Origin of the sequence: Mycoplasma zalophi (assembly GCF_025486335.1) — a bacterium.
In the GTDB taxonomy this organism is placed as follows: domain Bacteria; phylum Bacillota_I; class Bacilli_A; order Mycoplasmatales; family Metamycoplasmataceae; genus Metamycoplasma; species Metamycoplasma zalophi.
Genome location: NZ_JAOOPZ010000003.1, coordinates 57,672 through 115,342, shown reverse-complemented (window position 1 = coordinate 115,342; position 57,671 = coordinate 57,672). Strand labels below are relative to the sequence as shown.

Below are 57,671 nucleotides of genomic sequence, written 5' to 3'. Positions count from 1 at the left end.
TCAAGCTTCTTCTAGTTTTGGAGATGCAGTTGAATCTGGATTTGATCATGACTTTATGTATACAAAATATGGTTCATATCCTGAAAATGAAGCAGATAAAACAAATTACTTAAATAAATTTATTTACAAACAAGCCGAAGCTAAAGCAAAAGAAAATAATTGAGGAATTCCTATTCCAGTTCAAAACTACACACATATAGATCATATTTCAAAAACAATGCGTTTTGAAACAGTTGATAGAACTGATAAAGGTTATCATTTAGATGTAGCAAGAAGCTTTTTAGATGCATTTAAGAAAAAACACCCAGATGTAAAAGAAGTTACATTAAAATACATTTCAAACTCAACAGATGAACAAAAAAATGCTGGATTAGCAATTAAAGACTTTATGTCCAAAGCATTTGGTGACTTTATTAAAATTGAGGTAAAAAACTTACCTGAAAACGTTTATGAAGATTGAAGAACCACAGGTAAATATGACTTAATTTATCGTAACTTTGATACATTTGGAAGTGATATTTATTCATATATAAGAGTATTTTTAAAACCAGATGAAATCAAAACTGAACAACAAAAAACTACCGGATTTAGAAATAATCCATCAGGTAGTTGAACATATCATGATTATTTTACAAAATTAGGATATTCAAGAGATGAAAATAATAATTTAGTAATAAAAAATGAAGAAGATAAAAAACATATTGAAGAATTAAAACAAAGGCTGAGAATTTTAGGTACAAAACCAAAACACCCAGATGTTTGAGATAAGATTGTTGATTTATCTGTTATGTATAACAATGAAGATATAAACGATTACACTCAACGTCATATGAAATTCTTAACTAGTCAATTTACAGAACAAGAAAAGCAAGATGGGTGAACTGAAGTCATTGGTTTTTCTGTAATTGCTGGATTTGAAAAAATAGTAAGAGAAGCTGCACCTGTTATTCCATTAATGGAAGTAGATACTTATTGAGAAGTTTCACGTATTAATGGAGCAAGTAGTTTATATACTTATTCATTACAATATGCTTATGATGTGTTAAATCCACCAAAAGCATCACTACCAACATTAATTAAATAGGAGAAATATGAAAAAAAATATTACGCAACTTCTCAAAGAGAAAAAAATTACTTTTAAAAGTTCTAAAATTATTGAAAAACCTTCATATGTTGATTTTGTTGGAAAAATTAAGCCAAAAAATTCACCAATTAAAGATATTTTCAGTTTTCAATCAAGACTTTTACGTTCATTAAAAAGATTCTTTATTATGGCTTTTGAATTTTTTACAATTTCATGAATTGTTGTTACAATTACATTCTTTTTAATTAATTCAATTCCAGGTTCTACAACTTTAACAACAGGATTAGATGAAACTTCTAAAAAAGCAATAGAAGCTGCTTATGGATTAGATAAACCATTGTTTGATAGATATTTAATTTATCTTCAAAACTTATTAAGGGGAGATTTTGGAATTTCGTATTCAGTCTTTCCTGGTCAAAGTATTAATGATTTTGTGTGAATCAGATTTTATAAATCATTTTTAATCGGAATATTTTCAGTTATGTTAACTTTAGTAATTGGAATTCCTGTCGGTGTTTATGTAGGTATGAATCCTGATAAGATGCCTGACCATATAGCCACTGTGGTTGTTTCTATATTTTCATCTATTCCATCATTAGTTTTTGCTCTTTGATTATTATTGATCGGTAGAACATTAAATATACCTTATTTATATGTAGAAACTGATATTGCAACTTATGTCTTACCTGGTTTAGCATTATCTCTTGGTTCAATTATTGTGTATATTAAATATATTAGAACAGAATTAAACCGTGAATTAAATTCACAACATGCTAAATTCTGTTATTTAAAAGGATTATCAAAATCAAGATTTGTTTGAACTCATGCTTTAAAACCTTCACTATTTCCAATTGCAACATTCTTCCCTGTAGTTATTTTCGGTAGCTTTATAGGTAGTTTGTTTGTTGAACAAATATTCTTCATTACTGGTAGTGGTGGATTGTTATTAAATGCTATAACTTCAAAAGACTATAATATTATTTTATTTATGGTTACACTATTTTCATTAATTACAATTCTTTCATATACATGTCGTGATGCTTTATATAAATTAATTGATCCTCGTGTTAGAAGGAGTTCAAGATAATGTTTAAAATATTTAAAAAACAAACACATGTATCACCTAACAACGAACATGGTAAGGAATTGGCACCTAATAAATTTATTCAACCAATAAACTATAAAAAGTGGGAAATAATTGGCAATTTGCTTGAGTATCATGAATCAAGTAACATAAAAAAACAGCAAAACAAATGAATTGAACTATTTTATAGATACTCAAGAAGTTTTGCTGGTGTATTTGGGATGGTTTTATTTTTAACAATTGTTATTTGTGCAATATTTATTCCATTTTTTACTAAAAATCCTGACACATTACACATTGAAAATAAATACCAAAACTTTTTTGAAGGTAATTCAATATTTGGAACTGATTATTTAGGACGTGATTTATTTGCAAGATTATGATGAGGTTTAAGATATTCATTAGCACTTGCTCTAGTAACAACAATTATTCAAGTTTTTGTTGGTTTATTAATTGGAATTATGATGGGCCATTTTAGAATATTTGATACTATTATGACTTACATTATTAAAATAATTTCAAATGTTCCATCAATTATTATTTTGATTGTTATAACAATTGTTTGACAACCAACATTCTGAGTTATTGTTTTTGCTTTAACATTTACTTCATGAACACACATAGCAAACCAAATGCGCTCACAAGTTTTAAGAGCAAAATCATTTGAATGAGTTTCTGCTTCAAGTGTTTTAGGAACCCCTACATATAAAATTCTTTTAAACTATTTACCAGTTGTAATTCCTTTATTAGTTACTGAAATAGTTTTCCATATTCCTGGAGTTATTTTGAGTGAAACATCACTTGCATTTATTGGTTTAAGTATAGATATTCCAACATTGGGTAATTTAATTTCAGAAGGAGCAAAAGTATTTACTGCTTATCCTAGATATGTATTACTTCCTTCTATGATGCTAGTTTTATTAACAACAACAATTCAATTAATTTCTACAAGTATTCAAGATTCATTATTAAGACAAAGATAGGATAAAATATGGCAAACAATATTGAAAAAGATTGAAAAAACCTTTCATATCAACAAAAAATTGAATACTATGAAGAAATTTTAAAAACCTCTCTTAAAACAGAAACTTCATTAGATAAAGATGTATATACACCACTTTATCCAGAAGTTATTAAAAAACTAGCAAAACCACACCCTAAAAATTTACTTGAAGTAAGAAAAGATAAAAACAAATCTTTTGTGAGAAATACAGTTGATTTATGAAAAAATGTCGCAAAAAAGACACAAAAATTATTTACATTTAAAAAACAATCTAATTTATTTGATTTTCAAGAATATCTAGATAATGCGAAAGTTGAAAATATTTTAGGTAATAAACTAAAAGTTGCAGCAGAAATTGAAGATATTTATTTAACTTTTAAAAATCCTGCAAATCCTAAAGAAAAAAACTTAGTTTTACGTGGACCAAGTTTAAAGATTTATGAAGGTAAAATTCATGCAATTATTGGCGAGTCAGGTTCAGGAAAATCAGTTATTACCTCACTTTTATATGGTTTAACAGGAACAAATGCAATTATTGAATCTGGTAGTGTTAAATTATATGGTTTAGAAGTTCATAATTTTAATTTATATAACTGAGAAAAATCAAAATTAAGAGGTCGGATTGTTAGTGCAGTATTTCAAAATCCAATGTCTATTTTAGATCCTACTATGAAAGTAGGAAAACAAATTACAGAAGGTATGTTAATAAATAAAATTGTAAAAACAAAAAAAGAAGCAGTAGCAGAAGCAATTAAATATTTAGAAATGGCTAAAATTTCTAATCCACAAAAAGTTATGAATTTATATCCTCATGAACTTTCAGGAGGAATGATTCAACGGATTGCAATTGCTGCTATTGTTAGTTTAAAACCTAAAATTCTTGTTATGGATGAACCCACAACTGCTCTTGATCCTACTGTTCAAGCTCTTGTTTTAGATATAGTAAGAGAATTACAAGAAAAATTCCATATTGCAATTGCTTTTATTACTCATGACTTAGGAATTGTTGCATCAATTGCTGAATTTATTAATATTATGTATGCTGGACAAATTATTGAATCAGGTACTTGTGAAGAAGTTCTAATGCACCCACAACACCCATATACATGAGGTTTAATTTCATCAATGCCAGATTATAATAATGATGAAAGATTAAATGTTATTAAAGGTGCAGTTCCTTCTTCATTAAATGAAATTAAAGGTGATGCTTTTGCAATAAGAAGTGATTATGCTTTAGGTAAAGATTTAGAAGAAGAATCTGATTATTACTTTGTTTCGCCAACACATATTGTCAAATCAAGTCTTTTAGACAAAAAAGCTCCACATTATATTCCACCAAAGATTATTCAAAATCTTTGAAAAAGATATTTTAATCGTTTACACTTATTACATGAAAACATTTTTGTTGATCAAAAAACTTATCAAGAAGATTTAGCTAAAATTGAAGAACACAATAAAGAAGTATTAAACTTAAAAGCAAAAGAGGTTCAAGATGGACAAAACTAAAAATATTTATAAAGAACAAAAAAGTTTTGGTAGAACTCTTTATCGTGAAATAAGAGAAGGTACAGAAGAAATGCTAAATTCTGTTGATAAGCCTACAATAGTAGAAATAAGAAACATGGATGTAACTTATGGTAGTGGAACTAAAGCATTTACAGCCTTAAAAGACTTTAATTTAAATATTTATAAAGGTGAAGTATTAGGATTAGTTGGTGAATCTGGTTCTGGTAAAACAACTGCAGGACGTGCTATTATTGGTTTAACTCCGCATAGTTTTGGCGAGATAAAAATTTTAGGAAAACAAATTCCTAAAAATTTAAATAAAGTGTTTAAATGATCTAAAAAAGGGAAAGAAATTATTGATTTTATGGTTAATAAAGTGCAAATGATTTTCCAAGATCCAACTAATAGTTTAAACCCTTTTAAAAATGTTGAATATATTATTTCTGAAGGTTTAACCAATACAAAAAATTCAAAAAGCATTTATTTATATAATTTTGATCAGCAAGCAAAAAAACAAATTTATGCATTCCTATCTAAAGAAAAAAATCCTGAATTTTTTGGTAAATTTGAACAAGACTTAGAAAAGTCATTATTACAGGAATCTGATTTAATATTTAAAACATTTTATGAAGAATTTTATAATAAAGTTATTTCACTAAAAAATGATCAATTAACACAGTTATTCAATGAATTAAAACAACAAAGAATTGATTCAAACAATATTTCAGAAAAACAAGCAAAACAACATTTAGTTTTAGATATTTTAAAATCTGTTGGGTTGGATGATTCGGTTTTAAATAGATATCCTCTTGAATTTTCAGGAGGTCAACAGCAACGTATTGGTATTTGTAGAGCCATAATTTTACAGCCACAACTCCTAATTGCTGATGAACCTATTTCTGCACTTGATGTGTCTATTCAAGCACAAGTTATCAATATATTTAAAGAATTAAAAGAAAAATATAACTTAACAATTTTATTTATTGCTCACGACTTAAGAATGGTTGAATATATTTCAGATCGTATTGCTGTTATGAATAAAGGAACATTGCTTGAAGTTGGTTCAACTACTGAAATCATTAAAAATCCACACCATCCATATACCCAAAGCTTATTAGATGCAGTTCCTTCTATTGAAGCTGAAAGAGGTTCATTAGTTGGTAAGGCTTACGATCCATCAATTCATGAATATGATGAACAAAATCAACCTAAATGACAAAAGATTTCTAATAATCACTTTGTTTTAGCAAGCGATAAAGAATTTCCTTCTTTTAAAGAAAGTGCTAAAAATTACAAAAGTAAAATAATTAAATAATAAAAAATCAAGATTTTATCGGTCTTGATTTTTATTTTATTAATGTAATAAGAATTTTTTAATAACTTTATTAAAACGGTATAAATAATCGATAATTGCCTCACCTAAACCGTTTTGTTCAACGCTTGAAGTGTGGTAGTTAGCTGCATCTTTTACTACTTGTGGACTATTTGCCATTGCATATGAAAAACCGCAAATCTTTAACATATCGATATCATTTCTACTATCACCTGCACAAAATACATCTTCTAAACTCAATTCATCTTTATAAAATGTTTCGACTATATATTTAATAGCACTACCTTTAGAAACGTTTTTTGCCATAATTTCAACATTAGAAGCTGTTTCAATAAAATACACATTAAGATTTTTTAAAAAGTCAGTTATTTTCTTAAAGTTTTCAACTTGACTTGAAAATTCAATTTTTATAATGTCTTTGATTTCTTGATTTGTGTATTTTTGTACAATATTTTTTCCTTCGTCAGTATCAAAATGATAATTTAAAGTAGCTTCTAATGCTTCTTGATTGCTATAATTTAAGTAAAAATATTGATTTGAATTTCAAAAAACAATTTCAAATTGATTTTCATTAGCAAAATCAATAATTTTTTGAGCATCTTCATCACTAATTGTTTTTTGATAAATAAACTCATTTGTTTCCATATCAAAAATATTTGCACCAGTTGAACCAATTAAATATTTAGCTTTTAATTGATTTCCAACATTTTTTACTCTTTCAAAAACAGGATTTCCTGTGCATAAACTAAACAAAGCAGGTCTTGGGTTTTCTTCGCTTTTGGTAATTGCAAATTCAATATCATTAATTGTTTCTTGTGATGCTTTAAAACTTGAACCATACAATGTACCATCCATGTCAGTGAAAATTAATGGTAATTTTAAATTATTCATTAAATTAACTCCTCAAAAACATCTTCACCTGTTTCAAGTAGGTTACACTCAAAGTTTCTTGCAACAATATTTCCCGCTGTTCCTAAACCGTTTAAAGGTCTTGTGAAAATTTTTGGTTGTTTAAATGATTTAGAAAAAATTGTAAGTGGTAATGCTTCACGAGTATGATCGCTTCCTGGTCATGTTGGATCATTTCCGTGATCTGAGGTAATTAATAGTAAATCATCTTCTTTCATTGCATTAATTAATTTTGTTAATTTAATATCAAATCTTGAAATATTTTCTGAATATCCTTCAGGATTTCTTCTGTGTCCATAATGACTGTCAAATTGCACTAAATTAACAAAAATGAATTGATTTTCAGTATTTTGTGTAGCAATTTCAATAGCAACATCCATATTTTCATCATCACTTGCAGGACCATAGATAGTATCTATTCCCTCACCTGTAAAAATATCTTTTATTTTTCCAACTCCAATTGTTTCTATTCCTTTTTCTTGAAGTTCATTTAATAATGTTTTTTTAGGTGGTTTATTTGCATAATCATGACGGTTAAATGTTCTTGTAAAATTTCCATTTTCACCAATATATGGTCTAGCTATAATACGAGCAACATTTCATTCAGGTCTACTTGAACAAATTTCTCGAGCTTTTTTTGAATATTCATATAGTTTATCTAAACCTAAATATTTTTCATGTCCACAAATTTGTAAAGTACTATCAGGCGAAGTATAAATAATAATTTCTCCTGTTTCAAGTGATCTTTGTCCTAGTTCTTTTAAAATAACAGTCCCACTAGCTGCTCTATTTCCAATAATTTTTCTTCCATCTCAAGCTTTTGATAATTCATTTACAAGCTCTTGTGGAAAACCATTTTCAATAAATTGAGGACTTGGCACCTTTGTTAAAATTCCCATCATTTCTCAGTGACCTGTTAATGTATCTTTACCATTTGACATTTCATGTATTCTTGCCATGTAAGCTAATGGATTTTTATTTCTTTTGTTATGACCTGCTACTTTAGCAATTTCTGTAATACCTAATTTTTTTCATGTTGGAATTTGAAATTCCAAAACTTCAGAAGCATGTAAGAAACTATTTGCTCCTTTATCATTAAATTCTTCTTGTCTAGGTTCTTCACCAATACCTAAACCATCAGTTACCAACATAAAAATACGTTTAAATTTTTTCATACTATTCCTTAAATATTTAATTTGTAAGTTATATATTAATTTTATATTAAATATCAAAAATATAGACCTAATAAGATAAAATTAAAGATAATTATAAAGACAAGAAAGGGAAAAAATGAAACAAAAAACTAAAATAATTGCAACAGCAGGTCCTGCAAGTGATAATTATGAAACAATGAAACAACTAATAGCATCAGGAGTAACGGCAATAAGAGCTAATTTTAGTCATGGAACTGGACAAGATCACATAAAAAAATATGATTTAGCAAGACAAATTGCAAAAGAATTAAACACAAATGTATCTTTAATTTTAGATACAAAAGGTCCTGAGATAAGAATTGGAAAAATAGAAAATGATGGTCAAATAATTTCAAAAAATCAAGAATTTAATTTAGTCTGTGGTGAAGAAGTTTTTAAAAATATGGTAGGTAATTTTCACCAAGTTGCAGTTAATTACGATATGCATCTTAATTTAAAAATCGGTGATGTTGTTTTATTAGATGATGGAAAATTAAAAACAACCGTAATTGAAATAAAAAACAATATTGTTACAGTAAAAACTCAAAATCAACATTTTTTAAAAACAAACAAAAGAATAAATATTCCAGATATTGAGTTTAGTTTACCTTTTTTAAGTGAAAAAGATAAAAATGATTTATTGTTTGGAATTGAATATGGAGTTGATATAGTTGCTGCTAGTTTTGTAAATAGCAAAAAAAACTTACAAGATTTACGTGTTTTTTTAGATGAACATGGCGGACAAAATATTCAAATTTGTTCAAAAATTGAATCACAAATGGGTATTGATAATATCGATGAAATTATTGAATATTCAGATTCAATTATGATTGCTAGAGGTGATTTAGGTCTGGAAGTTGATTATTACAAAGTGCCTCAATACGAACAAATGATTATAAAAAAATGTAATATTGCAAAAAAAGAAGTTATTGTTGCAACCCAAATGTTAGATTCAATGGAAAAAAACCCTCTACCTACAAGAGCAGAAGTAACGGATGTTTATTGAGCTACATTATTAGGTGCTGATGCAACTATGTTAAGTGGTGAAACTGCAAGTGGTAATTTTCCAATAGAAGCTGTTAAAACAATGAAACAAATTAACAATCAAGCAAATGAAGATTTTTTTGCAAATGAAAAACAATATTTAGATTATATTTGAGAAATTTTAATTAATTCAAGTGATGATTCTAAATGAGCATATGATATAGCAAAAGAAGTATATTACAAAAAAGAAGATTATGTTTTTTGTTTAATTTCTGATTATAAAAAATTAAAAACCCTTTCAAAATATAAATTATATGCAAATATTATTGCTATTTTCAACGAATCTAGTATGCATACTAAAATAGGTATTTTAAATAATGTTTTTTCAATAAAAGAAACTGAAGAAGATTTTGTAGAAATGTGTAAAACAAATAACATTTCTAAAAAACTTCATGATTTATTTAATTTAGATACAAAAAAATATGAAATTATAAAATTATAAATTGTTATCTAATATTTTTAATGCGCCAGAAGCTGTCTTAATATAAGCTCCTGGCAATTTATTTTTTCCCAATAAAATTCCACCAAAATATCTGATAACAAAAACTGCTATATTTTCTCTTTTTTGTAGTTTTAAAAGATTTAAAAGCGGTGTTCCTGCAGAACCTTTAGGTTCACCATTATCATCACCTTTTTCTTCTCACTTGCCGTTTTCAAAAATTACATAAGCGTAGCAAATGTGTCTAGCTTTTGGATGTAATTTCCATAATTCTTCATTTATTTTCATTATTTCATTTTTTGAATCAACTTTATAAGCAAAAGCTATAAATTGAGATTTTTTAATTACTAGTTCAAACATATATTTATTATATATTTTCTAAATAAATTACAATAAAAGTTATAATTTTAAATATGATTAAATTAATAGTAGAGTACAGCGATAGAATCGATAAATACATTACAAATAATTCAGAAATTACCAGAAATGATGCACAAGAATTAATCAGACAAGGTGCTGTTAGTGTTGATGGAATAAAAATTAATAAAAATAAATTTGTAGTTTCTCAAAATCAAGAAATTTTAATTGAAAAATTAATTGATAAAACAATTACAGTTGATGCACAAAATATCAGTTTAAATATAGTTTATGAAGATGATAAACTTATTGTAGTTAACAAACACTCAGGAATGGTAACCCATCCTGCACCAGGAAATTACAACAATACATTAGTTAATGCTTTAATGTATCACTTTAAAAATAATTTAAGTAATGAAAATGGATTATTAAGACTCGGAATCGTACACCGTTTAGACAAAGATACAAGTGGTTTATTGTTAGTTGCAAAAGATAATAAAACACACCAATTTTTAGCAAGTCAGTTAAAAGATCATAAAATTGATCGAAAATATTTAGCAATAGTTGACGGTGTAATGGAAAATGAAATTACAAATATAGATCTACCAATTGGGCGTGACCCTAAAAATCGTCAAAAAATGGCGGTTACAAAAGTAAATTCAAAACCAGCACAAACTAAAATAAGAGTTTTAGAACAAGTTTATATTAATAACAGTGATAAAACTTTAGTAGAATGTGAATTAAAAACAGGTAGAACTCATCAAATTAGAGTACATTTAGCATATATCAAGCATCCAGTTTATGGTGACCCAGTATATGGAAAAAAACAAGATTCATTTAATCAAAGGCTTCATGCATACAAAATTACATTTAAACACCCAAACGGCGAAATGATGACTTTTGAAACTGAAATGCCTTGAAAAATGGAAAAAGATATAAAATTGCATGGTTTGGACTCATAAGATTTGTAAATAAATATTGAGTTTATTATATAATTTTAAATATTAAAGGAGACAAGATGAATCCATTTTTGTTTGGTAATCAAAAAACAAGAGAAGAACTAATGCAAGAAGATAAATCAAAATATAGACCTTGATTTATTTGATTTACTATTGCCTTGGCAATTACTTTTTTATTAGCGGTTGCAGGTTTAGCAATAGTTTTTGCTTTTCGCGAAAATTATTATGCAGAATTTCAAAACATTATCTTAAATGAACATAAAGATTATAATGCTTCTGAACTTAATTCTGATACCCAAAAACAAATGGCTTATTTATTTATAAGCGCAACTTTACCATTTATTTTGTTTGGTGTTATGCTTGCCATATTTATTACAAACTTTTCAAGAAGTTTACAAAAAAAAGATTATTCAGTGTTTAATTCTGGATTCTTTACTTTTAGTGTTGTGTTAATTATTTTTTACATTATCACCAACTGAAATTTACCATATAGAATTTCAACAATGAAAAGTAACGATTATTTTTCTATTATTTCAATTTTTAATATTGTATTTTATGTATTGAGTTATTTATTTATTGGTTCAAAATGTAGTAAAATTACAAAAATGTTTAGAATGGCTAAATTATATGAACAATCTAAAACATTAGAAGAACAATTTTCAAAAAACCCAAATTCACAATTTAATGATTTATTTACTGGATTTGCAAATCAAACCAATGCTTATAATTCACAATATGCAGAAACACAACCCAAACAACAACCAACTAAACCATTAGAAATGAACGAAGAAGAAACTAATATTTTTAAAGAAAATCCTGAAATTATTACTTCAATTTATTATCAAAAATTAAAAGATATTGATAGAGAAAAATTAAATTTAATTGCAAATAAATTAAATATTTTTGGTACTGAAGATTTAACTGATGTGCAACTAAAAGTTAAAATAGCTCAAATTTATCTTTCAAAAGAAAATAAAGGTGAAACTAATGATTAATTTTGAAAATGCACAAAATGCAACAACTTCAACAGTAGCTAATAGCAACAACAATGTAATTATTTTATTGTTTACATTTATTCTTGTTACAAGTTTATTTATCGCAATAAAATTTTCAGTTCATTTTCAAAAAAGTTTAGATTATACAAAAAGAGCAACTGGTGATAAATTAAAAAAACCATTTATTTACGGTTTAAAATTTTCAACACCATCATTGATAAATTTATTTATTTTTCAAATTTTATTAGTAGTTATAATGATTTGAACTGCTATTAATTTTTCAAATGATATAACTGCTTTTTATAAAAGTGTTCAAGAAGCAAAAGTAAATGGTCAAGAAATTAAATCTGAATCATTTGATTATGTTAGTTCAAAATCTATTTTTACTTATTTTACAATGTTATTACCATTTCTTTATGCCTTATTAACTTTCTTATACAACTTTGTTGCTTACAAAAAAGCATTTAATGATCCAAAATATAAAAACAAAAATTTTGTTTCTGAACTTAAAAAAGAACTTCAAGAAGAGTTTAAAGATGAAGAAATTGTAAAAGAAATGAGAGTGGATATTGAAGCAATGAAATCTAAAAATCCTCTTGGCGCAAAAGTTTTAGCAAAAAAAGTTTATCAATTAAATAATTTTGAACAATTAGATTTTCAACAAGCTTATAAATTTGCTTTAGAAATGGAATTTATAAAAAATTATTATGAATTCTATGTAAGAAATTTCACATTTTTTGGAACATATTTTGATCAAAAAAAATTAAGAAATTTTAAAATAGATTATGAAAATGATTATTCTTCAACAATTGAAAAACAAATTCAATGAATGAATGATGTAGAAAAAAGTATTAAAAATAATAATCAAATAAATGAAACATATTCACAATTACATCACTATAAAAATATAAATATGACATTAATGAGAAATCAAAGAAAAAATTCTTCATTAACAACCAATACAAACGATATTAATTATTTAGGTGTTGATCCATCAATTCAATTATCTTATTCTTTAGATAATAAGTTACAGTCAGAACTTGATATTGCTGATATTTTAAAAGTTATTGCAAGCAATGCTTGAAAAAAACTTATTTTAAAGATGTAAAAAAACAAAATGCCTGGTGGCATTTTTATTTAAAAAATTTTGGAATTTCTAAAAATAAAAAATTAGAATAAAAAAATTGATTTTTTTGACTGTCACCGGATAAGTTGTTGTATAATAATAAAGAATTTATTTTTTAAATTCCACAGTATAAAATATCAATAAAATAAAAGAAAGGAAAAAATGCCTACAATTAGCCAACTTATTAATAGTGGTCGTAAAGATAAAGTTGTAAAACCAAAAGCTCCTGCTTTATTATTATCTTACAATTCACTATTGAAAAAAGAGAAAAAAATCCCAGCACCATTTAAACGTGGTGTTTGTACACGGGTAGGAACAATGACACCTAAAAAACCTAACTCAGCTACTCGTAAATATGCTCGGGTAAGACTTTCAAATGGTATGGAAGTTACAGCATATATCCCAGGAGAAGGACATAACTTACAAGAACACTCAGTAGTTTTAATAAGAGGGGGAAAAGTTAAAGACTTACCAGGGGTACGTTACACAATCGTTAGAGGTACACAAGATACAGCCGGAGTTAATAATCGTAAACAAGGGCGTTCAAGATATGGTGCTAAAAGACCAAAAGCTAACTAATTAAATTAATTACTATTTATAAAGAAATTTTAAAAAGGAGAAATTATGTCAAGAAAAAGACAAGCCCCAGTGCGTGATGTTTTAGCAGATCCAATTTTCAACTCTAAAATTGTTACTAAATTAATTAATACAATTATGTTAGACGGAAAAAAATCTATAGCAGAAAATATCTTGTACTCAGCATTTGATATCATTAAAGAAAAAACTCAAAAAGATCCAATGGAAGTATTTAATACAGCTATTGAAAATATTACTCCACAATTAGAAATTAGATCTCGTCGTATTGGTGGAAGTAACTATCAAGTTCCTGTTGAAGTTTCAGCTAGAAGAAAACAAACTTTAGCTTTACGTTGATTAATTCAATATTCACGTTTAAGAAGCGAAAAAACAATGGATTTACGTTTAGCAAATGAAATTATTGACGCATCAAATAAAATTGGTGGATCAATTAAAAAACGTGAAGACACTCACAAAATGGCCGAATCTAATAAAGCGTTCGCTCATTTTAGATGATAATTTTAATTATTTAATAAAATTATTAAGTATATCGTATTATTATCATAATTAAAATAAGCAAAGGAAAAAATAGATTTATATGTCAAGAGAATATCCATTAGAAAATTATCGTAATATTGGAATTATGGCTCACATCGATGCCGGAAAAACAACAACTACAGAACGTATTTTATATCACACAGGAAAAATACATAAAATTGGTGAAACACATGAAGGTGCTAGCCAAATGGACTGAATGGTTCAAGAACAAGAAAGAGGAATTACAATAACCTCTGCTGCAACAACAGCATTTTGAAAAGGTAAAAGAATTAATATCATCGATACACCAGGTCACGTTGACTTTACAGTTGAAGTTGAACGTTCACTTCGTGTGCTTGATGGTGCAGTTGCAGTTTTAGATGCTCAAAGTGGTGTTGAGCCTCAAACAGAAACAGTTTGAAGACAAGCAACAACATACAAAGTACCTAGAATTGTTTTCGTTAATAAAATGGATAAAGCTGGAGCAAGTTTTAAAAACTCAGTTGAATCTGTTAGATCACGTTTAGGTGGAAAATGTCATGCTATTCAATTAAATATTGGTGAAGAATCACAATTTAATGGAATAGTTGACTTGGTTGAATTAAGAGCTTATGAGTTCGATGGACAACCAGAAGAAAAAATGAAAGACATTGAAATCCCAGAATACTTAAAAGACGAAGTTATGTTACTACGTCATGAACTTATCGAAGCCGTTGCAGACTATGATGAAGAAATTATGATGTCAGTATTAGAAGGCGAAGAAATTTCAGCTGAAAGATTAAAAAAAGCAATCCGTACAGCAACTTTAACAAGTGAATTCTTCCCAGCAGTTTGTGGTACAGCATTTAAAAACAAAGGTGTTAAATTAATGATTGATGCCGCTGTTGATTATTTACCAAGTCCATTAGATGTTCCTGCTATTAAAGGTCATTTAGGTGAAGAAGAAGTAAATGTTAAAGCAGCTGATGAAGAACCATTTGCAGCTTTAGCATTCAAAGTTATGAATGACCCATATGTTGGAAACTTAACTTTCTTTAGAGTTTATGCAGGAGTTTTAGAAAAAGGAAGCTACGTTAAAAACTCAACAAAAGATCAAAAAGAAAGAATTAGCCGTATTTTACAAATGCATGCTAACTCACGTCAAGATATTGATGAAGTTAGAACAGGTGATATAGCTGCTGCTGTTGGTTTAAAATCAACAACAACAGGAGATACTTTAATAGCTGAAAAATCTCCAGAAATTATTTTAGAAAAAATGGAATTCCCTGAACCAGTTATTTCACAAGCTTTAGAACCTGCTACAAAAGCAGCTACTGAAAAACTTTCATTAGCATTACAAAGATTATCAGCAGAAGATCCTACATTTAGAACATTCACTGATGAAGAAACAGGACAAACAATTATTGCAGGTATGGGTGAATTACACTTAGATATTATTGTTGACCGTTTAAAAAGAGAATTTGGTGTTGAAGTAAATGTTGGAGCACCTCAAGTTAGTTATCGTGAAACAATTACAAAATCAGCAGACGTTGAAGGAATTCACAAGAAACAATCAGGTGGAAAAGGTCAATATGGACATGTTTGAATTAAATATGAACCTAATCCAGATGGTGGTTTTGAATTCGTAGATAAAATTGTTGGTGGAAAAATTCCAAAAGAATACATTAAATCAATCCAAAAAGGATTACAAGAAAAAATGGATATTGGTATTTTAGCTGGTTATCCAATGATTGATATTAAAGCTACGTTATTTGATGGATCATACCATGATGTCGATTCATCTGAATTAGCTTATAAAATTGCAGCTTCAAAATCACTTACAAAAGGTAAAGAACTACTAGGTACTGTATTATTAGAACCAATCATGGACGTTGCAGTTACTGTTCCTGAAGATTACTTCGGAGATATTATGGGTGATATTTCACGTCGTAGAGGACAAATTAGAGGAGATGAAACACGTTCAGATGGTGTTCACATTATTAAATCATACATTCCTTTAAGTGAAATGTTTGGATATGCAACAGATTTACGTTCTATGACAGCAGGACGTGGAAATTACCAAATGTGATTTGATCACTATGAAAAAATGCCAAAAAACTTATCTGATGAAATCATCAAAAAACGTGGTGGAAAAGTAAAAGTAGAAGAAGATTAATAAAATATCTTATTTTCAAAATGAAACATCAAAATAAAAGGTGTTTCATTTTTTTATTTTTAAGTTTTAAAATTTACTTTAAATAATAGATATAAAAAAACTTAATAATAAACAAAATCATAATCTTTTTTATCTTTTTCAAATTAACTTATTATTTTTGCAATTTTTTATAAAAAAATGCACATTATTTTTTCCTAAAAAAAGGAATAAAAAAACAAAAAAATGAATTTTAATTATATAATTTAATTGTAAAAAAAGAGGTAAAAATGTTAAAAGCTCAAACTGATTTTTTAAAATTTAATGATGAATTAAAATTACTTTTAAAATCACACAAAATGTCCCAAAAAGAATTGGCAATGCGTTTGGGATTAAGTTTAAAACATATGAATACAATTTTAAAAGGTGATATAAATGAATTAACAGTCAATGTTTTAGAAGGACTTGAATATGTATTTAATTTAAAATCAGGTACATTGTCTGAAAAATATTACATCTACAAAAATAAACAAATAATAAGTGGATTAAAAGACAAAGTTAAAAATTATTTAAATGAATATGGAATTAATTTTTTAATCCAAAACCCACAATTAAGTAGTCCTTTCAATATATATATTCAAGAAAATATGTATGATTATGAAAAATTAATGTCATTAAAGAAATTTTATGGTGTTTCTAATTTAGAGGATTATAAATTATATTTAGATGAACATGTTTTAGCGGAATTTAAAAAATTTCACGATAAACCCAACACATATGTTTGAATTAGATTTTGTGAATTAGGTGTAGATCCTTATGAACCTGTTGGTACTTTTAGATCAAATGAATATACACCAGCTATTAAAAAAGCACTAAATATAATGAGTTCTAATAAACCATTTAATGAAAAAATTTCATTGTTAAAAACTTTTTTGAGAAAAAAAGGTATTGTTTTGGTTACAAAAAAATTCATAGAAGATTCTATGATAAGAGGAATAACTATAAAAAAAGGTGCAAAAAGATTTATATTTTTAAGTGATATGTATCAAAGAGAATGTTTTATATTTTTCACATTATTACATGAAATAGTACACTGTTATTTTCCTAAAAAAACAGAAGAAGAAATTGATAATTTCGTTATTGAAGAATACGAAAGATGAGAAAAACAAACAATAACTCAATATAAAGCAATTTATGATGCAATTAGTTGTTATAACTCAGCTAAGTGACAAACTCAAAAAAACCCTAATGCAGATGTAAGTTACATTTGAGAAAGTTTACAACTAAAATATCCAAAAGTAACATTCGAAGAGGAATAATGTCAAATAAAATTACAAGAAATTATTACAATAATAAAGATTATTATTTAGATGAAGAAAATAAAATAGTTAAATTAGCGCCTGATTTTCACAAGAAGTTATTATCATCTAAACCTGGAAGTTTTACAGGTTTTAAAAAAGTAGGTGGTTCAAGTATTGCTAATGTTTTAAATTTAGATGCATTGCACAATGATTTTGTGGCTTTTTGTAATATTTCTAAAATCGGGTTACCAATTTTAGACAAAAAATATGTAAATGCTGGAATTGTTTTAGAACCAGAAATTATTAAAATGTTAGAACAAAAAACAAATAAAGTAGTTGAAACTTTTCCTGCTGCGAAATATAATTATGATTATTTTAAAGATAATTTAATTTTAGGCGGACTTCCTGATGGTTACATTCAATCAACTAATACTATTATTGAAATAAAAACAACCGGGCTTAAAAATTATGATTACTGACAAGCTAATGGAATCCCATTAAATTACATCAAACAATCACAGTTATATGCATACTTAAAAGGTGCAACTTCTTATGCTATTTGCGCTTCTTTTTTAGAAGAAGATGATTATCAAAATTTAGATAAAGTAGATGTTTATAAAAGAAAAAGTATGGTTAAACTATATCAACTAAATAAAGAGCAAGCAGAAGATGACATTGAAAAAGTGTATGCCTGATATAAAAAATATACAGAATCTGGAATTAGTCCAACTTATGATTTAGCAGTTAATGCTGATTTAATTGAGTGATTAAGATGCGAAAACAAAGAGCAATGAGAAGAATTATACAATAAGTGGTTAGAACAAGGAAAAATAAACTTATATGAAAATTAATCCTGAAAAAATTGCAAAATTTAAAAATTATTTTTCAGCAAATACATCATCTGATTTTTGAATTAAACATTCAAAGGATGATTATTTAAGTTTAAAAAAAGTTCAAAAACAAGATAATTTTGAAGAAGAATCATCTGATGAAGAAGATGAATTTGATTATTTTTCACAAGTATTTGATTCTTTTTTAGAAAATAATGAATTGCCTAAAATTGAAGCAAATAACTATTTTAGTGTAGCTACTAATGTAATGTTTAAAAAAATCAATCAAAAAATGATTGATATTATTGAAGAAAATTATAATCCAAGTGAAATTTTTGTAGTTCCAATTATGAAATCTCTTGAAGAAAAAATTTCTTTAACAAAATCTGCATTACTAGATCCAAAAATTAAATTAATTAGAAATCCGTTTTTTATAACTTATATTGATTCAGATAATGAAAATATATTTTTAGCCAATCCAGCAGCTTATAATAAAGAAAAAAATATTTTATATTCTCAAAATGCTGTAACTTCTATTAAAAAATGAAAATATGTTTTAAAAGCATATTGAGAAGCTGAAATTTTAAAAAGAAATAATTTAAAAGTCAATGACTATATTTTTTTAATATTAGATCGAGATATCAATAAAAAAAACGAAGTACATATAAAAAAACAACAAGAAATTGCATATGCAAAAACTAAAAAAAATGGTGTAAATGAAGAACGCACTTTTAATATAAATGATTTACTAAACGATGGTTTTATAAATATAACAAAATCAAATAAACAAAAAACCTTAGAACCTTTATCACTTGATCAATTTTCCAATTTATGGTTATCTTTACTAGTAAATAGTGATTTTTTAGATACATATAATGAATCAGATAATATAAGTGATTGAGGTAAAAATGAACATGCAAATTTAATATTTTTTACAGAAAATCCTAAGTTTGCAAATATAAATGGTACTTTTTTAATTAAAATAAAAAAATTTTTCTTTGAAAATAAATTCGACGAAATAAAAAATGAAGAAGAATCTAAAACAGAATTGCAATATATTTTTAATAAAATTAATTTAATGAATAAAGATCGTACTCAAGATATTATAAAAAATATTCAAAAAGAAGGTTCGGAAGTAATTTGATATGACTTTGAAGGTTTTAGTTTACCTTTTTCACCATTAGATAATGTAAAGCCTTATACACAAGTTGTAAATCAAGTGAGTATTATAAAAACTATTACACTAAAAAAAGAAGATTCATTTGAATTACAAATAATTGATCATGAAACAAAAGATATTATGTATGATCCTAAAACTATAAATATAAATGATTTTATAGATTTAATTAATCAAGTTTATGGTAATAAAACACATGATGCATATGTAGTTTTTAATAAAGGTTATGAAATTACAAGAATGAATGAAATGATTGATTATATTTCAAAAAGTGAATTAGTTACACAAAATCAACTTAATGAAACAAAATATAAATTACAAAAAATTAAAGAAAATACTGTTGACATTATGCTTGCTTTTAAAAGAGATGCTATTTTTCTTCACACCCTAAGAGGGTATTATTCTATTAAAAAAGTTGAAAAATACATAACTAAATCTCATTTACAATTAAAACATTTAATCACACCTTATAGTGAGCTAGAAGTAAAAAATGGAAAAATGGCAATGGATAATGCTATTTTAAGATATACAGGAGTAATTGGTGATAAGGAGTGAGAACAAAAATCTAAAAAATTAAAAGAGTATTGTCATAATGATGTTTTGGCGATGATTATGGTCTATGATTTCATAAATAAATTACTAAAAGATGGTGTAGATAATTTAGATGATAAAGATATTGATATTTTTAATTAATATTATATAATTATTAAATAACAAGCCAATTTAGCTCAGTTGGTAGAGCAACTGATTCGTAATCAGTTGGTCGTAGGTTCGATCCCTATAATTGGCACCAAATGTTATTTTGACATATCGCTGGCAAATAAAAAAATAAAAAATAATTTTTTTTAACAAAACTTTAAAAAATGTTATATAATAATATAGCAATTTAAATAAATAAGTTGCCGACATAGCTCAGCGGTAGAGCAGTTGGCTGTTAACCAATTGGTCACAGGTTCAATCCCTGTTGTCGGCGCCATGGCCCTATGGTGAAGCGGTTAACACACATGGTTTTCATCCATGCATTCGCGGGTTCGAGTCCCGCTAGGGTCACCATTTTGGACGATTAGCTCAGCTGGGAGAGCATTGCCCTTACAAGGCAAGGGTCGTGGGTTCGAGCCCCTCATCGTCCACCATTTGTTTTAACGCCAATGATAAAATGCCAAACGGCATTTTTTATTTTTTTCTTAAAATATAACAATAAAAAAAGACTATTAAATTTAGTCTTTTTCATTTTTCTTATCCTTTGGTTCTGGTAATTTCTGAATCTCAGTTGCATTATCAGAATTTGTATTTTCACTATTTAACTGAGTATCTAGTTCTTTATGGTCATCTATTACAAGTGGAGTATAATTTCTGAATTCATAAATTCCATTACCATTTTCATGGGCCTTTAATTCTCTTAAAATGTATTTTCAAATTGGTTTATAATATTTTATTAATGAATAAATAGCAACTAAGTCTATTATTGTAAATATAGCAGAAACAGTTATTTTTCATGCTTCTAAATGTTCAATATGATAGCCTTTAAATCCTAAAATTGCATTAACTGCTAGCACTATGTTAATTGATGCTATTTCAATTGTTGTTTTAAATTTAATAATTTTTGGAACTCTAAAATAAATATTTTTTTCAAAAAGAATCAATTTACCTGTTAAAGCTGTTAAATCACGAATGAATAAAACAATAACAACACTTGTAAAAATTAAGTTAAATTTAATAAAAAATAAAATAATAGGATAAATTAAGAACTTGTCAGATAACTGTTCAAAAATAATTTGAATTGAGCTTGAACTATGTTTATTTTTTATTCTCCCGTCAAAAAAATCACTAACACTTGCAATTAAAAATATCACAAAACAAATTCCAAATGTATATGGATATGCTGTTTCGAGTTCAAATATTTTCATTACACTAAGTAATATAAATACAAATATACCAGCTAATACCCTCATTATAGATAAATATAATGATGAGTATCAATTTATTTTTTTAAATTTCTTCATAATGCTATTATAAAAAATAAAAATAAAAACACATAAAAATTTTGTGTTTTTATTTATTATGAATTAAATGTTATTGCACTAGTAGCAACAACAACAATTGCAACAAAAACAATAACGGAAATAGAAATTAAAGTTTTTTTACCCGCTGGTGTTTTTAAGTATTTTATTATTTTTTTAAATTTTTTTTTGTTTTCTATCTTACTGGATTTACTTTTTTTCATGTTTAATCATTCCTATTATATAACTTTTTAAAGTATATTTTTAGTAATTCAAAAAAATATTTATAATTATTATTATGACAATTAGTAAGGCGAATACAAAACATAAAACAAGAGTTTTTATAGATTTTGAAGCAATAACTAACCCTTTTGCAAAAATTATTAAAATTGAAAATTCAACACCGTATTGCTATACATTAGGGTTTCAAGCTGAACATGGAATTTTTAAATCTCGTACTTATGTTATGAATTTTAAAAACAAAAAAAATTTTTATGAAACTTTAAGATTACAAATTAAAAAAGATATTAAAAAAATCAATCCAAAAATTAAAATTCAAGATGTTGAATTTGTAGGACATAATCCTGTTTTAGAAAATAAATGTTTAAAAAGACTATTTCCAAAAAATAAGGTTATTCCTTTAATTAGTCAACAAACGATCAGCTTATCAATATTAACAAGAAAACAGTTTAAGAAGCAGTATTTTTCAGAAATTAAAGAAATTATTAGGCAAAAAAGTAAACATAATGTTTTTAAAAATAGAATTTTGTCAAATAATGGAGCCATTGCCAGTTATGTTGGTTTTTTGCTTTTTTGTAAAGAAAACAATTTCGAAACAACAAAACATTATTATACTGAAATTAATAAACAACTTTTAGTAAAAGAATTAAAAGAATATTCTCATGATGATGTATGGAAAATGGAATATGTAAATAAACATTTAGAGGAAGTTGATATGTGACTTAAGGATATAAATCACAGAAGAGAATTAATTAAACAATTAAATGCCTTAGAATTAGATGAAAATATGACGATAAAAGAATTAAAAGATAGAATTTGAGATATTTAAAATAATAAATTTCATGGTAGAATTTATATTATGAAAACACTAATAAGTATAAAAAGTTTTATAATTAAGCATTTACCACAAACTAAAAAAGATTGAAAAACTTATCTAAAAATAACGGTTCCAGTAATTTTTACTGAAATTATTTTTTCATTAACTGCTTTTTTAGATAATTTTATGGTAACTCATATTCCTAATGGTGTTAATGCTTTAAGTTATGCAAATTTTTGAACAGGTATTTTAACAATGATTTTTATCACGATAAATACCATTGCAAGTATGTTTGTGGGACAATTTTATGGATCAAAACAGTATGGTAATTTAAATCAAATTATGGCACTTAGAGTTTGAACTTATCTGTCAATTGCCTTGGTTTTTGCAATTCCTGCTTTAATAATTCCAAATCAATTTGTTTTACTTGTTGGTCCTGGCGATAGTGTTGCATTAGAATCTAGTTCAAATTATTTAAAATTAATGACAATTGCATGATTTGGGATGGCAATTGCATGAAATACTAATGGATTATTAAGTGAAACTGGTAAAAGTTTTTATTCAATGTTAACTGCTATTATAAATATTATAATTAATTTCACTATTAATTCAATTTTACTATTTGGTTTTAAAATGGGTGCAGAAGCCGCAGCCTACGGAACTATTGTTAGTGTATTTATTAGTATTTTTCTCGATTCATATTGAATGATAAGAAAAAATAAACAAATTTGACTAAATCCCTTGAATTTATTTTTTATCACAAAAAAAATAGCAAAACTATATATTTCAAAAATTTTTGCATTTATAGTAGCTCTTAGCGCTATGATTGTAATTCCTCTAAGAATGATTATTTGAAATAGAGCTTTTCCACCCGGAACCGTTAATGAACAATATATGAGACTTTCAGCTGCGAGTATACTTACTTTAACAGAATCAATTGCTAGTGTGTTTGGAGCAACAATTGCAGCATGTGGTGCTAATGTAGCAGTATTTGTTGCAACAAAATTAGGTGAAAATAAATTTGAAGAAGCAGAACGGCATGCATTAAGTCTTAAAGGATTTCATTTTATTATTGGTTCATTTTTAAGTATGCTTTTAATAATTTGTGGAGTAATAATTTATGAAACTAATTCTTTAACTACTGGTGTAAAGAAAGAAGTTTTTAGTCGCTTAAGTACTTTTAGTTTTGAAGAAGTAAAACAAATTACAAAAATAATTGCAGATACAAAAGAAGAATTAATACAACAAGCAGCTTATAATGCTTCATTAATTCAAGCAAAATATTTATTTTTAACAATCTTAGCAATTGCTTTAACAAGTCCATTGCAAAACTGATTCTATACAACTAGTGCAATAATAAGTAGTGGTGGGAGAAGCACATTAAGTAGTATTACAAACTTTACTAGTCAATGATCACACTTTGCATTTCTAATTATCTTAGGACTGTTGGTTGTTCCTAAATATCATATTTCACTGCCATTAACTTACTTCTTATTTTATGTTTGAGATATAGTAAGATTATCAATTTTTGAATTTGTACAACATAAATTTAACTGAAAATTAAACATTACAAATGACAAAGCTCAAATTTAAAAAAACTTTTTAATTGGGGCTTTTTTTATTATAATTTTAAATATGAAAAACGACAAAATAATAATTAAAGGTGCAAAAGAAAATAATCTAAAAAATGTAAGTTTAGAATTACCAAGACAAAAGTTAATAGTTTTTACAGGGTTAAGTGGATCTGGGAAAAGTTCACTTGCTTTTAATACAATTTATGAAGAGGGTAAAAGGCGTTATGTAGATAGTTTAAGTTCATATGCAAGACAATTTTTAGGTAATACAAAAAGACCTAATGTCGAAAGTATAGAAGGTTTAAGTCCTTCAATAAGCATTGAACAAAAAACAACACACAATAATCCTCGTTCAATTGTTGGAACTGTTACTGAAATTTATGATTATTTAAGATTGTTATATGCAAGAATTGGAAAGGTTTTTTGTCCAACTCATAATATTGAAATCAAAGCTCAAAAACATAAAGATATAATTGATGCTATTTTTAAATACAAAGAAAACACTAAATTATATATATTAAGTCCGATTGTTTTTGGTGAAAAAGGTTCACATCAAGCAAAATTAGCACAGTTAAAAAGAGAAGGATTTGTAAGAGTTAAAATTAATGATGATATTTACTCACTTGATGATGAAATTAATTTAGATAAAAACAAAAGATGAAATATTGATATTGTAATTGATAGATTAACTTTAAAAGAAACTGAAAGACAAAGAGTTTCACAAGCTGTTGAAATAGCATTAGAGCATTCAAATGGATTCGTTAGAGTTTATGAATTAGATAAAGAAGGTCAGTTATTTTCAATACATTATTCATGTGAATATGGCGACTTTGATATGCCTAAAATAGAACCTAAATTATTTTCATTTAATAGTCCTTATGGAATGTGTGAAGAATGTAAAGGAATTGGAATAAAATTACACGCTGATTATGAAAAAATTGTTCCTAATCCTAAAATGACAATAAAAGCAGGTGGTATTAAATATTTTGAAAATATAGTAAATACCCAAAACTTAGAATGACAAGAATTTAAGGTGCTTTTAGATCGTTATGAAATACCAATTGATGTTCCTATTGAACAATTGACTTCTAAACAATTAAAAATTATTTTGCGTGGTTCAGAAGAAGAATTTGAATATGTGTTAATTTCTGCATCAGGAAATAAATACCAAAGAAAAGGTTATATTGAAGGAATTGCAACTTTTTTAGAAAGAAAATATTTAGAAACTTCAAGTGAAGAAATAAGAGCATGATATAAAAAATTTATGAGTGAAATTACCTGTAACGTATGTAAGGGTTCAAGATTAAATGATTATGCTCTAGCGGTAAAAATAAATCAAAAAAATATTTTTGACATTTGTTCATTAGATATAACAGATATTTTAGAATTTATTAAAAAGCTCGAATTAAATGCAACAGAAGTTGAAATTTCAAGTTTAATTTTAAATGAAACCATTCACAGACTAGAATTTTTAATTAATGTTGGTCTTGATTATTTAACTTTAAACAGAAAATCAGAAACCTTAAGTGGTGGAGAGGCGCAAAGAATTAGATTAGCAACTCAAATTGGTGCAAATCTAACTGGAATTTTATATGTATTAGATGAACCAAGTATTGGGTTGCATCAACATGATAATCAAAAACTTTTAAATTCTCTTAAAAAAATGGTTGAGATAGGAAATACTTTAATTGTTGTCGAACATGATGAAGAAACAATTTTAGAAGCTGATCATATTGTTGATATTGGACCTGTTGCTGGTGATAAAGGTGGTTATATAGTTGCGCAAGGAAATTTAGATGATATTATTAAATCACAAGATTCTATAACTGGTAAATATTTAAGTGGTGAGTGAAAAATAGATGTTCCTGTGTCAAGACGCAGTGGTAATGGAAAAGTTTTAAGTATTAAAAATGCTTCAAAAAATAATTTAAAAAATATTGATGTAAAAATACCACTAGGTAAATTTGTTTGTGTGACAGGTGTTTCTGGTTCAGGAAAAAGTACTTTGGTTAATGAAATTATTTTAAATGAATTAGCTACTCATCTTTCAAAAGACACAATTTCAAAATCTAATACTAAACTTACTGGTGATGTATTTATTGATAAAGTTATTCAAATTACTCAATCACCAATAGGAAGAACACCAAGATCAAATCCAGCTACTTATACTAGTGTTTTTGATGATATTCGTGACATTTTTGCAAATGTTGAAGAATCAAGAATAAGAGGATATAAAAAAGGACGTTTTAGTTTTAATGTTCCTGGCGGTAGATGTGATAAATGTCAAGGTGATGGAGTTATAAAAATTGAAATGCATTTTTTACCTGATGTTTATGTTACTTGTGATCACTGCGACGGAAAAAGATATAATCAAGAAACTTTAGAAATTAAATATCACCAAAAATCAATTAATGATGTTTTAAATATGCGTATACAAGAGGCATATGATTTCTTTAGTTCAAGAACAAAAATTCAAGCAAAATTACAAACTCTTTTAGATGTTGGGTTAGGTTATATTCAATTAGGACAAGCTGCAACAACATTAAGTGGTGGAGAAGCACAAAGAGTTAAATTAGCAACTTACTTACAAAAAAAACCTACCGGACAAACTTTATTTATTTTAGATGAACCAACAACTGGACTTCATACTCATGATGTTAAAAAATTATTGTCAGTTTTAAATCGTATAGTTGATAATGGAGATACCGTTTTAGTAATAGAACATAATTTAGATATTATTAAAAATGCTGATTATATTATTGATTTAGGACCTGGTGGTGGTAAAAATGGTGGTAAAATTATTGCAACAGGAACACCTGAACAGATATCTAAGCAAGATAATTCTTATACAGCTAAATACTTGAAACAAATACTTACCAAAAATAATTAATATAATATAATTAGTAATAAAAGAAAGGAAGAACATGGAAGCTTTTTTCGAAAAAACTACTCAAGCGTTTAGTGGATATATTCCTGATGACCCTGATACAGTTTTAAAATTAGGTAATATAAGGCTTTATTCATTATTAATGATGCTTGGTATGTTTTGTGCTATTTTAACAGTTTATTACTTTTGAAGAAGAGAAAAATATCCTTTTGAAATTTTTGCAACAGTAGTAATTATTACATTACCTTCAGCAATTGTTGGGGCAAGATTATTTTTCATTTTTGAAAGAATGGCTTGAGGTGATTGAATATATTTACAATCAAACTGATATAAAGTTTGGACGGGTGGATTATCAATCCAAGGTGGAGTAGTTACTGCTACAATAGCAGATATTATCTTTTTATCATTTTTTAGACATAAAATTGACATAAAAAAATGTTTTTCAATTATTTTGCCTGCAGTATTTATAGGGCAAGCAATTGGTAGATGAGGGAATTTTTCAAATCACGAATTATTTGGAAAAGCAATTTCAGCAGATGATTTATCAATTATATGACTACCGGATATCATCAAAAAACAAATGTTTATAAATTACAATGGTATTTCATCATACAGAGTTCCTTTATTTATTTATGAATCTATTGCAAACTTAGTTGGATATATTACGCTTGTATGAATTTTAAATAAATATAATTGATTAAGACCAGGAACAACAGGAGCGCTTTATTGAGTGTTCTATGGAATTATAAGAATTAGTATGGAAAATTTAAGACAAGATCACTATACTTTTTATAATGTATTTAGTTCTCTATATATTATCTTTGGAATTGTTATGGTCTTATATTTTGAATTATCTACAAATAAACGTTATGCAGTGTATCTAGTAGAACCTTCAAAATCACCTAAATGAAATAAACTTTTACATTTTTATGTATGAGAAGACTCAGAATTATATACTTTACGTAAATTAAAAGAAAAACAACGTAAGGAATTATTAAAATCAAAGACAGTTTAAGAAGAGGTAAAAATGGAAAATAAAACCGATTATGATGTTTTAATTATAGGTTCAGGTCCTGCAGGTCTTACAGCTGCAATTTATAGTCAAAGAGCAAAATTAAGAACAGCTTTTTTAGAGAAATCAGTACCAGGTGGTAAATTACCTAACCAATCAAAAATTGAAAATTGACCTGGTGATGAAACCATAAAAGGTTCTGACTTAGCATTGAGAATGTTTATGCATGCAACAAATTTAGGTGCAAAATATTTATATGGAGATGTAAAAGAAATTATTTCTAAAGAAGATGAATATAAAGAACTTATTATGACAGATGGTTCAAAATTAACTTCTAAAGCAGTAATTATTGCAACTGGAATGATTTCAAATATTCCTTCTTCAATAAAAAACATTGAAAAATATGATGGTAAAGGTTTAAGTTATTGTGCAATTTGTGATGGTCCTTTATATGCAAACAAACCAATGGCTATAATTGGTGGAGGAAATAGTGCAATTGAAGAAGCTGCTTATATCTCTAACATAGCGAGCCATGTTTATATTTTTGTGCGTGAAAATCACACAATAGCAGAAAAATCATTAGTAGATGATCTTAAAAAGCGCAACAATATTACTCTTTTATTAAATAGTGAAATAAAAGAAATTAATGGTGCAAATGGTGTTGAAAAAATTTTAGCTGATGTTAATGGTGAACTAAGAGAAATTGAAGTTAATGCAATTTTTCCTTACATAGGTTTTCGTCCAAGTACTGCATTTTTAAAACAATTAAATATTTTAGATGAAAATGGTTTCGTAATAACTAATGAAGAAATGGAAACAACAATAAAAAATATTTTTGCAATTGGTGATGTAAGACAAAAAGCAATTAGACAAATTACAACAGCAACAAATGATGGAACAATAGCGGCAAAAATTTTATCAAATCGTTTATAATACCTTCGGGTATTTTTTTATACTGCATTAATAAAAAGTCTAAGTATTTAAAAACAAAAAAATTATTTTTTTTTTATAAAAGTTTTTAAATTTGTATTATAATGTATATTGCACTTTAAGTAAGAGCAAATGGGAGGGTAGCGAAGCGGCCAAACGCGGGTGGCTGTAACCCACTTCCTCACGGTTCGGGGGTTCGAATCCCTCCCCTCCCACCATTTTGCCCTTTAGCCAAGCGGTAAGGCAGAGGTTTTTGGTACCTCCATGCGTTAGTTCGAATCTAACAAGGGCAGCCAATCAGAAATGACCTATAAACAGAAGCTAATCTTCTGTTTTTTTATTTTTTAATTAATTTTTTAAAAAACATCCATATTTTAAAATGAATGTTTTTTAAAAAATTAATTAAATAATTCATCTAACAAGGGCATTATGTCTAACATTATAGTAGCCATCGATGGTCCACCATCAAAAATTGAACTAACCATAACCGCTTCTATAATTTCTTCTTTTGTTGCTCCTGCCTTTTTTGCTTTAGGTAAATGTGATTCTAAACATCATATACATCTTTTTGATGTTGCAATTGCACAAGCAATTAATTCTTTTTGCTTTGTAGATAAAACATCTTCTCTAAAAACAGTTTTAGAAAAATTTTCATATGCTTCAACGTAATCACCTTTTGCTTCTTTTAATTGTGAATAATATTTTTGTTTTTTTTCTGGGTCATGAAATCCGTGCATTCCCTTTTCCTCCTTACCTTAATTATTTTTTAATTATTATAACATTAATTTATAACTATTAAGAGTGCATTATTATATAATTTACATATATTTATTTAGTGAAAATTAATATTATTTTATGAAAGGAATAAAATGGCAAAAAAATTAGAAAAAATTACCCCATTAGAAGAAGATTTTTCAAAATGATATTTAGATGTAATTAAAAATGGAGATCTAATTAGTTATGGAAAAGCTAGAGGTACAATTATTTTTAAACCTTTATCTTATGGTATTTGAGAAAATATTCAAAAAAACCTAGATATTGAATTTAAGAAACAAGGTGTAAAAAATGTTTATTTTCCTCTTTTAATTCCTGATTCATTAATCCAAAAAGAAAAAGATCACTTAGAGGGATTTAATCCTGAACTTGCAACAGTTACTGAGGTTGGTGGAAAACCTTTGGCTGAAAAATATTATATTCGCCCCACAAGTGAAGTTTTATTTTCAACCTATTTTAAAGATAATGTTGAAAGTTACAATGATTTACCATTAATTTATAATCAATGAGCAAATGTTATTAGATGAGAAAAAACAACTAATCCATTTCTACGCACTACAGAATTTTTATGACAAGAAGGTCATACAGTTCACGCTGATGCTTTAGAAGCTAGAAAATTAACAAAAACTATGTTAAGAATTTATGCTAATTTTCTAAAAAAATATTTATCATTGCCAGTTATTCAAGGTAAAAAAACCCCAAGAGAAAAATTTTCAGGTGCATGTTCTACTTATACAATTGAAGCTATGATGAAAGATGGGCGTGCACTTCAAGCAGGAACAAGTCACTATTTATCACAAAATTTTACAAAAGTTTTTGATATCACTTTTAAAAATAAAGAAAATCAACGTGAATATGCTTATGGAACAAGTTGAGGAGTAACCACTAGACTTATTGGTGCCTTAATTATGGCTCATGGTGATGATAGAGGTATTATTATCCCGCCAAGAGTAGCACCTGTACAAATTGATGTGTTAGAAATTTTTGGACATAAAGACCCAAAAGTAAAAGAATTTGCTCAAGAAGTAAAAAAATACTTATCTAAGTTTTTCCGTGTTGAACTTGATTCAAGTAATAAAAATCCTGGATTTAAAGCTTCTAATAGTGAAATTCATGGTACCCCATTAAGAATTGAAATTGGTTCAAAAGAAGCTGAATCTGGTGAAGTTATTGTAATAAGAAGAGATACATTAGAAAAACAAACTATAAAATTTGATAAATCAATAAAAACAACTATTAAAAAATTATTTGACAATATTCACAAAAATTTATATAATCAAGCTCACAAAAGAATGATTGATAATATTGTTACAACAAATGACTATCAAGAATTTAAACAAAAAATTGCCGAAGGAAAATGAGTTATGATTCCTTTTTGTGGAGATGAAACTGCTGAAGAATTTATTCAACAAGAAACAGGAGCTACAGCACGTTGTATTCCATTTAAGGATCCAATAAAAATTAATAAAAAATCAAGTTGTGTTATAAATGGAACAGAAACAAAACGGAATGTAATTTTTGCAAAATCTTATTAATGGTATAAAAAAACATAAAAAAATTACTTTTTTAAAATTTAATTATTATTTCTATATAATATTAAATATAAAAATTAAAGGAGAAAAAATGATAAAACAAGTTAAAAAAGATGAAACTTTAGATCTATCTGCACCAAAAAATATTGTACTATTTACTGCAACATGATGTGGTATGTGTTCAATGTTTAAACCTGTTGTAGAAGAATTTGTAGCTAAACATGATGAAGTTGTTGTTTACTCAGTCGATGTTGATGAAAATCGTCAATTAGCAAGAGATTATGGAATTACTTCAATACCAAGTTATTACATTTTTGAAAACGGAAAAATGGTAGATTCAAAAGTTGGATTCATTCCTTTACCACAATTAGAAAAATTAGTTTTAGGTTAATATATGGAATTTAGACCGCAAGCTATATTTATTGATCTAGATGGAACTTTAGTCGATTTAAAAAACAATAACATTAGTACCATGAACATAAACACCATACAAAATATAAATAAAAAAATTCCATGTTTTATTTCTACAGGGCGGGGATTTAGCAAAAATTTATTAGAAACTACTAATATGTTAGGTTTAAATTATGGTGTCGCTCAAAATGGTGCAATAATTTTTGATAAAGTTGGAAATATAATAAAAAAACACGCAATTAATAAAAAAACATATTTAAATATTGTTGATTTAATGTCAAAAGAAAAATTTTCTTTTTTTATTAATTCGCAAAAAATTATATATTCTGATACTTTAATATCAAAAATTATTAAGTTTTTTAAAAAAGAATATACAGTACAAAAAAATTCACAAGCAAAAAATATAGATGATATTACTAAAATATTAGTTATTTCATCTAAAAAAAATAAATTAAAAGAATTTAAAAATAAATTATTGCGAGAATTTATTGATATTAATGTTGTTTCAATTGGAAATAATAGAGCCTTAGAAATTACTGATATTAATGCAACAAAAGGTAAAGCAAATAGTTTTATATGTTCACTAATAAATATAGACCCATTAAAAGCTATCCACATAGGTGATAGTCTAAATGATGCAAGTACTGCAAATCATTTAGGTGGATTAATTGCAATGAAAAATTCAAATCAGGAACTTAAAAATATAGCAACAGAAATAGGATTTAATTACAAAAAATCTGGTGTTGCTAAAACATTAAATAAATTAATAAAATTATAATGAAGCTAAGTGCTTCATTTTTTATTAGATTTTTTATTTTTTTGTAACAAAATTCAAATTTATATATATAATATTAATACATAAATTAGAAGCTATGTGTTGCCACCATAGCCAAACGGCCAAGGCATAGGTCTGCAACACCTCGATTACCGGTTCGAATCCGGTTGGTGGCTCCAATGTGCGCCCGTAGCTCAATTGGACAGAGTGTTTGGTTACGGCCCAAAAGGTTGCGGGTTCGACTCCTGCCGGGCGCGCCATTTCAAGAAATTGACCAAAGCAACAATATGTTGCTTTTTTTATTAAAAAAAATAAAGTCATATGACGACTTTATTAATTTTCTTTATCTATATCATAAATTGCATTTGCCATTTGTGATATATTAAATTCTTCAGGATTTTTTAAATAATTTTCTTTTAATTGTTGAATGCTTCTTAATTTTGCTAGGTTTTTTTCTCTTGAATTTTTAAAATCAAAGAAAAGCAAAACAGATTGTAAAAAAACAACAATTGTAGAAATGATAGCAATAACTAAAAATAATAGTTTTAAAGTTGGTTCACTATTTCAACGAATTGCAAATAAGTTTAGAAGTATCTGTAAACTCGAAATAATCATAATTGTTAATGCAATTAAAATATAAATTAATCTGCTTATAATAAATTTTTTTCGATAAATTGCAATTTTTTCATTAGAATCTTTTATTTCTTCAAAATTTAAAACATCCTTATTCTCCATTTTCCACTCCTTGTCATTTTAGGTTACAGATTTCAGCAACTTTTTTAAAGAAAGTTAAATCTCTATTTTTGTGTTTATATTCTCCTATTTTTTCTTTTCATAATAATGATTCAAAATTAATCTTATTAATTCTTATTTTATATTTATTAATCTTTTTATTTAAAACAAAAAAACTAATTAAAGATGTTAAAAAAGTAATAGCAGCACTTATACCAGTTGTTATTAAAAGATATTTGTTTCAATCACCAAATCCATCAAATCCGTTATATAACTGAATTGATCCCAAAATACTAATAGTTAAAGAAATTAGCATAATTACAACATTTAAAAAATAGTATCAAAATGAATATATTCATAATTTTTTTTCTAATTTATCTTTTATATCATTTACAAATTCAATTGGGTTACTTGTTATCATTTTTACCTACTAAAACATTTATAATAATATCTTTAATTTTTTGGTTTGGTTTATCATCTTTTAATTTAATGATTTCTTCTTTTTGTTTTTTATATTCATTTGATGTGTATTTTATATCATTTGTATAGCACATATTTATATAAAATAATGATTCATAAATTTTTTTATAACTATATGTTTTTGCTCTTGATTTATAAATTGATTGCACAATTGCTAAAATGAATAAAGCGATTGTTGAAACTGAAACAAAAATAGTAAGTATGATGTTATTTGCTTCTTCCTTAGGAGCTGTTTTTAGTCACTCCACCCCTAATTTTATTGTGAAACTACTTAAGATTAAAACTGATAAATTAAGAAGCAAAATAGCAAAATTTATAACTGATTGTAAAATTGTTGCAAATTTTATTTTTTTTACAAATTTATTTGAATTTTGTTCAATATACTTAAGAATTCTTTCATTTGTTAAATTATCTTTATTTTCCATAAATATAATTATACAGCAATAGTGAAAATAAATTTAGCAGTCACAATTAAATTGTGCTAATAGATTGCTAATTTTGTTATAATATTAATATAAAATCTAAAAAGCATAATAAAGAGGTAACGATGGAACAAATTAATTTTAAGGAGCAGGATATCTTAAGAAAAATTGTTGAAATTTATATAGAAACAGGGCAGCCTGTAGGTTCACAATTTTTAGCAGATAAATTTCAAATGGAATGTTCTAGTGCAACAATAAGAAATTTAATGCACAATTTAGAAAAAAAAGGTTACTTACAAAAAAATCATACAAGTAGTGGGAGAATTCCTTCTATTCAAGGGTTAGAATATTATGCAAAATATTTAGCATATAATCCACAAAAATATTTAGAAGACAAATTACAAGATATTTTAGCAAAAAGAAGATTAAATATTGACACAACCATAGAACAAGCTGCAAATGTTATAAGTGAGGTTGCTGGATTAACTTTGATAACTACTTCAAATAACTCATCAGAAGTTTTAAAAAGCATTCAATTAACTGTTTTAAATAGCTATTCTGCAATTATTGTTTTAATTACAAGCACAGGAAGAGTTGAATCAAAAATGTTTAATTTTGATGCTAAAAAAATTGATATAGAAGATGTAAGAATAGCGGTTAAATTATTTAAAGATAGATTAATTGATACGCCATTAATTGAACTTTCTGCTCGTGCTTATGCTCTTATTCCAATGTTTTCAAATCAAGTTAAAAATTATGAATTAATAATTCAAGAATTTATTAAAAATATTTTTGTTTTTAAAGAAGAAAATGTAGCTAAAATATATAATAAAAACCAAATAATTTTAAGTCGTGATATTTCAAGAGAAAAAATTGTTGAAATATTGGACTTTGTAGAAAATCATTCAGTTTGAGAAGCTCTTGAAAACGAACTAGATGAAGATAGCAGTATAAGATTTGACATTAAACAACCTAATATAAGTTTGATATCTAAAAAAATAGAATTTGAAAATGAAAAAAACATCAAAGAAATAACTATAGTAGGTTCATCAAGAATAGACTATTCAAAAGCATTTGATACATTAGACACAGTGGAAAAATTACTTAAAAAGGACTTATAATGATAAAAAATAATGAAATAATTGTAAAAGAATTTGATAATATTACTTTAAATTTAACAACTACAAAAGAAAATGAAAAAGCATCTAATGAAACAAAAAAAATAGTTTTAGGTTTTCATGAAATTGATTTATTTATAGAAAATTACTTATTAGAAACAAAAAACATAATATTAAATAAAAAATATGATTTAGAGGATCAAGAAACAAAAACAAAATACACAATTGAAATATTAAAAGTATTTTCACCAAGTAAAAGTAGAACAGAAGAAAGAAAATTAATTCAAACCTTAAAACAAAAAATAAATGATCAAAATTTACAAATTGCTCAATATATTACAAAAATATTTTCTTATGAACAAGATTTAAATAAAAAACAAGAAGAATTTAAAAAAATAGCATCAGATTTACAAGCTAAAGCACAAGTTGAAATAAATAAATTTAGAGAACAAAATTCTGAACAAAACAAAAAAGAAATTCAAGAAATTAAAAAATATGCATTACAGGACTTTTTTGAAGATTTTCTGATGTCTTTAAACAATTTAGAAATAGCTATTAATGTTGGTTTAAAATCTCAAAATGCTGAAGTTTCAGCCTATACTAAAGGGTTTTTAATGCTATTAACTAAAATGCAAAATACATTAGAAGATTATGGAATTTCTAAAATTGATCCTCAAATCGGAGATATGTTTGATGCTAATGTTCATCAAGTATTTGATTTTGATGATCAGGGAGTTGAAACTGAAACAATTTTAAAAGTAAAATCTGCAGGATATAAATTACATGATCGTGTTTTAAAACCCGCTCTTGTTGTTATTCAAAAGTAAAAATTAATTAAGGTGAAATAACCTTAATTTTTTTTAACAAATTATTTTTTTTAATGTATAATATATAAGCAAACTAAATAAATGCCGCCTTAGCTCAGTTGGTAGAGCAACTGACTTGTAATCAGTAGGTCGTAGGTTCGAGTCCTATAGGCGGCACCATTTGCGCGAGTGGTGAAATTGGCAGACACGCTAGTTTTAGGCACTAGTGCTTTACGGCGTGAGGGTTCAAGTCCCTCCTCGCGCACCAAATCTTGCAAAAGTCCAAAATTGCTACTAGGCAATTTTTTTTATGTTTATTAAATTCAATGTCAAAAAAGCAAAAAGTGAATTTTTAGCCTTTTTTTTACGCTTTTTTTAATTTTTTATTTTTTTTGTTTTAAAATTAGATAGTAAACATAGGAGGAATTATGTACGAATTTAGAGAAGAAGTAGATATAGTTGATGGAAAAAAACATGGGCCAGCAATTTTTTATTTTAAATGTGGTACTACAGAATTTTATAATTATGTTAACGGATTAAAACAAGGACCTGCAACATTAAAAGTTCCCAATGGTGATGTAGCTACTTATACATATAAAGATGGTAAGGCAGAAGGCAATGGTACAATGACATATGCAAATGGCGATAAAGAAGTTTTTACATATGTAAATAATCTAAAACATGGTGAAGCAACATTCTATTATGCAAATGGCGATAAAGAAATAACTAATTATACAAATGATTATTTAGAAGGACCTGCAACATTTTATTATGCAAATGGTGACGTTGCATACTATAAATACTTTAGAAATAAAAAAGAAGGTGAATATATACTTAAAAAAGTAAACGGCGAAGAAATAAAATCTATTTACCGTTCAGGTTATAAAGTAAAATAATTAAACTGCTTATATTAGCAGTTTTTTTATTATTTGTAATAATAGTTTACAATTTAAATGCTAGGAGAAAATATGTTTTATGCATTAAATAAAAAAAAGTCAATAAGTTCTTTTAAAATGATAAGAGAATTTCAAAAAACTCATAACATAAAAAAAATAGGTCACGCAGGTACTTTAGATCCTCTTGCAGAAGGATTGTTGATAGTTGCAACTGAAAATGATACAAAATTACTTGATTATTTAATAACACAAGACAAAGAATACATTTGCACTATGCAACTTTGAGCATCAAGTGCTTCTTATGATTCAGAAGAAGAAATAACTTATTTAACGAAAACATTAATAACTTATGAAGAACTTAAGCAAGCATTTGAAAAAATCAAAAAACAAACAAAACAAATTCCACCAAATTTTAGTGCAAAAAAAATAAATGGGGTTAGAGCTTATAAATTAGCAAGAAATAATGAAGATTTTAGTTTAAAAACCAATGATATTAAGATATATACTTTAGATTTACTTGAATATAATTTACAAACAGGAATAATAAAATTTCAAACAAAAGTTTCAAAAGGAACTTATATTCGTTCAATAGTTCATGATTTAGGTCTTGAATTAAAAACAGATGCAATTATGACTGAATTATTTAGAACAAAAATTGGTAATATTGAAATAACTAAAAATCAGGATTTTTACCAAATTATTGATTTTTACAAATTATTTGGTTTATTTTCTTATAAAATTAATAATACACAATTAAATATATTAAATAAAACACAAACTATTTCTCCAAATGAAAAAGAAAATGGCAAAAGACTAATTACATACAATAATAAAATTGTTGCCGTTGCAGATTTTTTTGATAATAAAGTAAATATTATCAAAATTTTTTGACCCCAAGTTTTAAAAGAAATAGAGAAAAGAGATCAATAATGAATAAAAAATATAAATTAATTGCTTTTGATATTGATGGAACTATTTTACCATTTAAAGATGGTGAAAAAAATTTACCTTTATCTGACACAATTAAAAAGATGTTTAAAAAACTAAAAGAAAAGGGATTTATTATTGCTTTTTCTACAGCTAGAGATATTTTTACTATCGGAAATAAATTAGATACTCCTTATGTTGATTATTTTATCGGTGGTAACGGGTCATTTATTTTAGATGTACAAAAAAAAGAATACATTTTTGAAAAGCAAATAAGTGTTGAAGATTTTAAAGTATTTTATGAAAATACAAAAGATTTAGGAATAGCTTTTTCAATAGTGGGAAAAAACAAAGGTTATTACAATGAACACTTCAATATTAATCATTGATTTTATGAACCATTTAAAAATGATTTTTTTGATATTTCAGAGTATTTTAAAGCAGAAGATAAATCTAACTTTTTAATAACAGTAATTTCAAAAGAAATTCCTTTAACAAAAAAATATTATGAAAATTTATTTGAATGACACAACCTAGATGTTACAGTTCAAGCAAATTGAGAAGGTGGTATTTTTATTGCTACAAAAGGAGTTAATAAAGCAAAAGGATTAGAAATTTTAGCTCAAAAGCTAAACATGACATTAGATCAAGTTGTTGCATTTGGTGATTCTGGTAATGACCGTGAAATGCTTGAAGAAGTAGGATTGGGTGTTGCTATGGCAAATGCCGAAGAAACTTTAAAAGAGATTGCAGATGATGTCGCATATCATGTTGATGATTTTGGAACTTATAAATATTTATTAGAAAAAGGATTTATAGATTAAATATGGATGTTTATAATTGACCTATTGAGTATAAAGAAGATGATAATAAACCTGAAATCATTATGGTTTTAGGCGCATTTGAGTCACTACATTTGGGTCATTATGAACTATTTAAATTAGCAAAACAGTTAAAAAAACAAAATGAAAATTATCAGATAGCTTGCTTATTATTTAAAAATAAGCTACACAATATAGAAAAAATTTTTCAATTAAAATCAAGAATTTATACTTTAGAGCATTTGGAAGTACAAAAAACAATAGTTATAAATTTTGATGAAAATTTTAAAAATATTGATCAACTTACCTTTATTAATAAATTAAAAGAATTAAATGTAAAAATAATAATTTCAGGATCGGATTTTAGATTTGGGTTTAATCGTCAAGGCAATAATGAACTTTTAAAAAAACACTTTATTGTTCATGTGATTAAAGAAAAGAAAGTTAATAATACAAAAATCTCAAGCACAATCATAAGGCAATTAATAAAAGAAGGTAAATTAGAAGTCGCTAATAATTTATTGATTGAAGATTATGCATTTATTACATCAGTTAAAAATTATAAATTTGATTTTCCTAAAAATTTAGTAAAATTACCTGCTGGAATTTATTTTTGTAATTTAGTGTATAAAGATATTGAATACCATGGATTTATTTTTATAAATTATGAATCAAAAGAAAATCAAGTTGTCTTTTTAGATTTAGAAGAAGATAATTTATTTTTTGATGAATTATTTATTGAAGTTATTAAAAATTTTAGAAACATAAATCACATAGCAGAAAACAAGATTTTTAAGTCTGATTTTAGAGAAGCAATTAATTTTTTTAAAAATAAGGTATAATAGTTTTGCATATTGCAAATTAATATTTTTTGCTCGGTTTAAAAAATTTTTTTATGCTGGGTTTAAAAGGAGAATAAATGATAACAAAAGAAAAAAAACTTGAATTAATTAAAAAATTTGGAAAAAATGAAAAAGATTCAGGATCAATTGAAGTACAAATTGCGATTTTAACTGAAGATATTGAATCATTAAAAAATCACTTCCAAACAAATAAAAAAGATTTACACTCAATGCGTGGATTCATGGCAAAAGTTAACCACCGTAAATCATTATTAGCATACTTAAAATCAAATGATCAAAATGCTTATTTAAAACTAATTCAAGAACTAAAAATTAGAAAATAATTATTGAAAATTTTTATTAAAAAAACTTAGACATTATGTTATTTAAATAGTCTAAGTTTTTTAATTTATCTTTTTATTAAAAAAAATAAAACTCAATTTATTAATGTGAGTTTTATTAGGTGAAATAACATATGGTACACCATACAGGGCTCGAACCTGTGACCCGAAGATTAAGAGTCTCCTGCTCTACCAACTGAGCTAATGATGCATATATATTTAATATATCACAAAAATAATTTTTGTTGCAATAAAAAATAAAGTATAATAATATATTATCAAAATAATATCAAAATTTGGAGGTATTATGTATAAAAAAGTAGAGTTAAAAGATAAAGAAATTGCAGAATTAATTAATAAAGAAGCACAAAGACAAAATGATAATATTGAATTAATCGCTTCTGAAAATTATGTTTCAGAAGATGTTATGAAAGCAATCGGAACATGTTTGACAAATAAATATGCAGAAGGATACCCAAATGCTAGATATTATGATGGTTGTGAATTTGTTGATGAAATAGAAAATATTGCGATAAACAGAGCTTGTCAATTATTTAGTTGTGCTTATGCAAATGTTCAACCTTATAGTGGTTCAGTTGCTAATGCAGCTGTTTATATGGCATTATGTGACCAAGGAGATAAAGTTCTAGGTCTTGAACTTTCTTCTGGTGGACACTTAACACATGGATATAAAATTTCATTTAGTGGTAAATTTTATGAAACACATTTTTATGAAGTAGATGAAAATGGGCTTTTAGATTATGATAAAATTGAACAAATAGCTTTAGAAGTTCAACCTAAAATGATAATTACAGGTTATAGTGCTTATTCACAAATTATTGATTTTAAAAGATTTAGAGAAATAGCGGATAAAGTAGGAGCTTATTTATTTGCTGATATAAGTCACATTGCAGGATTGATTGTTGCTGGTGAGCACCCTTCTCCGTTTCCTTATGCAGATGTTGTTATGACAACTACACATAAAACTTTAAGAGGAACTAGAGGTGCAATAATTTTAACAAACTCAGAAGATATAATTAAAAAGATTAATCGTTCAGTTTTTCCAGGTTATCAAGGTGGACCACTAGTTCATCAAATTGCAGCAAAAGCAGTTTCATTTAAAGAAGCCTTAAGTCAAGATTTTAAAAAATACGCTCAACAAATTATTTTAAATGCAAATGTTTTTTGTCGTCAATTTATGTCAAAAGGTGTAAAAATAGTTTCTGGATTGACACAAAATCATTTATTTACAATAGATGTCAAATCGTCATATGGTTTAACAGGAAAAAAAGCAGCAGAAATTTTAAGTAGTATTAAAATTACAGCAAATAAAAATACAATTCCTAATGATTCAGAAAAACCTACTGTTGCAAGTGGTATTCGTCTAGGAGTTGCTGCTATGACAACAAGGGGATTTACAGAAAACCAATTTATAATAATTGCTAACTTAATTCATAAAGCACTATCTGAACCAGAAAATTATGTATTACATGAAATAATTAAAAAAGAAATTTTAAAATTATCTGCAGATTTCCCAATTAAAAAATACACAGTTAATGAATAAAAAAGATGTTGTTTGTAAAAAAAACAACATTTTTATTTTTTTTAATCACAAATAAAAAATAGTTGTATAATTATCTTGAAATCAAGATATTTAGGAGGCAGTTATTAACGAGTTAAAAAGTATTATAGGTATTATGAGAGCTAATAATAAACTTATATTAGATTTAAAAAAAACATTATCTAATTATGATATAAATCAAAGTGAATTTGCTGTTCTTGAATACTTGTACCACAAAGGAACAAAAAATATCGATGAAATAAGAAAACACATTTTACTAACAAGTGGTAGTGTAACTTATGTTATTGATAAATTAGAACAAAAAGAATATGTAATACGCAGCGTATGTAGTACAGATAAAAGAATTTTCTGAGTTGATATCACTGAAAAAGGTAAAAAATTAATATCAGAAATATTTCCAATTCATAAATTAAATACAAAAAATATTTTTAAAAAATTAAACCAAGAAGAAATTTTATTATTAAATAAACTATTACAAAAAATATAAAAATAATATAGATTAAGGAGTAAAAATGAAAGTAGAATTAGGAATTACAACATTTGGAGAAACAACAATAATAGAAGGTAAAGAACAACCCATATCACACGACCAAAGATTAAGAGATATGATTGAAGAAATGAAATTAGCTGATGAGGTGGGGTTAGATGTTTATGCTATTGGTGAACACCATAGAAAAGATTTTGCAGTATCAGCACCTGAAATTGTTTTAGCGGCTGGTGCAGCTGTAACTAAAAATATAAAATTATCAACAGCAGTTACAATTCTTTCATCAATTGATCCAATTAGAGTTTATCAACAATTTGCAACAATAGATGCAATATCAAATGGAAGAGCAGAAATTATGGTTGGAAGAGGTTCATTTATTGAATCATTCCCGCTATTTGGATACAAATTAGAAAATTATTCAGAATTGTTTACTGAAAAATTAGAAATGTTAAAACAAATTAATGACAATGAAATACTAAATTGAAAGGGAAAATTCACTCAATCAGTTGAAAATACGGGAATTTATCCTAGAGTTGCTAATAATAAAAAATTACCAATTTGAGTAGCAACAGGAGGAAATCCTGAATCAACAGTAAGTATTGCATCACAAGGATTACCGATTTCTTATGCAATAATTGGTGGCTCACCAAAATATTTTAAAGGTTTAGTAGATGCTTATCGTTCAATTGGTAGACAATTTGGATTTACAGATAAACAGTTACAAGTTTCATCACATTCATGAGGGTTTTTAGGTGATGATGATCAGGAAACAATTGATAAATATTTCCACCCAACAAAACAATTAGTAGATCAAATTTCAAAAGAAAGATCACATTGACAACCACTATCAAAAGAACAATATTTAAATAGTGTATCAGATGATGGAGCTATCTTTGTAGGAGATGCTAAACGTGTTACAAAAAAAATAATTTCAACAATGGAATTATTGGGAATAGATAGATTTTATTTACATATTCCAGTTGGTTCAATGGAACATAAAGATGTAATGAGAGCTATTGAAATTTTCGGAAAAGAAGTAGCACCAAAAGTAAGAGAATATTTTAAAGATAAAGAAAAAAGAGAACCAGGAATGTAATTAAAGGAGTAGTTATGGAAATAGAATTAGGAATTAGTACATTTGGTGAAACAACAGTTATTGAAGGTCAAAAAGAAGCAATATCACATGACCAAAGAATTAGAGACATGATTGAAGAAGTTCAATTAGCAGATAAATTAGGTGTAGATGTTTATGCCATTGGTGAACATCATAGAAAAGATTTTGCAGTATCAGCACCTGAAATTGTTTTAGCTGCAGCAGCCTCAAGCACCAAAAATATTAAATTATCTTCTGCTGTTACTGTTATTTCTTCAATTGATCCAATCAGGGTTTATCAACAATATGCAACAATAGATGCAATTTCGAACGGAAGAGCAGAAATTATGACGGGTAGAGGATCATTCACTGAATCATTCCCATTGTTTGGATATAAATTAGAAAATTATTCAGAATTATTTAATGAAAAATCAAAAATGTTAGATGCAATTAATGAAAATGAAATTTTAGATTGAGAAGGTAAATTTACTCAAACTGTAAAAAATACAGGAATTTATCCAAGGGTAGCAAATAATAAAAAATTACCAATTTGAGTAGCAACAGGAGGAACGCCTGAATCAACTTATAAAATTGCAAAACAAGGACATTTTATTAATTATGCAATAATATGAGGTAATTGAAAAAAATGAGCTGCATTAATTGAAAAATACCGTACAACAGCAAAAGAAGCTGGACACAAATTAGAAGATATTAAAGTTGGTACACACTCATGAGGATTTATTGCAGAAACTGATAAAGAGGCACAAGATAAGTATTTTTATCCAACTAAATTATTAGTAGATCAACTTGCAACAGAAAGACCAAAATGAAGACCATTGACCCATGAAGGTTATTTACATGGTCTAGGAGAAAAAAGACCATTTTTTGTTGGTAGTCCTGAAACAGTTGCAAAAAAAATTATTGACTTTATTGAAGATTTAAAAATTGATAGATTTTTATTACACTTACCAATTGGATCGCTAAAACATGAAGATGTTATGAAAGCAATTGAATTATATGGGACAAAAGTAATTCCAATTGTAAAAAATCATTTTAAAAATAAATAAAATAAATTCTTTGTCAAAAAAACGGCAAAGAATTTATTTTTTAGCTTTGTTGTTATAAAATATATATAAAAAATTATACTTAAGGACATTTATGCAAAATCAAGTTAAAAAAATTGGTGTTTTCTTTTCAATTATGATGATGGTAGGATCAGTTGTTGGAATAGGAATATTTTTTAAAAATAATTCGGTTGCTGAAGCTACTAATCATAATGGTATAACTTGATTATTAGCTTGAATTATTGGTGGAATTATTTCAATATCTTCTGCTGTTTGTTTTGGTGAAATTGGTTCATTTAAGCATACAAAATTATCTGGAATAAGTAATTGAACTTACAAAATAGCGGGTAATAAATTAGGTTATTTTGTTAATAATTCTTATGCATTATTTTATTATGGAATTTTAATTTCTGTTATTGGGATTTTTGGTTCAGAAATATTTTTCTATTTTTTATCACAAACCTTTAATTTGAATTTTATTTCAACATTTCCTCTTTGAATGCATGTTTTAGTAGGTATATTTTTCAGTACATTTTTTTTATTTTTAAATTTCTTTTCAGTTTATATATCCGCATTTTTTCAAACAATAGTAACAATTATTAAATTTATTCCATTATTATTTGCTTTAATAGTTGGTATAATTTTTCCATTTCAACATAATATAATGGGGTTTAATGCTTTTTATAATTCATCATTTTCCATTAAAGCAGTTGTTGTTATTTTACCTGCTATTTTATTTTCATATGATGCGTTTTTAGTTTCTGGTTCAATAGGTAATAAAGTAAAAAATAGCACAAAAAATCTTCCTAAGGTAATTATTTTGGGGATGTCAATTGTAACAATTTTATATACATTAATTGCCGTTTCTTCAATATTGCATAATCAAGGTACAATTAGTCAACTTATTTTAGACTCATTAAAAATAAAAAATGTGCAACTGGTTTTAAATATAATTTTATTTTTCTTAATTATTTCAACTTTAGGTGTTATCAATGGCCTAACTGGCGCTTTTGTAAGTGAAATCGAAAACATGGTTAATGCTAAATTAATATTTAATTCAACTTATTTAATAAATAAATTAGGAAATAAAAAAACAACTTTACTAATTGCAATAGTTGTTAAAATGGTGTGAGGAATTTTTATTTTTATTCCTTCGTTAATTTTGAATACTGATATTTTAATTGATGCTTATACTAATTTTGTTGTAGCTATATTTTTTATGATTTATATGATAATAATATTTTTGTATGCAAAAAAACGAAAAAATATTATTGAAACTAAAAAAATTAACAGCTATCTATTTTATTTAATGGCTTTTATTGCGATTACTGGAATATTAGTTGCTGAAATTGGTTATTTTATTACGACAATAACATTTTTATTTGATACTTCGCTTATAAATCCTGCTAAGTGAGGTTTGTTTTTAGTTACTAATTCACATTTAATTAAACATTATTTACCATTTTTATTAAACATATTGATGTTTTTAATTTTCATTTTGATACCTTATATAAATTTTTATTTAGAAAAGAAAATTAACAAAAAAAATTTAATTTCTGAATTTGTAAATCTTATTGAGCCGGAAAATGAAAATTAAGATATAAAAAAATCACAGTTAGCTGTGATTTTTAGTTAATAAAGTCACTCGAATTGTTATTTTTTATCTTGAGATTTTTGAAATCTACGATTGAATTTTTCAACTTGTCCTGTAGCTTTAGCAGAAGTTCTGTTTCCTGTGTAAAAAGGATGGCAACCTGAACAAACATCGATTGATATTTTGTTAGCTGTTGTTCCAAATTCATGTTCTGTTCCGCAAGATGAGCAAGCTATTTTCATTTGACTATATTCTGGGTGAATACCTTGTTTCATATTAAAGTTACTCCTTTTTGACTTTGTATATGTTATTTTATCACATTTTTATTTTTTTTTAATTTTTTATTGCTTTAGATTTAAATATTTGATTTATTTTTTCATTTTGTGCTCAAAAACCATATTTATTTTTTCTAGCGAGTTGTTCATTATTTAGTAATTGAAAATAATAATTTGTATTACTTGTATAGTATATGCTTTTATAATTCAAAGAAATATAATTTACTCTTGCTAATCCTTTTTTTATTATTTCTAAATTAATTGATTTTTTGTTTAAATCAAATATTTGAGTTACCGTCCTTTTATAATGGTCACACTTTTGAAATTTTCTATCTACATAAATTATGTATTTATGTTTTAATATTATTTGTTTTAAAAAATTTTTTGCCTTTAGTGCTCAGCTATTTTCTATTCCATGTGTTGGTATTCAAGTATCATTTAATCATCTTCTTGATTCAGGTGTATCAATTCCTTGTAATCTAATTAATTCATTTTTTGATGTTTTTAAAGTATCACCATCAATTATTTCTTTAATTGTTTCTTTTGTTAAGGAATAAAAATTTTTGTTTTGGTTATTTTTAAGATTAGCATTATTTTGGTAATAAAAACAACTTGTAGCATTAGCGCATAAAAAAATATATTGAAAAAAGATAAATAATCATCACAACTGTTTTTTTGTTTTCATATTATATAAAGTAAAAAAAATACAAAAAAACAAGCAAAATTGCTTGTTAATTGTTGTGGATAATTAGTCAGTTGCCATCTGCAAGTCGATTGAATGTTTTATCAACAGTTAAAAGTTTGTATAATTCTCCACGTTTTTTTTCTAAAAGTTTCTCTTCTGATAAAACACCATCATTTTCAACTGCTCATTTTTCTATAAAATGATTTTTTACATATTGAAAAATGGTTTCGAAGTTTAATTCTTCTTTTTTATTATCTGAAAAAGCTTTTATTGAAACGGTTAACATTGTTTCATTATTCATAATTTATACCTCAATTTTATAGATTTGAATATCTCTATTTATCTGATCATATTATATTATATTGTAGACATAAGAAAATAAAGGAAATTAAAAAAAATAATATAATAGACAATTAAAAAATGATTTTGAGAAAATAGAAAGAAAAAAGAAATATATAAATTTTGTAAGGAAATAGTTGTTTTTTAAATTATTATTTATATTTAAGTATGTAAATAGTTGATATTTGCAAAATAAGTAATATAATTTTGATTGTATAAATATACGATAATAATTTCACAATATAGTACCTTTGAGATCATTTTTATTCTTATAAGAAAAAAAGATCAAAAGAATTATACCATAAAATTATTAAATATGTTTATATACTAAAAAATATTTAAAAAATTCATAATAAAAAAAAGAGAAGGTAAAAAAATGTCAGTTTTTAGTAAAAACTTTAACGGAATTCACGTTTACAGTGAAATCGGTGAATTAGAATCTGTACTAGTTCATGAACCAGGGCGAGAAATCGACTACATTACTCCATCTAGATTAGATGAATTATTATTTTCAGCTATTCTAGAAAGTAATGATGCACGTAAAGAACATAAAAGCTTCGTTAAGTCATTAGTAGATAGAGGAATTAATGTTGTTGAATTAACAGATTTAATTTCTGAAACATTTGATCTAGTTTCAAAAGAAACACAAGACCAACTAATAGAAGAATTCTTAGAAGAAGCAGTTCCTGTATTAACAGAAGAAAATAAAGCACTAGTAAGAAGCTTTTTAGCTACAAAAGCAACTAGAGAAAAAATCGAATACATGATGAGTGGAATTACAAAATATGATTTAGGAATTGAAGAAGGGCCAGAATTAGTTATTGACCCAATGCCTAACTTATACTTCACACGTGATCCATTTGCATCAGTTGGAAATGGTGTTACAATCCACTACATGCGTTATGTAGTAAGACAAAGAGAAACATTATTCTCACGTTTTGTATTTAAAAATCACCCTAAATTAGTAAATACACCATGATACTACAATCCATCACAAAAATTATCAATCGAAGGTGGAGATGTATTCGTTTATACTAATGAAACATTAGTTGTTGGGGTTTCTGAAAGAACAGATTTAGAAACAGTAACATTATTAGCTAAAAATATTTCACAAAATAAGGAAGTTGAATTTAAACGTATCGTTGCAGTTAATGTTCCAAAATGAACAAATTTAATGCACTTAGATACATGATTAACAATGTTAGATAAAAATAAATTCTTATACTCACCTATTTTATTAGATGTGTTAAAATTCTGAGATTACGATTTAACAGAAGAAAATCCACAACCTAAAGAAAACGGATTACCATTAGAAGAATTATTAGAATCAATCATTCATGAAAAACCTATTTTAATACCAATAGCAGGTGAAGGTGCTTCAAGAATGGATGTTGAACGTGAAACACACTTTGATGGAACAAACTACTTAGCAGTAGCTCCAGGAGTTGTGGTTGGATATTCACGTAACTTTAAAACAAATGCAGCTTTAGAAAAAGCTGGAATTACAGTTATTCCATTCCATGGTCACCAATTATCACTAGGAATGGGAAATGCACGTTGCATGTCAATGCCATTATCTCGTAAAGATCTTAAATAATAATTATTTACAAGAAATTTAACAAATTATATATTGTTATACCTTATAATCTAAATTGAGTCTTTATATATTCTAATGTATAGAAGACCTAATTCTCAAATTTTTTGAAAGGAAAAATATGTCTGACGAACAATTAGTTATGACTAGCGACAAAAAGAAAAAAATTAGTTTCTTTTCTGCTATCTTAATTGTTATCGGTGGATCAGTTGGAGCAGGAATATTCCTACGTTCAGATAAAGTTCTTAGAGAATCTGGTGGAAATATTTTCTGATCAATTTTTGCTTGAACATTAGCTGCTTTTGCAGTTGTTACAATGGCTATAGCATTAGTTGAAGTTGCTTCAGGTCGTAACGATAACCTTGGTATGATCGGATGAAATAAAGCCTTCAATGGTGTTTATGTATATAAAGGATGTAAATGATTTATGACATTCTTATATCTACCATTTACTTTCTACTTCATGCCTTTATATGTTATTATTCAAATGCAAGATGCTGCATCAGGATTCGTTGCTGGTGGTGGTGAATTAATAAATAAAGCATTTGGAGAAAATGATTGAATTATCATGATGATTCTATCACTTGGAATCTCAGCTTGATTCTTCTTTACAGCGGGATTAAGTTCATGATTAGGTAACATTCAAAACTGAATAGTTACATCTCTAAAATTTATACCTTTAATCGTTGTTACTGTTATTGGTTTAGTATTTGCGGGAGGAGCTTTAAGTAAACCAGTTGCTGAAAATTCAACTACAACTGTTGGACAAAGTTTAATGCAAATTACATGATGAGATGCTAAAGCTTCATCATTAAAAGGATTATCACCAATATTTGGTCTATTTACTTCAATGGCAGGAATTTTCTTTGCTTATGATGGATTCTATGTTACAGCTGGTATTCAATCAGAAATGGCTGAACCTAAAAAAACTCCTTTAGCATTAGTTTTAGGATTATCATCAGTTACAGCTATCTACTTAATATTAGCTATTTCAATGACAATAGGTGCTACAGAAGGTGGATTCTACGGATTTGCAGATCCTTTAGCAAATATTAAATCAGGATGACTATTTGGAATAATTAACATGTTTATTTCAATAGGAATTCTAGGAATCATTAATGGATTTGTTATGTGATGTACAAGATTCGTTGAGGATTTAGTAAAAGAAGGGGAACTATGAGTTCCACACAGAATTTACAAAAAAATGTTAGTTGCTAAAACTCCATTAGTAGGAACAATTTACTCAATTATTATTTCTATACCAGTAGTATTTGCATTTAATGTTGTAGGTTCATTAGCTTACTTCCCAGATGATTATGATGGTCTAGGATATGGTGGAAAACACTTTAGTTCTAACTTAGGATTTGCTGACTTAATGGCTAACTGATTAGCTGTTATAGCATTCGCATTCATTGCTCTATCAATTTTTGGAGCTCTTAAAAACCGTAAAGGTAGATGAATTGAAGTTGAAGAAGGAAAACACACAGTGTGAGCTGGATGAACAGCTGTTACCCTTGTATTCTCAGCTCTATTTGTTTACGGATTAAACTCATATGTTGCTTTAGGATTATTATCATCAAATGGTGGAATGTATGTAGAAGGAACAAAAACATTATCAAACGAATTTATTGGTCAATTAGTAACAAGTATTTTACTACCAGTATTTGCATTATTTATGTTTGGAATGGTTCCAATAGAAAAATTCATCGTCAATAAGAAAAAAGCTTTATATGAAAGAAAATTAAGTGAAAATCTATCAGAAGAAGATAGAAAACTATACTTAGAATTACAAGAATTTAACAACTTAAGAATTTCAACATTTGAAGTTGCTCGTTAATTTTTATTAAAATACCCGAAAGGGTATTTTTTCTTGCTTTCAGATTTAAAATGTTGTAAAATATAAGTATATTTATAGGTATAACCTATGAATATACTAAATTAAATTTAAAATCAATTTTTAAGGAGAAAAATGCCTATTAATTTAAAAGGTAGAAGTTTAGACTCAGCTTTAAATTTCACAACAGAAGAAGTGAGATACGTTTTAGAATTATCTAAAAACTTAAAAAAATCTAAAGAACAAGGATTACACACAAATAATCGTCCACTAGTTGGAAAAAATATTGCTATAATGTTCCAAAAAGACTCAACAAGAACACGTTGTGCTTTTGAAGTAGCAGCATTTGATTTAGGTGCAGGTTGCACATACATAGGACCTGCAGGAAGTAACTTTGGTAAAAAAGAATCAATCGAAGATACTGCAAAAGTTTTAGGAAGATTTTACGATGGAATTGAATTCCGTGGATTCAAACAAAGTGATGTTGATGCACTTGTTAAATACTCAGGAGTTCCAGTATGAAATGGACTAACAGATGCTGAACACCCAACACAAATGTTCGCAGACTACATGACAATGGAAGAACATGTAGGAAATATGAAAGGTAAAAAAGTTGTTTTTGCGGGAGATATCAAAAACAATGTTGCACGTTCAATTATGATTGGTGGAGCATTTGTTGGAGCACATGTAGTATTATGTGGACCAGAAGAAATGTTTGACTTAATTCAAAATGGTGAAGGATTCAAAGAAGTATTTGATAAAACACAAGAATTATTTAAACGTAATGGTGGATCAGTTACATTTAGTGCAAATAAATTAGAAGCTGCTAAAGATGCTGATGTTATCTATACAGACGTTTGAGTATCATTAGGAGAACCATTTGAAATTTTTGGACAACGTATTGCTCAATTAAGAGATTTCCAAGTTGATATGGCTATGATTAAAGCTGCTAAAGAAAACGTTGTATTTTTACACTGTTTACCAGCATTCCACGATGATCATACTTTATTCTCAAGTCAAATTAAAGAAGAATTCGGAGCTAAATACCCAGAAGTTGCTACAGGAGCTATGGAAGTAACTGATGAAGTATTCCAATCAAAACACAATAAAGCATTTGATCAAGCAGAAAACCGTATGCATACAATTAAAGCTATTATTCTAGCAACAATAGGATACTAATATGTCAAGAATAGTTATTGCATTAGGTGGAAACGCTTTAGGTAATACACCTAGCGAACAAAAAGATTTAGTTAAATTACCAGCTAAAAAAATTGCTGAATTAGTTAAAGCAGGACACGAAGTTATTATTGGTCACGGAAACGGACCACAAGTTGGAATGATTTTTAATGGATTTGTTAGTGCTCATTCAGTAAATGAAAAATCTCCTTTGGTTCCATTACCGGAGTCAGGAGCTATGAGTCAAGGGTATATTGGCTACCATATGATAAGTGCCATTACAAACGCTTTCTTAGATGAAGGATTAACAAATCAAGAAGCATTATATATTTTAACTCAAACATTAGTTGATAAAAATGACCCAGCATTTAAAAATCCAACTAAACCAATAGGACCATTTTACAAAACTCGTGAAGATGCTGAAAAATCTAACCCTAATTCAGTTATAGTTGAAGATGCGGGAAGAGGATTTAGAAAAGTAGTTGCTAGTCCTTTACCAATCAACTTTGTTGGAATTAACCAAATTAAAAACGCTATTTCAGCAGGTGCTACTGTTGTAGTTGGTGGCGGAGGTGGAATACCTACAATCGCTGATGAAAATGGTTACATAGATGGTACAGATGGTGTTATTGATAAAGACTTTGCATTAGCAAAATTAGCAAGTTTAATCCAGGCAGATTACTTCGTTGTTTTAACTGCTATTGACAATGTAATGGTAAATTACAATAAACCAGATCAAAAAGCTCTTAAAAATGTTACTGTTTCAGAATTAGAACAATATATCGAAGAAAAACAATTTGCACCCGGAAGTATGCTACCAAAAGTGCAAGCTGCAATTAAATTCGTAAATGAAGGTGGAAAAGCAGCATTTATCGGTGATTTAAAAGACCTTGAAGATATTATTAATGAAAAAACAGGAACAAAAATTACAAAATAATGATTAAAAAATTCCCTATAATAGGGAATTTTTATTAGTTTATTTTTTAAGCTTTATAATCTATACCTAGTGCTTTTAACATTGGAACTAAGAAAAAGTTAAATGGTTTGTTAAAATGTGGTAAGAAATAAACATCTGTTAAAGCTATTTCAGGTAAAGTAAGATTCTTTTGTAAAGCTAAAGCGAACATATAAATAACTTCAGTGTGAATTGCTTGTCCTCAACTACCGATTTGAACTCCTATTAGTTGTAAAGTTTTTGGATTGTAAACAATTTTACATGCGACTTTTTCAAAATTATCCATAAACTCTGGTTTATCATTGTCTTCTCAGTAAACTTCAGCAACTTCTTCACTACCAAATCCTGATTTTAAAGCCATTTGTTTTGTTAAACCAGTTGATGCATAGTGACAGTTAAACACATTAATAGCGTTTGTGCCTACAACTCCTGGGAATCCAACGTTTACATTAGCTAAATTTAATGCTGCGATTAAACCACTTTTTACTGCGTTTGTTGCTAATGCAGTATGAGTTGGTTTATTTGTTACTTTATTTAATAAAGCACATGAATCACCAATTGCATAAATGTCTTTATCTGTTACACTTCTATTGAATTCATCAACAACAATGGCACCACTTGGTAGTTTTTCTACATCATTTAGCGCAATTGTATTTGGTTTAAATCCAATTGATAAAATAACTAAATCAGCATCGTATTCACCTTTATTAGTTATAACACTTGAAACATTGATTCCATCCTTACTTTTGAATTCTTTAACAGATTCACCTAAATGTAAATTAACACCATCTTTTACCATGTTTTGTTCCATGATATCAGTAAACTCTTTATCAAAGTAATTTGGTGCTACTCTTTCTTGTAAGTCTATTAAAGTAACTTTTTTTCCTTTTTGAACAAATGCCTCAACTAATTCAACTCCTATGTATCCAGCACCAACAACTACTACATTTTGAATTTTATCGTCATTTGCTCTTTGTACTATTTCTTGAGCATGTTGGAATAATTTTGATAAAACAATATTTTTGTATTCCCTTCCTGGAAAATTAGGTTCAATAGGTCAAGTTCCACCAGCAAACACTAATTTATCATATGTATCTTTAAATTCGCGATTTGTTTTTAAATCTTTAACAATTAATTGTTTTTTCTCTCTGTCAATTTTAACCACTTCATGATTTGTTTTTAAATTAACACCATATTCATTTTTTAGAATATCTGGATTAGAGTAAAATAAACCTTTTGGATCTTCAAACATTCCACTTACTCAAACTGCAATTCCACATCCTAAAAATGAAACATTATCATTTCTATCATATGCTGTTATTTCTGCATTTGGGTTAATAGTTTTTAAAGTTCTTAAAAAACTTGTTCCAGCATGGTTTGCACCAATTAAAATAATTTTCATATTTTTTCTTCCTTTTTTATTTTATTACATAATAATTATAAGGTTTTTGATTATTTTGTTTTTTACAAAATAAAATTAAAGTTAATTTTTATGGCTTTTTTTGTAATAATTTGCAAAAAAAAAGAACGTTTTGAACATTTTTTAAATTATTATGTTTTTTTAGATAATAAAAGGTTATTTTTTTTTGTTAATATATTTTTTTATATTTTTTGTTTAGTGTTTTTTTATATTTTGTGTTAAATTTTTAAATGTATTAATACTTATTAATACTTTCTATATTACATTACAATATTACATATTTAGAGGAACAATGAAAAAAAATAAAAAATTACTATTTTCAGCTGCTACTTTCGGATTAGTGGCTGCATTAGCATCAATGCCGGTTATTGCTGCTTCATGTGCTAAAAATGATACAAATTCTTTATTAGTTAAAGCAAATGGTTATTCAGACCAAATGACAAAACTTGATTTAGGAACTGCAACTCTAGCAGGTGGATGAGGTGATACAAGATCACTAATTTCAAATGGAAGTAACTTAGTAGTTGTTGGTGCAACAGAAGTTATTGCAAATGATGGTGTACAAGTAAGACCAGATTTAAAAAGGGGCGATGTTGAAGCTATTCAAGCAATTTTAAAAGCTGCAATTAAAGACAGAGAAGCAAAAGAATTACAAATTAAAGGTACAAATGGTGAAAATAAATTTGTATTCAAAGTGTACAACCACAACGATTATTCAACAATTGCTGAAAATGCAAAAATTGCAGTAGATACTAAAGGAACAAAAGTTAATGCTTATCAAACTCCATTAGTTGATGGATCTGATTATTTTGAAAAAACAGAAAATGGATATGTTCAAAAAGCAAATTCAGAAGCATTTAAAATGCAATTCATTCCTTCAAACGACCCAGCTGAAGTTAGAATTGCTTCACAAGCATTAGAAAATTACTTAAAAACAAAAGGATACAATGTAAAAATTACTACTGCAACTGAATACAATACTGCAGCTACTGCTTTAAAAGAAAAAAGCATAGACTTGGCATTTTTACCAGCAGGTTCATGAGCACAACAGGGAAAAGGAACTAACTTTATTTTAGTAGCAGGAAGAGGAGTTCAAATTGTTGATCCTTACTTATCAATTGAAAATACAACTACACCTGCTATTCAAGATGAAAAAATATTAATCGATGCAATGAATGGTTACAAAACATTTAATATTGCCGCAGGAGAAAAAAATTTATTATACATTCCTGCACAAGCTGATAAAGCACCCAAAGCTGTTGATGCTGAAAATGGTTATTCAAAAACACTAAAAGATGTTGTAGATGGATTAATTACAGCAGGAAATGGTTCATTACCAGTAGTTGGATTTTACCGTTCATATATTATGGCTAAAAAAGATTCACCAATCGCTAAAAAAATTCAAGAAGCATTAAAAAATCAAGGTAATAACTGAAAATTACCATGAAGTGAAGTAAAAGATTTAATTTCATTTGCATATACTTCAACAACATCTTCTGCATCATATATTTTCCCAGAAGCATGATTCAAAAAACACTTTGAAGGATTTAAATCATTTAAAGATTAGGAAGTTAAAATGCAATATTTCAAAAATAAAAAAAATCGTTTAGAAAATACTGAAATTATTGCAACAAATGATTGAAATATAGATTGACGTGATGTTAATAAAACCTATCCAAATGGTAAGAAAGGTTTAACTGACGTCAATCTTTCTATAAAACAAGGAGAATTTGTTGCAATTATTGGTCTTTCTGGTGCAGGGAAAACTACATTATTAAAAACAGTCAATAAAATAAATGAAATTACAACTGGAACATTACAAGTTGGTCCATATAATGTAAATGATTTAAAAGGTAAAGCTTTAAGACAATATAGAACCAAAGTGGGAATTGTTTTTCAAGGGTATAACTTAATTGATAATATTAGTGTTTTACAAAATGTTTTAGCAGCTAGATTGCCACAAATGAATTCATTTAGATCATTTATTGGTTGATATAAAAAAGAAGATATTAATTTTGCATATCAATGTTTAGCTAAAGTTAATATTTTAGAAAATGCTTATGATAGAGCAAAAGACTTAAGTGGTGGACAAATGCAACGTGTTGCGTTGGCAAGAACATTAGCTCAAAAACCAAAAATAATTTTAGCTGATGAACCTGTTGGGGCATTAGATCCAATTATGGCAAAATCTGTTATGGATGGTTTTTTATTGGTAAATAAAATGGATAAAATAACTGTTGTTGCAAACCTACACCATGTTGATTTAGCACTACAATATGCTGATAGAATTATTGGTATTAAAAAAGGTATGGTTGTTTTTGATGACAGCTGAAATAAAGTAAATTTAGAAGTATTAAAAAATATTTATGGTGAGCAATTAGAACAATTTGATAGTCAACAATTTGAAGAAACTAAAAGAAAAAGACAAATGATTCAAGAGGAAATTAAAACAAAAATTAAGGAATTTAAATAATGCAAAAAAAATTATTTGAATTTAAAAACCTATGTTTTAAATTAAAAAGAGCTAAAAAATCAATAGTTAATTATTTTAGCCCTAAATTTATTGATATAAATGGACAAAAAGTTGTTAAAAAATTTCCATTTTTATTTGTAGGAACTTTAATAATTAGTGTTATTGTAATAATTTTACTTTTTAATAAAGTTAAACCTGATTTTCAAAATTCAAAAACTTTTGGAACTTTGATAGCAAATTTCTTTAATTTTAGCAATGCAGAAATTGGAAGTAAAACAGATATAACTGTTTCAGATACTGTTGTAGAAAGTTTTAGATTACTATGACAAACAATTTCTTATTCTATTTTAGGAACAATTTTGGGTATTTTTATAAGTGTTCCCATTGCTTTATTGAGTTCTAAAAACTTTATTAAAACACCGTGAATATATTTACCAATGCGTGCATTTATGAGTATTTTAAGAACAATACCTCCAGTTGTGTATGCTTATATAATTTATTTCATTTTGTCACCATCATTAGTTGCAAGTATTTCTATTTCAATATTTGTAGCTTCACTAATGGCAAAATGACTTTATGAGGATTTAGATACTTATGATGTAAGTAGCTATTATGGCCTTCAATCAATTGGTAATAAAAAATGAATAGCATTTAAAAAATCTATTCTTCCATACTTAATAAAAAGAATTGTAAGTTATGGATTTTATAGTTTTGAAATGGTTGTTCGTTTTGCTGCAATTTTAAGTATTATTGGAATTGCAACAATTGGACAATTAATGGCAGATGAATACGCTGTTCCAAACCATTTTGGTCACTTATCAATTGCAATTTGAATCCTTATCGGGTTTATGATATTATTAGAAATTTTTACATTTTTAGTTAAAAAATGAATTCTTGATTATTCTGCAAAACATCCAAAAATTGATGAAACTGCAGATTTTGAAACAAAATTACAACAATTAAAAGCTCAAAAACCTAAAAATATTTACATTAAGGTTTCTGTATCAATTCTTGTGTTTGTTTTATTTATTGCTTCATTATTTTCAATTGAATTTAAAACAGCAGGTCCTGGTGGATTAGCATATTTTAATGAAGGAGTAAAAGAATTATTTAATCCAAATTGATCATTATTTAGATGAGATAGTGGAGATAATCCAATTATTTTAGGAATGGAAGCTT

At 26.6% G+C, this 57,671-nt stretch carries 55 protein-coding genes and 11 tRNA genes (2 of these 66 cut by a window edge); 52 read left to right on the top strand and 14 right to left on the bottom strand.

What is annotated here, in order from left to right:
- The 5 genes from N8G13_RS02835 to N8G13_RS02815 all read left to right on the top strand — a co-directional run.
- A protein-coding gene (locus N8G13_RS02835) for an ABC transporter substrate-binding protein (protein ID WP_262289383.1) crosses the window boundary here: on the top strand, positions 1 to 1,084 show its 3' portion. The gene continues 1,856 nt to the left of window position 1, outside the view; 1,084 of the gene's 2,940 nt are visible here — the last part of the coding sequence; its start codon lies beyond the left edge, outside the window; its stop codon occupies positions 1,082 to 1,084.
- A gap of 7 nt (positions 1,085 to 1,091) precedes the next feature.
- Positions 1,092 to 2,171: an ABC transporter permease gene (locus tag N8G13_RS02830; RefSeq protein WP_262289382.1), complete on the top strand. Its 1,080-nt coding sequence runs from the start codon at positions 1,092 to 1,094 to the stop codon at positions 2,169 to 2,171.
- On the top strand, positions 2,171 to 3,151 hold the full coding sequence (locus tag N8G13_RS02825) for an ABC transporter permease (protein ID WP_262289381.1): 981 nt from the start codon (positions 2,171 to 2,173) through the stop codon (positions 3,149 to 3,151). The genes N8G13_RS02830 and N8G13_RS02825 overlap by 1 nt, the downstream gene beginning before the upstream one ends.
- A gap of 80 nt (positions 3,152 to 3,231) precedes the next feature.
- The gene (locus tag N8G13_RS02820) at positions 3,232 to 4,677 is read left to right on the top strand and encodes an ABC transporter ATP-binding protein (RefSeq protein ID WP_391510164.1); all 1,446 of its coding nucleotides are present in this window, start codon (positions 3,232 to 3,234) and stop codon (positions 4,675 to 4,677) included.
- A complete protein-coding gene (locus N8G13_RS02815) occupies positions 4,664 to 5,992 on the top strand; it encodes an ABC transporter ATP-binding protein (RefSeq protein ID WP_262289379.1) in 1,329 nt (442 codons plus the stop codon). Before N8G13_RS02820 ends, N8G13_RS02815 begins: the two co-directional genes overlap by 14 nt.
- Positions 5,993 to 6,031: 39 nt before the next feature.
- Here the strand turns inward: N8G13_RS02815 and N8G13_RS02810 are convergent, their stop codons facing one another.
- Positions 6,032 to 6,901, bottom strand: a complete 870-nt coding sequence (locus N8G13_RS02810; protein ID WP_262289378.1) for a Cof-type HAD-IIB family hydrolase — start codon at positions 6,899 to 6,901, stop codon at positions 6,032 to 6,034.
- Complete coding sequence (locus tag N8G13_RS02805; RefSeq protein ID WP_262289377.1) at positions 6,901 to 8,094, bottom strand: phosphopentomutase; 1,194 nt, start codon at positions 8,092 to 8,094, stop codon at positions 6,901 to 6,903. The genes N8G13_RS02810 and N8G13_RS02805 overlap by 1 nt, the downstream gene beginning before the upstream one ends.
- Positions 8,095 to 8,209: 115 nt before the next feature.
- Here N8G13_RS02805 and pyk point away from each other — a divergent pair, with 115 nt between their 5' ends.
- Entirely contained in the window at positions 8,210 to 9,598 is a 1,389-nt protein-coding gene (gene pyk, locus N8G13_RS02800) for a pyruvate kinase (RefSeq protein ID WP_262289376.1), read from the top strand.
- On the opposite strand, the gene N8G13_RS02795 is transcribed toward pyk, so the two are convergent.
- Positions 9,593 to 9,955: a YigZ family protein gene (locus N8G13_RS02795; RefSeq protein ID WP_262289375.1), complete on the bottom strand. Its 363-nt coding sequence runs from the start codon at positions 9,953 to 9,955 to the stop codon at positions 9,593 to 9,595. The two genes, pyk and N8G13_RS02795, sit on opposite strands and share 6 nt — an antisense overlap.
- Before the next feature lie 53 nt (positions 9,956 to 10,008).
- On the opposite strand from N8G13_RS02795, the gene N8G13_RS02790 reads away from it, so the two are divergent.
- From N8G13_RS02790 to N8G13_RS02730, 13 genes are all read left to right on the top strand, one after another.
- Positions 10,009 to 10,914, top strand: a complete 906-nt coding sequence (locus N8G13_RS02790; RefSeq protein ID WP_262289374.1) for an RluA family pseudouridine synthase — start codon at positions 10,009 to 10,011, stop codon at positions 10,912 to 10,914.
- A gap of 56 nt (positions 10,915 to 10,970) precedes the next feature.
- Positions 10,971 to 11,906 (top strand): hypothetical protein, encoded by a 936-nt coding sequence (locus N8G13_RS02785; RefSeq protein ID WP_262289373.1) that lies wholly within the window; start codon positions 10,971 to 10,973, stop codon positions 11,904 to 11,906.
- Positions 11,899 to 13,014, top strand: coding sequence for a hypothetical protein (locus N8G13_RS02780; protein ID WP_262289372.1), 1,116 nt, complete (start codon positions 11,899 to 11,901; stop codon positions 13,012 to 13,014). Before N8G13_RS02785 ends, N8G13_RS02780 begins: the two co-directional genes overlap by 8 nt.
- Before the next feature lie 180 nt (positions 13,015 to 13,194).
- On the top strand, positions 13,195 to 13,611 hold the full coding sequence (gene rpsL / locus N8G13_RS02775; protein ID WP_216536009.1) for a 30S ribosomal protein S12: 417 nt from the start codon (positions 13,195 to 13,197) through the stop codon (positions 13,609 to 13,611).
- 45 nt (positions 13,612 to 13,656) lie between these two features.
- The gene (rpsG, locus tag N8G13_RS02770) at positions 13,657 to 14,127 is read left to right on the top strand and encodes a 30S ribosomal protein S7 (protein ID WP_216489216.1); all 471 of its coding nucleotides are present in this window, start codon (positions 13,657 to 13,659) and stop codon (positions 14,125 to 14,127) included.
- Positions 14,128 to 14,206: 79 nt separating this feature from the next.
- Entirely contained in the window at positions 14,207 to 16,300 is a 2,094-nt protein-coding gene (gene fusA / locus N8G13_RS02765) for an elongation factor G (protein ID WP_262289371.1), read from the top strand.
- 266 nt (positions 16,301 to 16,566) lie between these two features.
- Positions 16,567 to 17,595 carry a helix-turn-helix domain-containing protein gene (locus N8G13_RS02760; protein WP_262289370.1) on the top strand — a complete coding sequence of 343 codons (1,029 nt, stop codon included), beginning with the start codon at positions 16,567 to 16,569 and terminating at the stop codon, positions 17,593 to 17,595.
- A complete protein-coding gene (locus tag N8G13_RS02755; RefSeq protein ID WP_262289369.1) occupies positions 17,595 to 18,428 on the top strand; it encodes an MAGa7180 family putative nuclease in 834 nt (277 codons plus the stop codon). The genes N8G13_RS02760 and N8G13_RS02755 overlap by 1 nt, the downstream gene beginning before the upstream one ends.
- Complete coding sequence (locus N8G13_RS02750; protein ID WP_262289368.1) at positions 18,418 to 20,277, top strand: DUF2779 domain-containing protein; 1,860 nt, start codon at positions 18,418 to 18,420, stop codon at positions 20,275 to 20,277. The genes N8G13_RS02755 and N8G13_RS02750 overlap by 11 nt, the downstream gene beginning before the upstream one ends.
- 24 nt (positions 20,278 to 20,301) lie before the next feature.
- Positions 20,302 to 20,377, top strand: a tRNA-Thr gene (locus tag N8G13_RS02745).
- A gap of 108 nt (positions 20,378 to 20,485) precedes the next feature.
- Positions 20,486 to 20,560, top strand: a tRNA-Asn gene (locus N8G13_RS02740).
- Position 20,561: 1 nt separating this feature from the next.
- A tRNA-Glu gene (locus tag N8G13_RS02735) sits at positions 20,562 to 20,637 on the top strand.
- A gap of 4 nt (positions 20,638 to 20,641) precedes the next feature.
- A tRNA-Val gene (locus tag N8G13_RS02730) sits at positions 20,642 to 20,717 on the top strand.
- Positions 20,718 to 20,801: 84 nt separating this feature from the next.
- Here N8G13_RS02730 and N8G13_RS02725 read toward each other — a convergent pair.
- Together N8G13_RS02725 and N8G13_RS02720 are read right to left on the bottom strand one after the other, a co-directional pair.
- On the bottom strand, positions 20,802 to 21,587 hold the full coding sequence (locus tag N8G13_RS02725) for a CDP-alcohol phosphatidyltransferase family protein (RefSeq protein ID WP_262289367.1): 786 nt from the start codon (positions 21,585 to 21,587) through the stop codon (positions 20,802 to 20,804).
- Positions 21,588 to 21,643: 56 nt separating this feature from the next.
- Entirely contained in the window at positions 21,644 to 21,808 is a 165-nt protein-coding gene (locus N8G13_RS02720; protein WP_262289366.1) for a hypothetical protein, read from the bottom strand.
- A 74-nt stretch (positions 21,809 to 21,882) separates the two neighbouring features.
- On the opposite strand from N8G13_RS02720, the gene N8G13_RS02715 reads away from it, so the two are divergent.
- The 7 genes from N8G13_RS02715 (at position 21,883) to N8G13_RS02685 (ending at position 29,340) form a co-directional block, all read left to right on the top strand.
- A complete protein-coding gene (locus N8G13_RS02715; protein ID WP_262289365.1) occupies positions 21,883 to 22,653 on the top strand; it encodes a hypothetical protein in 771 nt (256 codons plus the stop codon).
- A gap of 30 nt (positions 22,654 to 22,683) precedes the next feature.
- Positions 22,684 to 24,234 (top strand): MATE family efflux transporter, encoded by a 1,551-nt coding sequence (locus tag N8G13_RS02710; protein ID WP_262289364.1) that lies wholly within the window; start codon positions 22,684 to 22,686, stop codon positions 24,232 to 24,234.
- A 42-nt stretch (positions 24,235 to 24,276) separates the two neighbouring features.
- Positions 24,277 to 27,105, top strand: coding sequence for an excinuclease ABC subunit UvrA (gene uvrA / locus N8G13_RS02705; RefSeq protein ID WP_262289363.1), 2,829 nt, complete (start codon positions 24,277 to 24,279; stop codon positions 27,103 to 27,105).
- Positions 27,106 to 27,139: 34 nt separating this feature from the next.
- Complete coding sequence (gene lgt / locus N8G13_RS02700; protein ID WP_262289362.1) at positions 27,140 to 28,117, top strand: prolipoprotein diacylglyceryl transferase; 978 nt, start codon at positions 27,140 to 27,142, stop codon at positions 28,115 to 28,117.
- 12 nt (positions 28,118 to 28,129) lie between these two features.
- Positions 28,130 to 29,047, top strand: a complete 918-nt coding sequence (locus N8G13_RS02695) for an NAD(P)/FAD-dependent oxidoreductase (RefSeq protein ID WP_262289361.1) — start codon at positions 28,130 to 28,132, stop codon at positions 29,045 to 29,047.
- Positions 29,048 to 29,178: 131 nt separating this feature from the next.
- A tRNA-Tyr gene (locus tag N8G13_RS02690) sits at positions 29,179 to 29,262 on the top strand.
- 3 nt (positions 29,263 to 29,265) lie between these two features.
- Positions 29,266 to 29,340 (top strand) — tRNA-Gln (locus N8G13_RS02685).
- A 102-nt stretch (positions 29,341 to 29,442) separates the two neighbouring features.
- Here the strand turns inward: N8G13_RS02685 and N8G13_RS02680 are convergent.
- Positions 29,443 to 29,781: a carboxymuconolactone decarboxylase family protein gene (locus tag N8G13_RS02680; RefSeq protein WP_262289360.1), complete on the bottom strand. Its 339-nt coding sequence runs from the start codon at positions 29,779 to 29,781 to the stop codon at positions 29,443 to 29,445.
- 132 nt (positions 29,782 to 29,913) lie between these two features.
- Here N8G13_RS02680 and proS point away from each other — a divergent pair, with 132 nt between their 5' ends.
- The 5 genes from proS (at position 29,914) to N8G13_RS02655 (ending at position 32,796) form a co-directional block, all read left to right on the top strand.
- Positions 29,914 to 31,353, top strand: a complete 1,440-nt coding sequence (gene proS, locus N8G13_RS02675) for a proline--tRNA ligase (protein ID WP_262289359.1) — start codon at positions 29,914 to 29,916, stop codon at positions 31,351 to 31,353.
- A gap of 88 nt (positions 31,354 to 31,441) precedes the next feature.
- Positions 31,442 to 31,741: a thioredoxin family protein gene (locus tag N8G13_RS02670; RefSeq protein ID WP_262289358.1), complete on the top strand. Its 300-nt coding sequence runs from the start codon at positions 31,442 to 31,444 to the stop codon at positions 31,739 to 31,741.
- 3 nt (positions 31,742 to 31,744) lie between these two features.
- Positions 31,745 to 32,539, top strand: a complete 795-nt coding sequence (locus N8G13_RS02665; RefSeq protein ID WP_262289357.1) for an HAD family hydrolase — start codon at positions 31,745 to 31,747, stop codon at positions 32,537 to 32,539.
- Positions 32,540 to 32,640: 101 nt separating this feature from the next.
- Positions 32,641 to 32,715, top strand: a tRNA-Cys gene (locus N8G13_RS02660).
- 4 nt (positions 32,716 to 32,719) lie between these two features.
- Positions 32,720 to 32,796, top strand: a tRNA-Arg gene (locus tag N8G13_RS02655).
- 73 nt (positions 32,797 to 32,869) lie between these two features.
- Here N8G13_RS02655 and N8G13_RS02650 read toward each other — a convergent pair.
- From N8G13_RS02650 to N8G13_RS02640, 3 genes are read right to left on the bottom strand one after another with little or no spacing between them, the layout of a single operon-like run.
- A complete protein-coding gene (locus tag N8G13_RS02650) occupies positions 32,870 to 33,271 on the bottom strand; it encodes a DUF4231 domain-containing protein (protein ID WP_262289356.1) in 402 nt (133 codons plus the stop codon).
- Entirely contained in the window at positions 33,261 to 33,689 is a 429-nt protein-coding gene (locus N8G13_RS02645) for a DUF4231 domain-containing protein (RefSeq protein WP_262289355.1), read from the bottom strand. The genes N8G13_RS02650 and N8G13_RS02645 overlap by 11 nt, the downstream gene beginning before the upstream one ends.
- On the bottom strand, positions 33,676 to 34,173 hold the full coding sequence (locus tag N8G13_RS02640) for a hypothetical protein (RefSeq protein ID WP_262289354.1): 498 nt from the start codon (positions 34,171 to 34,173) through the stop codon (positions 33,676 to 33,678). The genes N8G13_RS02645 and N8G13_RS02640 overlap by 14 nt, the downstream gene beginning before the upstream one ends.
- A gap of 122 nt (positions 34,174 to 34,295) precedes the next feature.
- On the opposite strand from N8G13_RS02640, the gene hrcA reads away from it, so the two are divergent.
- From hrcA to rpsO, 9 genes are all read left to right on the top strand, one after another.
- Positions 34,296 to 35,291, top strand: a complete 996-nt coding sequence (gene hrcA, locus N8G13_RS02635) for a heat-inducible transcriptional repressor HrcA (RefSeq protein WP_262289353.1) — start codon at positions 34,296 to 34,298, stop codon at positions 35,289 to 35,291.
- Positions 35,291 to 36,115: a nucleotide exchange factor GrpE gene (locus N8G13_RS02630; protein WP_262289352.1), complete on the top strand. Its 825-nt coding sequence runs from the start codon at positions 35,291 to 35,293 to the stop codon at positions 36,113 to 36,115. The genes hrcA and N8G13_RS02630 overlap by 1 nt, the downstream gene beginning before the upstream one ends.
- An 83-nt stretch (positions 36,116 to 36,198) precedes the next feature.
- A tRNA-Thr gene (locus tag N8G13_RS02625) sits at positions 36,199 to 36,274 on the top strand.
- A 3-nt stretch (positions 36,275 to 36,277) separates the two neighbouring features.
- Positions 36,278 to 36,362 (top strand) — tRNA-Leu (locus tag N8G13_RS02620).
- Between the two features lie 160 nt (positions 36,363 to 36,522).
- Complete coding sequence (locus tag N8G13_RS02615) at positions 36,523 to 36,990, top strand: hypothetical protein (protein ID WP_262289351.1); 468 nt, start codon at positions 36,523 to 36,525, stop codon at positions 36,988 to 36,990.
- Positions 36,991 to 37,062: 72 nt separating this feature from the next.
- Positions 37,063 to 37,920, top strand: coding sequence for a tRNA pseudouridine(55) synthase TruB (gene truB / locus N8G13_RS02610; protein ID WP_262289350.1), 858 nt, complete (start codon positions 37,063 to 37,065; stop codon positions 37,918 to 37,920).
- The gene (locus tag N8G13_RS02605; protein ID WP_262289349.1) at positions 37,920 to 38,741 is read left to right on the top strand and encodes a YcsE-related riboflavin metabolism phosphatase; all 822 of its coding nucleotides are present in this window, start codon (positions 37,920 to 37,922) and stop codon (positions 38,739 to 38,741) included. Before truB ends, N8G13_RS02605 begins: the two co-directional genes overlap by 1 nt.
- A gap of 2 nt (positions 38,742 to 38,743) precedes the next feature.
- The gene (locus N8G13_RS02600) at positions 38,744 to 39,580 is read left to right on the top strand and encodes an FAD synthase (RefSeq protein WP_262289348.1); all 837 of its coding nucleotides are present in this window, start codon (positions 38,744 to 38,746) and stop codon (positions 39,578 to 39,580) included.
- Between the two features lie 77 nt (positions 39,581 to 39,657).
- Positions 39,658 to 39,924 carry a 30S ribosomal protein S15 gene (gene rpsO / locus N8G13_RS02595; RefSeq protein ID WP_216489165.1) on the top strand — a complete coding sequence of 89 codons (267 nt, stop codon included), beginning with the start codon at positions 39,658 to 39,660 and terminating at the stop codon, positions 39,922 to 39,924.
- A gap of 132 nt (positions 39,925 to 40,056) precedes the next feature.
- Here the strand turns inward: rpsO and N8G13_RS02590 are convergent.
- A tRNA-Lys gene (locus tag N8G13_RS02590) sits at positions 40,057 to 40,132 on the bottom strand.
- Between the two features lie 96 nt (positions 40,133 to 40,228).
- Between N8G13_RS02590 and glyA the strand changes: the two genes are divergently transcribed.
- The 5 genes from glyA to N8G13_RS02565 all read left to right on the top strand — a co-directional run bounded on the left by glyA (position 40,229) and on the right by N8G13_RS02565 (position 45,744).
- Positions 40,229 to 41,485 (top strand): serine hydroxymethyltransferase, encoded by a 1,257-nt coding sequence (gene glyA, locus N8G13_RS02585; RefSeq protein WP_262289347.1) that lies wholly within the window; start codon positions 40,229 to 40,231, stop codon positions 41,483 to 41,485.
- 133 nt (positions 41,486 to 41,618) lie between these two features.
- Positions 41,619 to 41,990, top strand: a complete 372-nt coding sequence (locus tag N8G13_RS02580; protein WP_216489157.1) for a MarR family winged helix-turn-helix transcriptional regulator — start codon at positions 41,619 to 41,621, stop codon at positions 41,988 to 41,990.
- Between the two features lie 25 nt (positions 41,991 to 42,015).
- Complete coding sequence (locus tag N8G13_RS02575; protein WP_262289346.1) at positions 42,016 to 43,086, top strand: LLM class flavin-dependent oxidoreductase; 1,071 nt, start codon at positions 42,016 to 42,018, stop codon at positions 43,084 to 43,086.
- A gap of 14 nt (positions 43,087 to 43,100) precedes the next feature.
- Positions 43,101 to 44,150 (top strand): LLM class flavin-dependent oxidoreductase, encoded by a 1,050-nt coding sequence (locus N8G13_RS02570; RefSeq protein ID WP_262289345.1) that lies wholly within the window; start codon positions 43,101 to 43,103, stop codon positions 44,148 to 44,150.
- Positions 44,151 to 44,241: 91 nt separating this feature from the next.
- Positions 44,242 to 45,744: an APC family permease gene (locus tag N8G13_RS02565; protein WP_262289344.1), complete on the top strand. Its 1,503-nt coding sequence runs from the start codon at positions 44,242 to 44,244 to the stop codon at positions 45,742 to 45,744.
- Between the two features lie 56 nt (positions 45,745 to 45,800).
- Here N8G13_RS02565 and rpmE read toward each other — a convergent pair whose 3' ends face one another.
- Genes rpmE through rpoE form a run of 3 tightly spaced genes read right to left on the bottom strand, consistent with a single transcriptional unit; the run spans position 45,801 to position 47,002 of the window.
- Entirely contained in the window at positions 45,801 to 46,016 is a 216-nt protein-coding gene (rpmE, locus tag N8G13_RS02560; protein WP_216489149.1) for a 50S ribosomal protein L31, read from the bottom strand.
- A 58-nt stretch (positions 46,017 to 46,074) separates the two neighbouring features.
- A complete protein-coding gene (locus tag N8G13_RS02555; RefSeq protein ID WP_262289343.1) occupies positions 46,075 to 46,701 on the bottom strand; it encodes a thermonuclease family protein in 627 nt (208 codons plus the stop codon).
- A gap of 46 nt (positions 46,702 to 46,747) precedes the next feature.
- Positions 46,748 to 47,002 carry a DNA-directed RNA polymerase subunit delta gene (gene rpoE / locus N8G13_RS02550; RefSeq protein ID WP_262289342.1) on the bottom strand — a complete coding sequence of 85 codons (255 nt, stop codon included), beginning with the start codon at positions 47,000 to 47,002 and terminating at the stop codon, positions 46,748 to 46,750.
- A 414-nt stretch (positions 47,003 to 47,416) separates the two neighbouring features.
- Between rpoE and N8G13_RS02545 the strand changes: the two genes are divergently transcribed.
- The 4 genes from N8G13_RS02545 to arcC all read left to right on the top strand — a co-directional run bounded on the left by N8G13_RS02545 (position 47,417) and on the right by arcC (position 52,581).
- The gene (locus N8G13_RS02545) at positions 47,417 to 48,637 is read left to right on the top strand and encodes an arginine deiminase family protein (protein ID WP_262289341.1); all 1,221 of its coding nucleotides are present in this window, start codon (positions 47,417 to 47,419) and stop codon (positions 48,635 to 48,637) included.
- A 118-nt stretch (positions 48,638 to 48,755) separates the two neighbouring features.
- Complete coding sequence (locus N8G13_RS02540; protein ID WP_262289340.1) at positions 48,756 to 50,471, top strand: APC family permease; 1,716 nt, start codon at positions 48,756 to 48,758, stop codon at positions 50,469 to 50,471.
- 132 nt (positions 50,472 to 50,603) lie between these two features.
- The gene (gene argF / locus N8G13_RS02535; protein ID WP_262289339.1) at positions 50,604 to 51,647 is read left to right on the top strand and encodes an ornithine carbamoyltransferase; all 1,044 of its coding nucleotides are present in this window, start codon (positions 50,604 to 50,606) and stop codon (positions 51,645 to 51,647) included.
- A gap of 1 nt (position 51,648) precedes the next feature.
- Positions 51,649 to 52,581 carry a carbamate kinase gene (arcC, locus tag N8G13_RS02530; RefSeq protein WP_262289338.1) on the top strand — a complete coding sequence of 311 codons (933 nt, stop codon included), beginning with the start codon at positions 51,649 to 51,651 and terminating at the stop codon, positions 52,579 to 52,581.
- Positions 52,582 to 52,627: 46 nt separating this feature from the next.
- On the opposite strand, the gene N8G13_RS02525 is transcribed toward arcC, so the two are convergent.
- The gene (locus N8G13_RS02525; protein WP_262289337.1) at positions 52,628 to 54,001 is read right to left on the bottom strand and encodes an FAD-dependent oxidoreductase; all 1,374 of its coding nucleotides are present in this window, start codon (positions 53,999 to 54,001) and stop codon (positions 52,628 to 52,630) included.
- A 310-nt stretch (positions 54,002 to 54,311) separates the two neighbouring features.
- On the opposite strand from N8G13_RS02525, the gene N8G13_RS02520 reads away from it, so the two are divergent.
- The 3 genes in view from N8G13_RS02520 to N8G13_RS02510 are tightly spaced (at most 9 nt apart) and all read left to right on the top strand, a layout consistent with a single transcriptional unit that may run on beyond the window.
- On the top strand, positions 54,312 to 55,586 hold the full coding sequence (locus N8G13_RS02520) for a PhnD/SsuA/transferrin family substrate-binding protein (protein WP_262289336.1): 1,275 nt from the start codon (positions 54,312 to 54,314) through the stop codon (positions 55,584 to 55,586).
- A 9-nt stretch (positions 55,587 to 55,595) separates the two neighbouring features.
- On the top strand, positions 55,596 to 56,492 hold the full coding sequence (gene phnC, locus N8G13_RS02515; RefSeq protein ID WP_262289335.1) for a phosphonate ABC transporter ATP-binding protein: 897 nt from the start codon (positions 55,596 to 55,598) through the stop codon (positions 56,490 to 56,492).
- Positions 56,492 to 57,671 carry the 5' portion of a PhnE/PtxC family ABC transporter permease gene (locus N8G13_RS02510; RefSeq protein ID WP_262289334.1) on the top strand. It continues 995 nt past the right edge of the window, so only the first 1,180 of its 2,175 coding nucleotides appear in the window; it begins with the start codon at positions 56,492 to 56,494; its stop codon lies beyond the right edge, outside the window. Before phnC ends, N8G13_RS02510 begins: the two co-directional genes overlap by 1 nt.